Here is a 57127-nt window from a genome sequence, read left to right as displayed (position 1 = left end):
CCACATAGATCAGGAAATAGAGGCCCCACAAAAGCCCTGCATTTTGGTCGCGCCATGTTTGCGCGTCATCGACAAAGTCGCGCAGCCCCTCAAGCGATAAATCAAGCGTGGATAGAGCCCAAAACCCCAAGACAATCAGCGCCACCAAAAATGCGGCTATTGCGCGTTTTTTCATCTTGGTCCCCTTAGCCTCATGCGACAGCGTTTCACCGCTTTTGAAGAAGAATCCCGCGCGCGCCTAGTCTTATTTCTCTCCCTCACACCCATGTGAGGGGGGTGTTACCGCATGACCAAAACGGGGGCTTTGCAGGATTGGATCATCTGCGTGGTGGTTGAGCCGATCATCAATTGGCGCACACGGCTGTGGCCATAGGCCCCCATCACCAAGAGATCATGGGCGGCGCCAGTGCTGCTGTCACTGTCACAGAGCCGCGCAAGCAGGTGCTCGGGCTCGCCCGCCTCAATGAGGATGTCAGCGCCCATTCCTGCCGCGGTCAGACGGTTTTTTGCCGCCTCAAGCGCTGTGATTTGTTCGGCGCTTGGTGTTCCCGCAAAAACCAAAGTGACGGCGCGCTTTGAAAACGCGGGCAAAGTGGCGACATAATCGACTGCCTTTGTGGCAGAGGCCCCACCATCAAATGCGATCAAAAGTTTTGAAATAGCGGCAAAGCTGCGATTGGCGATAAAGACGGGGCGGTGCGCGCTGCGCAAAATCCGTTCAAGGTTTGACCCCAGATGCGCCATGGCGTGGCTTGCCGCTTCGCCACGTTTGCCGATCATGATCATTTCAGCCGCTTGTTCTTTGTCAGCCACTGTATCCACAAGATCCCCCTGCCGCAGGCGAGTTTCGACCTCGACCCCCTCGGCGCTGATAAGGGCGGCGGCATCCTCTAGTACAGCGCGGCCTTGCTCTTGGGCCAATTTTGCGCGGGCTTCGTCAATTTGTGACAGCTCGGCCAAAAGGCGGCTGCGCGCACCAAGGCGAATTGCGCCGCTATAATCCCCCCGATCATGCCCCGAACGGCGACCTAAGATATGATAAAGCTTGACCTTCCACGCGTTCTGCCGTGCGATCCATGCTGCGTAATGGCACAGGCTTTCGGAATAGGCCGAGGCATCCACAAGCGCCATCAGGTTTGGTTTATCGGTCATCACACAATCCCCTCAATGGCCCGTCAGCGCATCCAAAGCGCCAGGTTTGTCATGAATGGCAAGTTTATCAACGATGGTCTCTGAGGCCTCGTTTAGGCCGATGACCTCAACCTCAGCACCCTCGCGGCGGAATTTCAAAATCGCCATATCCAAGGCTGCCACGGATGAAATATCCCAGATATGGGCATGGGTCAGATCAATGGTGACACGATCCAAGGCTTCGCGGAAATCAAAGGCCTTCATAAAATCTTCGGAGGAGGCAAAGAAAAGCTGGCCTTCAATCCGATAGTTGCGATGGCGTCCATCGGCGGTGATACTCGATGTAACGCGAAAGAGCTGCGAGATTTTCCACGCAAAGAAAATGCCAGAGAGAAGCACCCCGACCAAAACGCCAATCGCAAGGTTGTGCGTGTAAATCACAAAGAACACGGTCGCCAACATCACAATAGAGGAGGATTTGGGATGCTCGCGCAAATTGGTGATGGATGACCATGAAAATGTGCCAATCGACACCATGATCATAATCGCGACCAAGGCAGGCATCGGGATAATCGCCACAACATCGCCAAGCGAGACGCAGAGGATCAATAAGAAAATTCCCGCCACAAAGGTCGAAAGCCGTCCGCGCCCGCCTGATTTTACATTGATAATCGACTGCCCAATCATGGCGCAGCCCGCCATCCCGCCGATAAATCCCGTGGCGGAATTGGCCAGACCTTGGCCGATGCATTCTTGATTGCGATCTGACGCTGTGTCGGTCAGATCATCCACAATCTGCTGTGTCATCAGGCTTTCCAACAGGCCAACAACCGCAACGGCGAGTGAATACGGGAAAATGATCTGCAATGTTTCGAATGTCAGCGGGATATCAGGGATCAAAAATACGGGCAGCGTGTCAGGCAATTGTCCCATATCGCCCACGGTGCGCACATCCCACCCCATGAACACACATAGGGCCGTCAACACGATGATCGTGACAAGGGGCGAGGGAACAGCCCGCGTCAGACGCGGGAAAAGGTAGATGATCGCAAGCCCCGCCGCGACCAAGGGATAGGTCAAAATCGGCACATTGCGCGGGTCAAGCTCGGGCAGTTGCGCCATGAAGATCAAGATGGCCAATGCATTCACAAATCCTGTCATGACGGATTTTGAAACAAAGCGCATCACATAGCCCAGCCGCAAAAGACCCGCCATGATTTGCAAAAAACCCGCCAAAACCGTGGCCGCCAAGAGATATTGCAGCCCGTGATCGCGCACCAATGTCACCATCAAAACGGCGGTGGCGGCGGTGGCAGCCGAAATCATGCCAGGCCGCCCGCCTGTGATTGCGCAAATCACAGCGATGGAGAAACTGGCGTAAAGGCCTACTTTGGGGTCAACACCCGCAATGATGGAAAAGGCGATTGCCTCAGGGATCAGGGCCAAGGCCACAACCAATCCTGACAAAAGATCGCCACGGATATTATGCGTCCATTCATGGCGGTAATGCGCGAGAGATATCATCAAATCTAGTCCCTTGCCGGCCTTGGGATACCAAGGCGGGGTCATGTCCGATCAGCGTGATCAAGCGTTGATTTTGGCCGCGAGGGGCCAGTGCGCCCCCTATGCTGTTCGGGCGGGTTTTAGGGGGAAAAGCCGAACTTGCCAAGCCCAGAGGGCAAAGTCGCATTTTGGCTTGAGTTCGTGATGCCCGATGCTAACGCTGCCAAAGATGCAGTATAGCCGTGCCATAAATCCTGATCCAGCCGCCTTTGCGGATGTGTTTTTGAAAAGCTTCACCGCCTCTGCAGGGGCGGAGGAGGGGGGATTTGTATCAGCACTCGCGGCTGACTTAATCAAAACTACCCCAGAAAATGACATCGCAGCCTTTATTGCCCATGGGGGCGACCTGTGCGTGGGCGCGGTCATTTTCACGCGGCTCTATTTTCCGCAGACAAGTAGAATTGTGTTCTTGCTCTCGCCAATGGCGGTATTGCCAAACCATCAGGGGCAGGGCGTGGGGCAGGGGTTGATTGCTTATGCCCTGTCACAGTTGGTGGGCGATATTGTGGTCACATATGGCGACCCTGCGTTTTACGGAAAAACGGGGTTTGCGACCATTGACCCTGCGGTTTTGCCCGCACCTTACCCGTTAAGCCAACCGCAATGGTGGATTGCACAATCCTTGACAAAGGCCCCGATTTTGCCGCTAGAAGGCCCCGCGACCTGTGCGCCTGCCTTGCAAAACCCCGCATATTGGTAGGCCCCACCACCAACGCGGTAATGATGTGACCCAGACCCTCACCCACAATGCCCGCCTCAGCGTGGCGCCCATGATGGATTGGACGGATCGGAATTGTCGTTATTTCCATCGTCTGATGTCGCGTCACGCTTTGCTTTATACCGAAATGGTGACCTCCGCTGCTTTGGTGAATGGGGAGGCTTCACGGCATTTGGCCTATGATGCGGCCGAGCATCCCGTTGCGCTGCAATTGGGAGGCTCTGATCCTGCCGAATTGGCGCAGGCGGTGAAAATTGCTGCGCCCTATGGGTATGATGAGATCAATCTCAACGTGGGGTGCCCGTCTGATCGGGTGCAATCGGGCTGTTTTGGGGCGGTTTTGATGAAAACCCCACAGCTTGTCGCAGATTGCGTGCGGGCCATGCAGGATGCTGCGACTGTCGAGGTGACGGTGAAATGCCGCATCGGGGTTGATGATCAAAACCCCGCCGAGATTTTGCCCGCATTTTTGGAACAGATGGCAGAGGCAGGGGTCAGGCGTCTGACAATTCACGCACGCAAAGCGTGGCTTGAGGGGCTAAGCCCCAAGGAAAACCGCACCATCCCGCCGCTTGATTACGCCTTGGTGCGGCGCATGAAGGAAGAATTTCCGAACCTGCTTCTATCGATCAATGGCGGTGTTGAGGATCTAGACGCGGTCGCATCCCACCTCAGGGATGGGCTTGATGGGGTGATGGTTGGGCGCGCGGCCTATCATAGCCCCTATTTGATCTTGGGCCACGCGGATGCAGTGATTTTTGATGACCCGCGCATAGCGCTGTCGGCGCATGAGGTGGCCGATGCGATGATCCCCTATGCCGAGCGCCATATCGCGCAAGGCGGGCGGTTGCATCATGTGACGCGTCATATATTGGGACTATTTTCGGGGCAGCCTGGCGCGCGCGCATGGCGGCGCATTTTATCGACCGAGGCACAAACAGCCGACGCAAGTCCCAAGGTGATTGCGCGCGCGATGCAAATGATGAGTGAGCCTGCCTAGTTTGGCCCCCGTGCCGCGCGCCCGCCACGGCGCTTGGTCAAAAGATTTGCACGGCTTGGCAGGGCCTTCATGATGTCAGCGCGTTCTTCGGGTGACTTGCGGCCCCATGTGCTGATTTCATCAATCGTGCGATAGCATCCTGTGCAAATCCGTTCGGTCGGATGAACAAGGCAGATTTTTATGCAAGGCGAAGCGATTTCTTCGCGCGACCAAACCTCATCCACCATTGCCTGCCCTGCCTCTATTCTGCGCTGCGGATGACCCGCATGCGATCTAGTGATCCTTGCAATATATAGCTTGCAGCGACCGCATCAATCACCTCGGCGCGACGTTTTCGGGACGTATCCGCCTCTAAAAGCGCCCTTTCGGCGGCCACAGTGGATAATCTTTCATCCCAAAACGCGGCAGGCAAATGCGACAGGCCCTCAAATCGGCCAATATTGCGCAAAAAAGCGCGGGTTGATTGGGCGCGCGGGCCTTCGCTGCCATCCATATTGCGGGGCAGGCCAAGGATCAGGCCGCGAATATCGCGTGCCACCACCAGTTTCGCCAATTCGGCGGCGTCTTGGGTGAATTTCTCGCGCCTGATTGTGACCAAAGGGGTTGCAACGCTTTGGAACAAATCACTGATGGCAATGCCAATGGTTTTGGTGCCAAAATCCAAACCCAAAATCGCGGCGGGCGGCGCTGTGGCCGCGGCAAAGTCGTGAAGGTCGACAAAACCCTCGGTCATTGGGACAGGCCTGCCTCGGCAGTGTCCAGCACTGTCGCAGCGCCGTCTTGGCCCGCAAAATTTGCGCGCGCCTCAGCCAGAATCGTGCGCGCTTCATCAAGGCGGCCCAAAACACCCAAGGCCGTAATCAGCTGTGCATATTCTTCAACAGTGCCACCCTCATTGGCCAAACGGGCCGATAAATTGCCAACCATGCCCTCAATCATTGCAGCGCGATCTTCGGCGCTCATTTGAGCAGCGGCTTCCATTTGCGCAGCATCGGGGCCGCGAAGACTGGCGTCTTCACGGCGGGGTTGAGGCAGGTCATCCACATTGATGGGATCACCCGCAAGGAAGGCCACTTCTTCAATCTGCAAACGGATGGGTTCAAGCCATGGTGCATCAGACGTGCTTTCGGCCAAAAGAGTGCGCCAGATTGTATAGGCCAGATCAGGGCGGCCCCCTTGGGCATACATGAGGCCCATGTAATAGCGCGCGGTTCCATTGCGTGGCTCTTGCGCGATGGTCTCGGTCAACACGGCTTCAGCCTCGGGCGAAACATACCCGCCCGCCGCCAAAATCATCATTTCCGAAAGATTGGCCCTTGCGGCCACGCCCTCGGGGCTTTCTGGGGCAAGCAGGCCGACAAGCTGTTCTTGCGCGGCCACGGCAGCTTCGAAATTGCCAAGGCGCAACTCGTTTTCCGCCAAGAGGCGCCACCCTGTTGGGTCATCGCGCCGCTCCGTCATAATCGCGCGCAGACGTTCAACCAAGGCCTCAAGTTCTGGGTTTTCGGGGATGGCAGGGCGGGCCGACACCGAAGCCTCGGCTACCGCCTCGGCCTGTGAGGGGCGGGTGGCGCGATTTTCTTCGATCCGTTCAATGCGGGTTGTAATCGGCATATCTGGATAATTGGGCACCCCCAATTGCACATAGACCAAAACCGCAAAAGCCAGCGTTGCGACCAAACCCACAGGGATCAGAACCTTGCCATTGGTTAGGCCCGTTCCCGCCTCTTGGGCCGCTTGCAGGGCGCGGTCTGCCTCAATCAGGCGGCGCGAAACTTCGGCGCGGGCGCGTTCTGCATCTTGCGGCGATAGCACGCCACGCGCTTCATCGCGCCCAAGTTCCTGCAATTGGTCGCGATAGACCTGCACATCATAGGCTTCGGTTGGGGTTGTCTCGGATACGCCGCGCAGAAAAGCACGCAGCAAAATCAAGATAGCTGCCACAGAAATTGCAGCAGTTGTGATCCAGAAAACCATCAAGCCTATTCTCCTGCGAAATGTCGTCTTGGCCCAGATGTAAGCCCTTGGCCCGCAGATCAAAAGGATAATCGTGACACAAAGCCGCGACCATCTTGCGCAGGCCCGCAAAGCACGGCAAGAAATGCAGGAATTGCGTTTTGCATCTGGTCGTTTTTGCGCGCAAATATGCCGCCCGCAGTATCCTTTTGCGTCCCGAACAGGGCCAAACAGAGACAAGTTTTCAGGAGTGTCTTTCGCCATGCGCCACTATTCTGTCTTTGCCATCGTCAAAGAGGCATTGGGATATCACCAAGGTTGGGAACGCGCGTGGCGCAACCCAACACCAAAGGCCCAGTATGACGCGATCATCATTGGCGCAGGCGGCCATGGTTTGGCTACGGCCTATTACTTGGGTAAGAATTTTGGCATCACCAATTTGGCCGTGATTGAAAAGGGCTGGCTTGGCGGCGGGAACACGGGGCGCAATACCACGATCATTCGCTCGAACTATCTCCAAGATCCGTCTGCCGCGATCTATGAGAAATCGCGCAGCCTTTATGAAACCCTGAGCCAAGATTTGAACTATAACATCATGTTCAGCCCGCGCGGCGTGATCATGTTGGCGCAGACCGAGCATGAAAAGCGCGGCTATTTGCGCACGGCACACGCAAATTCGCTGCAGGGTGTTGAGACACGCTTCATCACCCCGCGCGAGGTCAAAGAACTTTGCCCGATCATCCATCTTGAGGGGCCGCGTTATCCTGTCTTGGGCGGTCTGTGGCAGGCGCGCGGCGGCACGGCGCGCCACGATGCGGTGGCTTGGGGCTATGCGCGGGCCTGTTCGGCGATGGGGATGGACATCATCCAACAATGCGAGGTCACAGCCATCCACCGCGAAAATGGCGCAGTCAGCGCGATTGAAACCACCAAGGGCCGCATTGGCTGCAATAAATTGGGCATCGTGGTGGCGGGCCATTCCAGCCATGTGGCCGATATGGCAGGCTTCCGTCTGCCCATTGAATCGGTTGCGCTGCAGGCGCTTGTATCCGAACCTATTAAGCCCTGCATGGATGTGGTGGTCATGGCCAATACGGTGCATGGCTATATGAGCCAATCCGACAAAGGTGAAATGGTCATTGGCGGCGGCGCAGATGGCTATAACAACTATACACAGCGCGGCTCTTTCCAGCATATTGAGGAGACGGTGCGCGCCTTGGTCGAGACATTCCCGATGATTTCGCGCCTTAAGATGCTGCGCCAATGGGGGGGGATTGTCGATATGACGGGGGATCGTTCCCCGATTATCTCCAAAACCCCTGTTGAAAATTGCTTTATCAACTGCGGTTGGGGCACGGGCGGGTTCAAGGCTATCCCCGGATCAGGTTGGGCGATGGCGGAACTTATGGCCAAAGGGCATTCACCTTTGGCCGATGAGTTTGGCCTGAACCGCTTCCGCGAGGGTCGCTTCATTGATGAAAGCGTGGCCGCAGGGGTGGCGCATTGATGCCTGCCTTGATGTTTAAGATTTACCAAAGCGAGGTTCAGCTATGCTGCTTTTGACCTGCCCTTATTGCGGTGTCTCCGCCGATGAGACTGAACTTTCCCCTGGTGGTGAGGCGCATCTCAAACGCTTTGGCCCGGGATCTTCGGATGAGGATTTTGAAGGTTATTTGTTCATGCGGCACAATCAAAAAGGCGTGCATTTTGAACGCTGGCGGCACACATATGGCTGTGGCAAATGGTTCTTGGCGGCGCGCTGCACCGCGACCCTAGAGGTGTTTGGAACCTATAGCGCACAAACGCCCGAACCCCCCAAAGAGATTATTGCAAAGATACAGGCAAAACGCCTTGATTGGAGCCTGACATGAGCCATCGTTTGCCTCAAGGCGGCCGTCTGATCGACAAGGCCCGCACGGTTTCTTTTGAATTTAACGGCCAGAAAATGCGTGGGCTTGCGGGCGATACGCTGGCCTCTGCGCTTTTGGCGGAAGATCAGATGTTGGTGGGCCGCTCGTTCAAATATCACCGCCCGCGCGGTATTGTGGCCTCGGGCGCGGAAGAACCAAACGCGCTTGTCGGTTTGGGCCGTGATGCGCGGTTTGAGCCGAACCAACGCGTGACCACCACCGAATTGTTCGAAGGACTTCAGGCGCAAAGCCAAAACCACTGGCCGAGCCTTGAGAACGATATCGGCGTGGTGAACAATTACCTTGCGCGGTTCTTGCCTGCGGGCTTTTATTACAAGACATTCATTCACCCGCGCCCGTTTTGGAAGCATGTGTTTGAACCCATTATCCGTCAATCCGCGGGTTTGGGCAAAGCCCCCAAAGATCGCGATGCAGATCGTTACGAGCATTTCTACGCCCATGTTGATCTGCTGATTATCGGCGGCGGTATTGCAGGGCTTCAGGCTGCGTTGGACGCAGGCAAGCAAGGCAAGCGGGTGCTTTTGGTTGAGCAAACCGCTCATTGGGGTGGCCGCGCGCCTGTCGATGGAATCGAATTGGGCGGTAAATCTGCCGATGACTGGATCACCACGACACTGGCCGCCCTTGGCAAGATGAAGAATGTCACCTTGCGCACCCGCACAATGGGGGCAGGGGTCTATGATCACGGCTATGCCTTGGCCTATGAGCGCGTGACGGATCATGCGCCGAGCGTTGATGCCCCCCGTCATCGGTTGTGGCGTATTCGCGCCGCACGCATCATCACCGCGACAGGTGCGATTGAGCGCCCGCTGTCTTTTGCAGGCAATGATATTCCGGGCGTGATGTTGGCGAGCGCCTTGCGCGATTACATCGTCAATTATGGCGTGGCTGCGGGCAAGCGTATCGTGATCGCCACCAATAATGATGATGGCTATCGCAGTGCTTTGGTCGCCAAAGAGGCGGGTCTTGAGGTTGCAGCCATTATCGACCCACGCCCCTCTGCAACTGGAGATTTGATTGAAGCCGCCCGTTCTGCGGGGATTTCGATCAAGAAGGGGATGGCCATTGCGGAGGCGCAAGGGGGCAAGCGTGTCACTGGCGTAAAAATCTGCACGCAAGACAGTGATGGCAGCACGGGCGAGGTCATTGCCTGTGATGCAGTCGGCATGTCGGGCGGATGGTCGCCTGTGGTGCATTTGTGGTCACATTGCGGTGGCAAGCTGATTTGGGATGAGGCGCAGGCCTGCTTCCGCCCCGATCCCACACGCCCGCCGCTCAGCCATGATGGCGAAGGGTTTGTTTTTGTGGCAGGGGCGGCAGACGGGTATTCCACTGCAGCAGCCTCTTTGAAATCCGCGCAGGCGGCTGTTGCGGCCGCCACAGGTCAAGCGGTGAAATCGCGCCTGCCCAAAGTGGTGGAGCCTGAATTAGGGGCCTTGGCCCCGATTTGGATCATGCCCGCCCGCGCACCCATTCAGAAACGTGCAAAAATGTGGCTTGATTTCCAAAACGATGTGAAAGTGTCTGACGTTCAGTTGGCCGCGCGCGAGGGCTATGAAAGCGTTGAGCATACCAAACGCTATACCACATTGGGTATGGCGACTGATCAGGGAAAGCTTAGCAATATCAATGGCCTTGCGGTGCTTGCTGATGCGCTTCAGGCGCAAATCCCTGCTGTGGGAACCACCACATTCCGCCCACCCTATACGCCCATTTCCATGGGGGCCATCGCAGGCGAGGCGCGTGGCGCGGTTTTCCAACCGCTGCGCCGCACCCCGATCTTTGACTGGCACGCTGAACATGGCGCTGATTTTGAGCCAGTGGGTCAGTGGCGGCGCCCCTATTGCTATCCACGGGCGGGCGAAGATCGCCACGCAGCCGTGACCCGCGAGATCAATGCCACCCGCGGCTCGCTTGGTCTGCTTGATGCATCGACCTTGGGCAAGATCATCGTCAAAGGTCCTGATGCGGGGCGGTTCATGGATATGCTCTACACCAATATGATGAGCACCCTGAAACCGGGCCGCTGCCGTTATGGTCTTATGTGCAATGAGAACGGCTTTTTGATGGATGACGGCGTTGTGGCGCGTCTCGATGAAGAGACGTTCCTCGTGCATACCACCACCGGCGGGGCTGATCACATCCACGCGCACATGGAAGATTGGCTGCAATGCGAATGGTGGGACCTTAAAGTATACACGGCCAATGTGACCGAAAGATGGGCACAGGTGGCCGTGGTTGGCCCAAATGCGCGCAAGCTTTTGGAAAAGCTCGGCTCTGACACGGATTTGTCGGCAGAAGCCTTGCCCTTTATGGCGTGGACAGATGCGAAAATCGGCGGGTTTGAGGCGCGGGTGTTCCGCATTTCCTTCTCGGGTGAGCTGTCCTTTGAAATCGCTGTTCCTGCAAGTCAGGGATTGGATTTCTGGAAAAGCCTGATTGAGGCGGGCGCAGAATGGAACATTACCCCCTATGGCACCGAAGGGCTGCATGTCATGCGGGCTGAAAAGGGCTTTATCATGATCGGGGATGAAACCGATGGCACGGTAATCCCACAGGATTTGGGCCTTGATTGGGCGATTTCCAAAAAGAAAGAGGATTATTTGGGCAAACGCGCACAGGCGCGGAGTTTCATGGATAATCCCGATCGGTGGAAATTGGTCGGTCTTGAGACGCTGGATGGTGGGGTTCTGCCAGAAGGTGCCTATGTGATCCGCGCAGGCAAAAACGCCAATGGTCAGAACAATGTCCAAGGGCGGGTGACATCGACCTATTATTCACCAACCCTGAAACGCGGGATCGCGATGGCGCTGATCCATGATGGCCCTGATCGCATGGGCGAGGTGGTGAATCTCACCGATGGTAAGGGTGGTCAGATCAAGGCACGGATTTGTTCGACCATCTTCTTTGATCCCGAGGGGGAGAAGCAAAATGTCTGATCTCAGCACCCTAACACCTTATGTCAGCGTCAGCGAACTGCCACTGCAAGGGATGATCACCTTGCGCGCAGATCTGTCCCAGAAAACTGTGGCGACAGCGGTCAAGGCCATCACGGGCCTTGCCATGCCCGCCCCGCGCGCAATCCTTGAGAAGGGCGCCTATGGGGTCGCATGGATGTCACATGACGAGGTGATGATCCTCTGCCCCTATGCGGAATGCGCTGCCCATGTCGCCAGTTTGGACAAGAAATTGGCCAAGCTGCATCATTTGGCGCTCGATATGTCCGATGCGCGCGCGGTGTTTGAGATCACCGCACCCACAGCGGGCGCATTGCGCGATTGTTTGGCCAAACTGATGCCCGCGGATTTTCATCCCGACAGTTTTGGGGTTAATGAATTGCGCCGCAGTCGCGTGGCACAGGCGGCAGCCGCAGTTTGGTTGACCGATCCAAAGACAGCGCGGCTTTTTGCGTTTCGTTCGGTCAAACAATATGTCCATGACCTGCTCCGCGTCTCTGGCGCAAAAGGCGGCGAGTTGGGGTATTTCTGATCTGCCCCCCTTGACCTTTGGGGGCTATGCCCCCCATCTGTGGTCTAGAAATTGAAACCGCGAGACGAGGGGATAAACCCATGGCTTTTACACTTCCTGACCTGCCCTATGCCCATGATGCGCTTGCCGCAAAGGGGATGTCGGCCGAGACATTGGAATTTCACCACGACCTGCACCACAAGGCCTATGTCGATAATGGCAATAAGCTGATTGCAGGAACCGAATGGGAAGGCAAATCTGTTGAAGAAATCATCACAGGCACCTATCAGGCAGGCGCTGTGGCCCAAAACGGCATCTTCAACAATGCAAGCCAGCATTGGAACCATGTGCAGTTCTGGGAAATGATGGGACCAGGTTCGTCGGCCATGCCATCGGAATTGGAAAAGGCACTGGTTGATAGTTTTGGCTCGGTTGATCAGTTCAAGGCTGATTTCGCCGCCGCAGGCGCTGGTCAGTTTGGTGCGGGCTGGTGCTGGTTGGTGCAGGACAAAGATGGCGGCCTTAAGGTTACCAAGACCGAAAACGGCGTGAACCCGCTCTGCTTTGGTCAAACGGCCCTGTTGGGCTGCGATGTGTGGGAGCATTCCTATTACATCGACTACCGCAACAAGCGCCCTGCCTATTTGGACAATTTCCTGAACAACCTCGTGAATTGGGAAAACGTGGCCTCTCGGATGGGCTAAGCCCTTTGAGGGCAGCGTTCATTGAACCAATAACCCCTCGCGAAAGCGGGGGGTTTTTTCTTTTCCCGTCAGATTTAATGCAAAGCTGGGCATCGATCGCAAATGCCCCCCCTTGACCTCCCCCGTAATCCCCCCTCACATGTGATCATAATCACAGAACCGAAGGCGATGCTTCATGACAGAGGCCACCAAAGGCGTTTTGGCGATGGTGGGGGCCTGCGTGATTTGGGGCTTCTCCGCGCTTTATTATAAATTACTGTCGGACATTACTTCCTCAGAAGTCCTTGCGCACCGCACGATATGGTCAGCTGTTTGCTTTGTTATAGTTTTATCAATCCAGTCCCGTCTTGGCGAATTGCGCGTCGTGCTTTCTAACAAACGTTCGTTATCTCAAGTATTTGCTGCTGCAGTTTTGGTTTCAACAAATTGGTATTTTTTTATCGTTTCGGTAAATCTTGGCCATCTGATGCAAAGTTCGCTCGGTTTTTATATATTTCCGCTGGTGGCCGTAGCGCTTGGGGCATTCATTTTAAAAGAGCCGTTTACGAGATCAAAGAAGATCGCTGTATTGTTGGCGGGACTTGCGGTGGTACAACTAACCTTAGGCTTGGGTGTCGCGCCCTGGATTTCATTGATTTTGGCATTCAGCTTCGGTTTTTATGGCTTAATCAAACGTCACGTAATTGCTGGACCCGTAGTTTCGGTGACAGCAGAGGTATCACTACTGATGCCACTCGCTATGGCATACCTTGCATGGCTCTATTCTACCAAAAGTGGCTTTTCTCCCGACCTTACAGAATTGATTTTATTGATACTGTCAGGGCCGCTGACGGCTATACCGATGATACTTTTTTCTTATGCTTCGAAACGTACTGCATTATCGACAATCGGATTAGTGCAATATCTTAATCCCACAATACAATTCAGCGTGGCTGTTCTCATTTTTGGCGAAGCTATGACGCTTTGGCATACAATTACGTTTCTAATGATCTGGTCAGGACTCGCAATCTATTCGGTAGGGGCTATGCGCCCTCAGGCAGCGCGATAGGCAGAGAGCCGCGCCAAAGTGTCGGCAGGCGTATCTACCGTTTCAACAAAGCCCAACAGGCTGGCATCGGCAAAGCCGTCTGTGACGATATGGTGCAACAGATGGGTCAGCCTGTCCCAATAGCCTGCGGTGTTCATGAGGATAATGGGCTTATCATGGAGTCCCAATTGCCGCCATGTCAGCACTTCAAAAAACTCGTCCAAGCTACCAGCGCCGCCTGGCATCATCACGACCGCATCGCAATTCATGAACATCACCTTTTTGCGCTCATGCATTGTCTCGGTGATGACAAAACGCGTCAGGTCGCGTTTGCCGACCTCGCGGGCCATCAGATGGGTTGGGATGACCCCGAATGTGTCACCACCTGCTTCTTGCGCGGCGCGGGCGATATGCCCCATCAGCCCAACATCACCAGCCCCGTAAACAAGGCGCATTCCCGCCTTTGCAATCCCAAGGCCTAAGTCGCGCGCGGCCTTTGCATAAAGGGGATTTGCCCCGTCCCGCGCGCCACAAAAGACACAAACTGAAAAATCGCGCATCGGGCCTATCCTTTGGTTTTTGCATATTGGGTCGGTTCTGTGATAGCCGCGTTCGACAAAGGGCTCAACTGTTGCGGCGATGTTAGTGTGGCGCAGTTTTGTGACAGATAGGTTTCGCAACATCTTGCGGATGGTGCTAAGCGTGGTGCAATATGTGCGCAAGCCCTTCGGATTGGGGATAAATATTTACGCTCGCAATGCGGTGCGATCATGAAGGTAGAAAATATGGCAAACGGGTCAAAAGTTGCGGGTGGCTTGTCGGGGCTTGGGATGGGCATCATCGCCCTTGCCATCGCCGCTTTGGGTTATTTGGGCTGGCAAGTGGTGAACGAAGACCGCGCTGGTGAGGAGGCCGTAGCAGAGGCGCCTGCCGCGGCAGATGACGCCACAAACGGCACGGCAGCGCCAGAGCCCGCAGAAGAAGTGGCAGCGGAAGAAGTTAGTACAGAGGTTACAGAGGAAACCGCTGCTTCGGAAACCGCAGTAGAAGTGGCATCGGAAGAAATCAGTACAGAGGTCGTAGAGGAAACAGCTGCTTCTGAAACCGCAGTAGAAGCGGCTGCGGAAGAAGTCAGCTCTGAGGTCACAGAAGAAACCACTGCTGCTGAAACCGCGAGCGATGAAACCACTGCGCCCGAAACACCTTCTACGGCGCAGGAGGCGGCTGATGTGGCTGAGGCCGTGGTCACGACCGCGCCTGTTTTGGATGTTATCCGTGTCTCGCCCGATGGCATGACCGTGATCGCCGGCAGCGCGATGCCTAATGCCGAGATTTATCTTTTGCTGGATGGGGTAGATAGCGCGGATGCTACTGCGGATCGAGCCGGCAATTTCGTGCTTTTGTCCAAACTTTCCCCTTCGGACAGTCCGCGTCTTTTGTCGGTTGAAGCGACCGATGAGACAGGTGCGCGGGTGGCTGCAGCACAAACCTTGGTCGTGGCCCCAATTGCCGCGCCTGTGACTGTTGCAGAGGCTACAGACGAGGCGGAAACAGTGACCCAAAGCACCACAACGCCCATCGTTCTGCAATCAGACGGGCAGGAGGTTTCGCTAGTGCAAGGTGGCAGCACCGATGGCGCGGCCCTCAGCATTGACACGGTCAGCTATTCCAGTGCGGGGGATGTTCAAATTGCGGGGCGTGCCGATAGCGGCGCTGCTTTGCGGGTTTACCTCAACAACGCGCTTGTGGCTGAGGTGACAGGCGCCGAAGATGGCACATGGCGCGCCGATGTCGCCAATGTTGCCGCAGGTGCTTATGATCTGCGCATAGATCAACTGGCCGCGGATGGCACAGTGATCGCGCGGTCTGAAACCAGCTTTATCCGCGAGGCTGCGGCTGAGATTGCGGATGCCGCAGGTGGCGCGCAAAACGCCATTCGTGTGGTGACAGTTGAACGTGGCTTTACGCTATGGGGAATTGCCGAAAATATGCTAGGGTCTGGCTTTGACTATGTTCAGATTTTCAATGCCAACCGCGACCAAATTCGGGATCCCGATCTGATTTATCCGGGTCAGGTCTTCACCATCCCTGCGCAATAGGTCGCGGGGGTAGGGGCGGGATCGCTCAAGCGGGGCTCTGGTCATCAGCGCCCCGCTTCTTTACGTTTGGGTCACCCGACCAAATCCGAGTCTCCAAATAATGTCCGCACCACATACAAACGCGCCAGTGATTGATCCTGAAAGTCGCGCCTCTAGCATGATCACCTTGCGCAAGGTGGGTCCCTATCTTTGGCCCAAAGAGATGCCTTGGGTGAAATATCGAGTTGTCTTTGCCCTCACTGCGTTGGTGGTTGCCAAATTGGTGGCGGTTGCGGGGCCATTTGCCTATAAGGCCGCCGTGGACGCGCTTGGGGGGGACGCGCCAAGCCCCGCTTGGGCCCTTGGCCTTGGGGCGGTTGGCCTGACTGTGGCTTATGGGGTCGCGCGCGCGGGCAATGTCGGCTTTCAGCAATTGCGTGATGTGATTTTTGCCCGTGTTGGGCAACGCGCCCTGCGCATGATCGCGATTGAAACCTTCCGCCATATCCACGCCTTATCGATGCGGTTTCACATCACGCGGCGCACAGGCGGGCTAAGCCGCATTATCGAGCGCGGGGTCAAGGGCGTAGATTTTCTTTTGCGGTTTTTGCTGTTCTCAATAGGGCCGCTGATCCTTGAATTACTTCTGACGGGGATCATCCTCGCCACGGTGTTTGACATCAGCTATTTGGCGGTTCTGATTGTCACCATTGCCCTCTATGTTTGGTTTACCTTTAAGGTGACAGAATGGCGCGTCAAAATTCGCCGCCAAATGAATGATCAGGACACCGATGCCAATCAAAAGGCGGTCGATAGTCTTTTGAATTTTGAAACCGTGAAATATTTCAACGCTGAAGAGCGTGAGGCACAGCGTTATGACCGCGCGATGGCGGGCTATGAAGAGGCGGCGATCAAGACCAATTACTCGCTCGGGTTTCTAAACTTCGGCCAATCATTGATCATCACCACGGGTCTTGTGATTGTGATGATCATGGCGGCCCATGGGGTTGAGCGGGGCGATTTGACTGTGGGCGATTTCGTCATGGTCAACGCGTTTATGATCCAAATCACCATGCCATTGAATTTCTTGGGCACAGTCTATCGCGAAATTCGACAGGCTTTGGTTGATATGGGCGAATTATTCACGTTGCTTGAGCAGCCCGCCGATGTGCATGATGCCGCTGATGCGCAAGAGCTGAAGGTGAGCCGTGGCAAAGTGGAATTCCGCGCCATTGATTTTTCCTATGAAAGCACGCGCGCGATTTTGCACGGGGTGGATTTCACCCTAGAGGCGGGTCAAAGCGTGGCACTGGTTGGGCCGTCTGGGTCGGGAAAATCCACCATTGGGCGCTTATTGTTCCGCTTTTACGATCCCCAAAAAGGCCAGATTGTGATTGACGGGCAAGATGTCGCCAAGGTGACGCAAAGCTCGCTGCATGATGCCATTGGCGTGGTGCCGCAGGACACGGTTTTGTTCAATGATACGATTTTCTACAACATCGCCTATGGCCGTCCCAATGCCACCCGTGCCGAGGTTGAGGCCGCCGCAAAATCTGCGAAAATCCATGATTTCATCGAAAGCCTGCCCGAAGGCTATGAGACAATCGTGGGGGAGAGAGGCTTAAAGCTCTCTGGTGGTGAAAAGCAGCGGGTGGGGATTGCGCGCACCTTGTTGAAAGATCCCCCCATTCTTTTGCTCGACGAGGCGACATCGGCCCTTGATACGGAAACCGAGCGCGAGATTCAGGGCCAATTGCGCGCGCTTGGTCAAGGGCGCAGCGTGATCATGATTGCGCATCGCCTGTCGACTGTGGTGGATGCGGATTTGATCATGGTGCTTGAAAAAGGCGTTATTGTAGAACGGGGGCGTCACGATGGTTTGGTTGCCGCAGGTGGCCGTTATGCGGCCATGTGGGCGCGTCAGATGAGTGAGCAGGAACACGCGCCCCAATAAGGGGCGCGATTGTCTTTACTGTGCGGCGTGAACAGTCGGGCCTGCAGGTTTTGTCTTTTGATCTTCGGCTGTGTCATCCTCCCACAAGATGAGGGGGTTTGCCGTTTCCAATGCCGCGCGCGCCAAAGCGTAATCTTGGGTGCGCTGTGACAAGCGCGCCGCGCCAATGCGCGCCAAGGCCTGCGCAATCCAGCCTAAAATTTCATTCCACCAGACCCGCACCGCCAAAAGCGATGGCGTGAAGACCAGGGTCAGAACTGTGGCAATGCCCAATCCAAAGACCACTGCCGTGGCAAGGTTTTTCCACCACAGGGCAGTCGGGCTATCAATGGTGTAACCGCCATTTGCAAAATCAAGGCTGATGCCAAACATCATCGGCGCAAGCCCCGCCATCGTGGTGATAGTGGTCAAAAGAACAGGGCGAATGCGCGCCTCGACTGTGCGGATGATCGCCTCAATCGGGGCCAGATAGCGGCTATATTCTTGATAGGTGTCAATCAGAACAATGTTATTGTTCACCACAATCCCCGCCAAGGCGACAATGCCCGTTCCCGTCATGATGATCGAAAAGCTTTGCCCCATGGTCAAAAGCCCGATCAACACCCCTGCGGTCGACAAGACAACCGCCAGAAGCACCAGCACCGAATTGTAAAACGAATTGAACTGCGCCAGCAGGATGATGAACATCAAGCCCAATGAGGCCGCAAAGGCCTGAGATAAGAAGGCCTGACTTTCGGCTTGCTCGGCTTGGTCGCCGCCCCATTGCCAATTCACGCCATCGGGCAAAATCGTGCCTGTTTCTAATGCAGCGGTGATATGGGCAATCCGTTCATTGGCCGTGATAGCCGTCAGGGTAACATCGCCGCTTAATGCATCGTCAAACTCGGCGCGGCTCACGCCTTCGGCCAAGGAATGACGGACATAGTCGCGCCCATCTATGCTGAATTCAGCGGGCCTGTTGGCGTGTTCAGGCGCCGCATTGCGCAGCAAGCCCAAGTCACGATCCCCGACAGTCACCCGCATAAGGCCCGAGATAACATCGGCCTTCACTTGAAAGATGCGCGATTGATCAAGGCGTTTGATCTCTGCCAAACGGCGCACGGGTTCCCATGTGACGAAATTTGACAGCGGCACCAATCCATCTGCGGTGCGCACGCGCAAGGTGTCTAGGGTCGACAGGACGCGGGCATCTTCCGGAAAACGCACGCGAATTTCAATCTCATCATCCGATGTAGGCACGCGCATCCGATCAAGCAAAATCCCGCGCGTGACCAATTGTACCATAGCGCCCACTGTGGCCACATTCGCGCCATAGCGGCCGGCGGCCTCGACATCGACATTGATCTGCCAATCAATCCCCGGCAGGGGCAGGGTATCTTCGATGAGGGTCAGTCCCTCGAGGCTCTCGAAATAGGCGTGAACGTCTGCCGTAGCTTGCTGAAGCTGCACCCAGTCATCGCCTGTTAGTTCGAGATCAATCGGCTTACCATTGGCAGGGCCATTGGCCTGCTCGAATATCTCAGTATGAATGCCGGGAATGGTGTCCAACTCCGCTTGGATCGCATCAAGGATGATGTTGCCATCGGCCCGCGTGCCCCAGGGGGCGAGGTCGATTTGAACCTGACCGATTGTGTCCTCAGGGGCGCTTGCGCCGCCTGTGTTATTGTTCAATCCGCCATCACCCGAAAACGCAAAGACATCGCGCACGCCCTCGAACCCAAGCACCCGCGCCTCAACCTGTGCGACCAAAGCGTCTTTTTCTTCGACCGCCAGATTGCCGCGCGCGCGCACATAGACAATTGCGTTTTCAGGCTCGGTTTCCACGAAGAAATCCACGCCGTTATTGTTGGCCCCGTAATAGCTGAAGGTCACGACAACAAAGCCCAAAACCGCGGCAATGGTCAAAACGGGGGCAAACGGGTTGCCCACCAAACGCTCTATCAGCAGGCCCAATCTTGTGCGCTTATATCCGCCCTCAACCCGTTCCACCAAGCGCGGGCGGATCAATGTGCCCATGACAACCGACATGGCCAAACCTGTAACCGAAAAAGCCAAAACGCCCGGCAGGATCGCAAGAAGCGCAGGGGTGTCTGGCCCTGCGCCACCGCCACGCATAACCATCAAAGCGGATTGAAACAGGACAAAACCCACTACAACCGCAAGACCGATGCGGATGGCGCGACCTGGCACAAGGCGCATCAATAGAACACCAAAGCGATCCGCGCTGCGCGACAGACGGGCGGCCACGCCCCCCATCACAGGCAGATAGACCAACGCCACAATCAGAGAGGCGGATAGAACAAAGATCAACGTGACCGGGAGCATCCCCATAAATTCACCCGGAACCCCAGGCCAGAATAACATCGGCAGAAAGGCGCAAAGCGTGGTCGCGGTCGAAGATATAACGGGCCAGAACATCCGCTTTGCGGCATCTGTATAAGCCTGCATAGGGCGTGCGCCCTCAGCAAGGCGTTTGTCGGCATATTCGACCACAACAATCGCGCCATCAACGAGCATCCCAACGGCCAAGATCAGGCCGAACATCACGATATTTGAAACCGCGATGCCCATGATGCCCAAAAAGATAAAACACAATAAGAATGAGGTGGGGATGGCAAAGCCCACAAGAAGCGCCGATCTTGTGCCAAGCGTGGCCAGAACAACGATCATCACAAGCGCGATTGCAGTCAAAACCGATCCTTCAAGCTGTGCCACCATCGAGGCCACGGTCTTGGATTGATCCAAGGAGGTGGTGATATGAACAGCGGCGCGTAATTCCTCGGGCCATTCCGCCTCGAAGGCGGCCACTTCTTGGCGCACCAATTCGGCGGTATCGATAATGTTAAACCCTTGGCGCTTGACGACCTGAAGCGCAATCGTGGGGTTCCCGTTAAAGCGCGCAGCGCCCGTGCGATCCTCATAGGTGAGGCGAATTTGCGTCAAATCCCCTAAGGTCACAACGCGGTCACCATTTACCTTGACGGGCAAATCATAAACGTCCTGCGGGCTTTCAAACGAGGATGGAATGCGCACAGACAAGGCACCCGTTGGGGTGTCGACCACGCCTGCCGCGATCAATTGGTTGTTGTTTACAACCGCCGAAATCAATTCCTGCGCCGTGACATTATAAGCCTCAAGCGAGAGCGGGTCGATCAAGACCTCCAACATCTCATCGCGCGCGCCTGCAATCCCCGCCTCCAAAATAGGCGACAACCCCTCAAGCCGTGTTTGCAAATCCTGCGCAAGGCGGATCAATGTGCGCTCGGGCGCGTTGCCAGACAGCGCCACGATGATGATTGGAAACTCCGAAAAATTGATTTCATTGATGGAATAGTTCTCCGCCCCTTGCGGGAATTGCGTCTCGGCCCGGTTCATGGCATCGCGCACATCGGCAATGGTTGCGGATTTATCCCATCCAAATTCAAACTCGATAAAGATCCCTGCATAACCTTCGGCGGCGGTGGAGTTGATGGATTTCAATCCATCGAGATCTTGAAACTCGGCCTCAATCGGACGCACCAATTGGCGCTCGCTATCTTCGGCGGAAATGCCGGGGAAGGGGACAGAAACAAACAAACCCGGAATATCAATATCAGGTTCACCCTCTTTGGGCAGTCCGACATAGGCGGCCGCACCAACCGTCAGCGACAAAACGATAAAGGCCACGACCATCCGCGCACGGGCGGCGGCCCAATCGATGATCCCGGTCATTGTGCCCCTCCAAGCGCGGATTGCGCTGCATCAATCGTGGCGTTTTGGCCTGTGGGGATGTCATGGATCGAGACAGGCACGACCTGCCCCCCGTTTGAGACAAATTCCTGTCCCACGATGATAATGTCGACCTGCTCAGGCAGCCCTGTGAGTAAGGCCCCATCAGGCGTGTCGCGCAGGATGATGACGGGGTAAAAGGCAACAAGATTATCTTCGGCCACGACACGCAGCCCCAAATCACCCTGATCATCCAAAGTCAGCGCAGAACTTGGCACCAAATGGGCGGCTGTCCCTTCGGTGGCAATGGCGATATCGGCACTTTGGCCATCCCCAATGCTGAGATCGGGGTTTTCTGCCTCAATCTCAACGCGGAAGGTGCGGGTTTGCGGATCAGCGGAACGCGCAACAAATCGCACAATTCCGTCCACCTCACGCCCATCCACCAGCCGCGTGGTTGCCGTTTGGCCGATGCTGATGCGCGCCAATTCAGCCTCGGGCAGGAACCCAACGAATTTGATTGGATCAAGATCAATGACCGTGGCGCATAATGCGCCCGGCTGCATCAATGTGCCCAGTTCCGCAGTGTCGCTTTCCAACAGCCCGTTGAAGGGGGCGCGAATTTCTACGCGGGCCAATTCTTCGGCGGCGCGATCAATGGCCGCCTCAGCCGAGCGCAAGGCGGCCTCGGCGCTGCTGAGGCTGGCTGAGGCGCTGGCCGCGCGTGTCTCAGAGGCAAAACCGCTCTCATTCAGGCGGGTTGCGGCATTGGCGTCAAGTTGCGCGGCTGCAAGTTGCGCCTCAGCGGTGCTGCGCGCGGCCTCAGCCTCGGCTAGGGCTGCAGCGCGGGTGCCTTCATCGATTTGGCACAGAATATCACCTGCCGTCACGGATTGGCCCGCCTTGATCGGGTCTGAAATAATCCGACCCGAGGTTTCTGCGCGAATCTCAACAAAGCGCGCGGCCTCGGATCGTCCGCGCAGACGCACGGCATCGGAAATCACCTCAGCACGGCTTGGCAAAATCACCACGCGCATCGCATCCCCAAATGTGCCGCTGTCCGTTTGCGCGGCCTCAGCCGCCGCAGGGCTTTCACTGTCGCGCCCCATCAAGGCATCGCGCTGAAAAATCAGCACATAAAGCGCCGCGCAGACCAAAACGGCCGTGATGACTGGAAAAATGCGCATTAAATAACCTCTTTTCGGGGCGGATATATGATCTGATCACGCCCGCTGATCTTCTGTGTTCTGCGTTTGGTTGGGTAACGCTTTCTGTCTCATACGAGTGAACTGTTGCGTTTAGATTAGTCTTTTATACCTACGTCCGCAAGAATGAACGGAATGGTTTAGTTTTTATTTTGTGACAGAATTTGACCATCTGTTGCGAATACGCCGTTTGGGTGCGGTTGCACTTGGCAAAGCTCTGTGCTTCGCGTTAAGTGAGGCACGTGGGTTTTGATATCAAAGAAAGAACGGCACAGCATGAGCCAAAGCGACAGTTTCATTGATGAAGTCACCGAAGAATTGCGCCGCGATCAGCTGTTTCGCGCGCTCAAAAGGTGGGGCTGGATTGGCGTTTTGGCTGTTGTCGCATTGGTGGGGGCCGCGACCTATCGCGAGATCAGCACAAATCGCGATCTTGCGGCGGCGCGTGATTTTGGGGACGCGGTGATTGCTGCCCTAGACCTGCCCGATGCCGAGGCCCGTGCTGCGGCCCTCGCTGAGATCACCCCAAGCCGCAGCAATCAAGAGGTGCTATTGGCTTTCATTCGCGCCTCAGACCTTAGCGAAAGCGACCCGGTAGCCGCTGCAGCGGCGTTGCGCGCGATTGCAGATGCACCCGATCTCTTGCCGCGTTATCGCGATCTGGCCCTGTTGCGTGCCCATATCCTTGCCCCCTTGGAGGACCGGGGATTGGTCGATGCAACATTGGCGCGTTTGGTCGAGGATGGTGCGCCTTTCGCAGGCATCGCGCGTGAAATGCAGGCGCTAGAACTCTTAAAGGCGGGCGATAAAGAGGGGGCGATTGCAGCACTTGAGGCCTTGTCTGAGCAATCCGTTGTGACCCTGTCACAGCGTCAGCGGATCAGCGCCTTGATCTTCGCGCTGCAAAGTGGCGCTACGATCACGGGCCAAAGCGCGTCATCTGAATAAAGGGACAGGTTTCATGCACAATACCGTTTCTTACGCAAAACCTGTAGCGCGGCTCTGCGGTGTCAGCCTCATCGCTTTGGCCCTTTTGACGGGCTGTGAGCGCGAGCCGATCTTGCAAGGTGAACGGTTCGGAACACGCGTGCCTTTGGCGCAAACCCTGATAAGCGAGGAAGGGGTGGACGCCACCGCTGAGGCGGCGGATGCGGCCCTCGTGCCTTTCACGCAACCAACAGCGCAAAGTTTGACGGAGTGGCCGTTGCGCGGTGCGAATGCCGCGAATGCGATCCCTCCGCTTGGGTTTTCGCAATCAGCAAGCCTGCTGTGGTCAACGGATATTGGCCAAGGCAATGGCAGACGTACCCGACTGACCGCTGACCCGATTTTCACAAATGGCGCAATTGTTACGCTTGATAGTGATGCAGGGCTTCAGGCGACCTCGCCCGAGGGAGCCGTGATTTGGCGCACTGATTTGACCCCTGCAAGCGAACGCGATGGCGGTGTCTCTGGCGGCGGGGTTGGCGCCGCAAGTGATCAGATTTTTGCAACCACTGGATATGGTGAATTGCTGGCCATTGATGCCGCAAGCGGTGCTATTTCATGGCGTCAACGTCTTGGGGCAACGCTTGGCGCACCAACTGTGGCGGGCGGCGTTGTTTATGTGACGGGCCGTGATGATCAGGCCTATGCCGTGGATGCGGCCACGGGGCGTGTGCGGTGGGAAATCCCCGCAACTGGGGCCGCCGCGGTCTTGTCAGGAAGCCCATCCCCTGCGCTGACCTCGCGCTTGGTCGTGTTTCCCTTTGGCTCGGGCGAGTTGACAGGCGTGCTGCGCCAATCGGGCGTGCGGGTCTGGTCGGGTGCCATCGCGGGTGAGCGGATCGGTGTGGCTTATAATTATATCAACGATATCACCTCTGACCCCGTTCTGGTGGGGGGCAGGCTTTATGCGGGCAATCTGTCTGGCCGCGTTGTCGCGATCGATGCGGGATCGGGCGAGCGTCTTTGGACAGCGACAGAAGGGGCCTATTCTGGTCTGATCGTTGCAGGAAATTCCGTGTTTTTCGTATCTGACCGCAATGCGTTGATCCGTCTAGATCAAGCGACTGGTGAGGTGATTTGGGAAACCGAATTGCCCCTGTACGAGGCCCGCCGCGAGCGCCGCCGCAAGGCCGTATTCACCTATTACGGGCCGATTTTGGCGGGTGGTCATTTGATCTTGGCCACGGGCGATGGGGAAATTCTGCGTTTTGACCCCGAAACAGGTGCGACGCTTAATGGCAACCTTACCCTGCGGGGCGGGGCGGCAAGCCAACCCATCGTTGTCAATGATACGCTTTATGTGGTCAGCGCAGATGGTCGCCTGCATGCCTATCGTTGAGCCGTTAAGCCTGTTTTAACCATAGGCTGATAGACCCTCCCCGTCATTAACCGCAGAGCAGGGAGGGCGGGCCCATGCTTTCGGTTCGGGCGATTTCACACCAGATCCTAAGCCATGAGGGCGGCTTTTCCGATGATCCCGATGATCCGGGCGACCCCACAAATCTTGGCATCACCTTGGCCGCCCTGCGAAATGCAGGGCGCGATTTGGATGGCGATGGTGACATCGACCGTGATGATATCCTGCGCCTCACGCGCGCTATTGCCATCGAAATCTTCGGAGAAGATTACTATCGCGCCCCGCGCATATATTTTCTGCCTGGGGCGTTGCAGTCTGTCGTTTACGATATGCAGGTGAATGCGGGGGCGCAGGCAATCATTTTGCTACAACGCCTGCTCCGCGATATGGGGTTTGACCGCGCGATTAATGGGCTAAACCGCCTGCCGCGTCCTTTGATGGCGCTGTCGGTCATTGGCCTATTCGCCTTTGCCATGATCGACCCTGTGGCTTTTTCCGCGCGCATGACGGGTTTGGCGGCCATCCCCGAGCCGCTTTGGTGGCTTTTGGGGGCGGTGGTGAGTTTCTATTTTGGCGCGCGCGAAATGTATTATGCCCGCATACCCGACACACCGCCGCAAAGATCAGCACGCCGATGGTGGCCTTTTGGCCAAAGGGGCAGTCACGAAAATCCCGCGCTTGAGGAATGGCGCGCCGATTAAGGCGCGCGCATCACCTTGGCCTCTGGGTCAAACAGGGGCTGGGGCAGGGGCGTGGCCTTGAGGGCATTGCCCAAAACCTCGATGGTGAAGCCATCCGCCTGATCAGCATATTCCTTCTCCACATATCCCATCGCAACCGATGTCGCGCTGGCATGGGCATAGCCGCCAGATGTAACCCAACCGATGGTTTTCCCCTGAAAATCAATTGGCTCATCCCCGATCACATCGGCATCATGTGCGTCAATCGCGAAACTCATTAGACGTAAAGCTCCGCCCGTCTCCCGCTCGGCCAAGGCTGCGGCTTTACCGATAAAATCAGCGGGTTTATTATAAGCCACAAACCGATCAAGACGGGCCTCAAGCGGGCCATAGACGGGGCGATATTCGCGCGCCCATCCGCCAAAGTTTTTTTCCAAACGCAAAGAATTGAGCGCCCGCAGACCGATAGGACGCAGCCCGTGATCCGCCCCAACGCGCAACAAGGCCTCAAAAATTTGGCGCTGGAATTCTGGGCGCATCCAAATCTCATAGCCCAAATCACCTGTAAAGCTGACCCGCCCAACATAGGCGGGGGCCATGGCCACATCCATTTTCGCAAAATCCATGAAGCGCATCTTCGCCATATCAGGGGCAATTTGCGCAAGGATGTCGCGCGCCTTTGGCCCTGCAATATGCAGCCCGCAAAGGCCCAAACCGATCACCTCAATGGTGACGTCTTCGGTGCTCAATTTTTGGGCCTCGAACCAACGGGCATAGAAATTTTCAGCCATGCCAGAGCCAAACAGCATATAAGTCTCAGGATCTAAGCAGGCGCAGGTGAGATCACCTTGCAGCTTGCCATTTTCCTTTAACATCGGTGCCAACGTCATCCGACCGGGTTTGGGCAGGGCACAGGCCAAAACCCGGTCAAGAAACGCGCCTGCATCCGCGCCCGCGATCCGAAATTTCGAATAGCCCGATATTTCCAACAGGCCCGCAGCCTCGCGCAGGTTGCGCGCCTCGGCCCCAACATGGTCAAAATCACTTGAGCGCCGCCATGAAAATTGATCTCGCACACCTTCCGGCGCGAACCAAAGCGGCACTTCAAGCCCCCAAGATTCACCCATCTGCGCCCCAAGCCCAACCATGCGATCATAAATTGGCGTTGTCTTATGCGGGCGAGCGGCCTGCAATTCCTCATTCGGGAATTTGATGGAGAACCGCCGCGAATAGTTTTCTTGCACTTTCGGGTTGGTGTAGCTGAGGGTCGTCCAATCGCCATAGCGCGCGACATCCATCGCCCACACGTCAAACCCAGGATCCCCTTGGGTGATCCAATTGGCCAGCGCCAGACCAACACCCCCGCCTTGGCTGAAGCCCGCCATAACCCCGCAGGCTGACCACATCCCCTCAAGCCCGCGAATAGGCCCGATCAACGGGTTTCCATCGGGGGCAAAGGTGAAGGGGCCATTGATGATCTGTTTGATGCCCGCATTCGCAAAGGCGGGGAAATGTTCAAACCCCACTTCAAGGCTTGGCGCGATGCGGTCAATATCGGGTTGCAGTAACTCATGCCCGAATTCCCAGGGCGTGTTGCGGGTCGACCATGGAACACAGGCCTTCTCATAGGTGCCCATAAGCATCCCGCCACGTTCTTGGCGCAAATACAGCTCGCCATCGAAATCGACCGCATGGATCACTTCGCGGCCTGTTTTTGCGTTGATCTCGGCCACTTCGGGCATGTCTTCGGTGATGAGATACATATGCTCCATCGCCAAGATGGGCAGTTCAAGGCCCACCATGCGCCCCACTTCGCGCGCCCAAAGTCCGCCTGCATTCACCACATGCTCGCAGGCAACGTCGCCTTTGTCGGTTTGCACGATCCAACCACCATCGCGCGCGCGCAGGATGCCCGTCACCATACGGTGGGTCTGATAGCTGGCCCCAAGAATTTTGGCGGATTTGGCATAGGCATAGGTCACACCAGAAGGGTCAAGATGGCCATCGACAACGGTGCGCAAAGCACCCGTAAACTGCCGCGGATCAAGAAGCGGCATCAGCTCATGCGCCTCTTCGGGGGTGATTACTTCGGTTTCAATACCCTGATAGCGCCCTTTGGCAGAGATGGATTTCAACCAATCAAACCGCTCAGGCGTGGAGGCCAACATCACCCCACCTGTCATGTGAAAGCCTGTGGCCTGACCTGACAGCTCTTCAATTTCTTTATAAAGATCAATCGTGTATTTCTGAAGCTTGGCAACATTTGGATCACCGTTGATGGTGTGGCACCCGCCCGCTGCGTGCCATGTGCTGCCCGAGGTCAGTTCAGACCGTTCGATCAAAAGGCTATCTGTCCAACCCGCTTTGGCGAGGTGGTAGAGAACAGATGCCCCCACAACACCACCCCCGATAATCACGACCCGCGCTGTTTCAGACATCCATACCTCCCGTTGAGATGATCCTTACCTTGCACAAAAACTAGACTGCCAAGTGGCGGCTTAGGTGCTTAAATTCGACCAAATTGGGGGGGCAAATGCCGCGAATAGGCTAAAACGCGGGGCGCTGGAAATCAGGCGGCCAGTTCGACCCACACCGGCACGTGATCTGATGGTTTTTCACGCGCGCGGATTTCACGATCTATTCCAACATCTTGCAAAAGATCAGCCGCGTAGGGGCACAGCAAAATGTGATCAATGCGGATCCCATCATTGCGGTTCCACGCCCCCGCTTGGTAATCCCAGAACGAATAATTGTCGCCACCTTGCACCCGTACGCGAAATGCATCTGTCAGGCCAAGGTTCACGATTTTGCGAAACGCCTCGCGGCTGGTTTGACGCGCCAATGCATCCTCGCGCCATGCATCGGGGCGGGCGGCATCTTCGTCTTGGGGGATGATATTGTAATCCCCTGCAAACAAAACGGGGGTTTCTTCCGCCAAAAGTTCGGCAACACGCGCCTGCATCCGCGCCATCCACGCCAATTTATACTCATATTTCGGGCCAGGGCAGGGATTGCCATTGGGCAGATAAAGCCCGCAAATCCGCAGCGCCCTTTGACCGACCACTGTGGCCTCAATCCAACGTGCCTGCTCATCCTCCGCGTCACCGGCCAGGCCGCGGATCACATCTTCGAGCGGATATTTTGATAAAATCGCCACGCCGTTGAAACTTTTTTGACCATGGGTTTCCACGTTATAGCCCTGGTCCTCGAAAATCTCGCGGGGGAAGGCCTCGTCAACCGATTTGATCTCTTGCAATAGCGCCACGTCAGGGGCCGCCTCATCCAACCATTGCGGCAGGGCATCTGTGCGCGCTTTGATCCCATTGATGTTGAATGTGGCTATTTTCATAAGCGCAGGCCTTTTTAATCAATGGGTTAAAGAGAAAAGCTAATCCCGCAGCCGCAGGATGACGCGGCATTTGGATTATCGATCACAAAGCGCGCGCCAATTAATTCCTCGGAAAAATCAATCACGGCATTGGCCAAAAACGGCAGCGAGGTTTCATCAACCACAACCTTTTGGCCTGCATCCTCCAAGATCAGATCACCATCGGCGGGATCATCAAGCCGAATATCATATTGAAAGCCAGAACACCCGCCCCCCTCAACGGCCACGCGCAGCGCCTTCGGGGCAGGTGTATCTGCGTTAATCTCAGCCAGACGCGCAAAGGCGCGAGGGGTTACTTTGGGAGGTAGGTTCAAATCCATCGCCATCTCGTTTGGGCAAAAATTGCTGTGATTGCGGGCTGTTAGAATAGAGTGTTTTTCAATATAAGACCGCCAAATTGAAACGGCAAGGATAGGGATCATGCACGCAAACTATGCCTGCACTCCGAGCGATAGTCGCGGCAGGCTTTACCCCGAGGCGGAAAGTGGTCACAGGTCTTGCTTTCAGCGCGACCGCGACCGCATCATCCATGCCTCTAGTTTTCGCCGCCTCAAGCACAAGACTCAAGTTTTTGTCGAGCATGAGGGCGATTATTTTCGCACCCGTCTGACCCATTCGATCGAGGTCGCGCAGGTGGCCCGCACGATTGCCCGCGCCCTTGGGGCGAACGAGGATTTGACCGAGGCGATTGCGCTGGCCCATGATCTGGGCCACACGCCCTTTGGCCATACGGGCGAGGATGCGCTTTGCGATTTGATGGCGCCCTATGGCGGGTTCGATCATAATGCGCAGGCCATTCGCATCGTCACCAATCTCGAACGCCATTATGCGGATTTTGACGGGCTAAACCTGACATGGGAAAGCCTTGAGGGGATCGCTAAACATAACGGGCCTGTAGCCGCCCCATATCCTTGGGCCTTGGCCGAATATAATGCGCGCCATGATCTAGAATTGACCACCTATGCCAGCCTTGAGGCGCAGATTGCTGCAATTGCGGATGATATCGCCTATAATCACCATGATCTGCATGACGGGCTAAGGGCAGGGCTATTTGAGGTGGCCGATATTATGGCGCTGCCCCTTGTGGCGCCGTGTTTTGGCGAGGTGGATACGGCCTATCCCAATCTTGACCCAACCCGCCGCAGGCACGAGGCGTTGCGCCGCTTTTTCGGTGTATTGGTTGAGGATGTGATTGCCTATGCCACCACAGCCCTTGGCGCGCTTGACCCTGCGTCGCCGCAAGATATCCGCCACGCGGGGCGCGCAATGGTGCGGTTTTCGGATCAGGTTTTTGCTGATCTCAAAGAGGTGCGCGCGTTTTTGTTCACCCGCATGTATCGTGCCCCGCGCGTGGCCGAGACACGCGCAATCGTCACGGATGTCGTGAATGATTTATTCCCGCATATGATGGCCCACCCTGACCAACTGCCCCGCCAATGGCAGGCCGAAGTGCGCGCAGCGCAAGATGACACCACGCTTGCGCGGTTGGTTTGTGATTATATCGCGGGCATGACGGATCGGTTCGCACTGCAAACCCATCGGCGGATCTTCAACCGTGACTTGGGTCTTGGGGGCGTCTTCTAAGGGGCCTTGTGGCATTGACCTTGCTCTGCAACCTGATAGAGCAGGGCGCAAGACAATCAGGATGATAAAACATGATGCTTTTTGCCGATATTCGCGCCTTGGTGATTGACGCTTTGGGTCAGATGGAGGCCGCAGGCACGTTGCCCGCAGGGCTTGATTTCGCCAATGTCGCGGTTGAACCCCCGCGCGATGCGGCCCATGGCGATATGGCAACGAATGCGGCCATGGTTCTGGCAAAACCTGCAGGGCTAAAGCCACGTGATATCGCCGATGCATTGACCCCGATCCTGATGGCCGACCCGCGGATTGAGACCGCCGATGTGGCGGGGCCAGGCTTTCTGAATCTTCGCCTTTCCGCGCAGACATGGCGCGAGATGCTGCGCGGCATTGCGCAGGCGCGCGGTGCCTATGGTCGCGTCAATATCGGGCAGGGGCGCAAGGTGAATATCGAATATGTGTCGGCCAACCCGACAGGGCCCTTGCATGTGGGGCATACGCGCGGCGCGGTTTTTGGCGATGCTTTGGCCAGCCTTTTGGATTACGCAGGATATGACGTTACGCGCGAATATTACATCAATGATGGCGGGGCGCAGGTCGATGTTTTGGCGCGTTCGGTGTATTTGCGCTATCTCGAGGCGCATGGTCAGGCTGTGTCCTTTGAGGATGGCACCTATCCAGGCGATTACCTGATCGAGGTGGGTCAGGGCCTGAAATCCGAGGTTGGGGATGCGTATCTTGGTCGCCCCGAGGGGGAATGGCTTGCCCCCGTGCGTGATTTCGCCATCGCGGCCATGATGCGTCTGATCGAGGCTGATCTCGACAGTCTTGGCGTGAAAATGGATCACTTCTTTAGTGAAAAATCCCTCTACGGCACGGGGCGGATTGAAGCCGCGATTGAAGACCTCAAGGGTAAGGGCCTGATTTATCGCGGTGTGTTAGAGCCACCAAAGGGCAAAACCCCAGAGGATTGGGAGCCGCGCGAACAAACCTTGTTCAAATCGACCGAGCATGGCGATGATCTGGATCGCCCGATTATGAAATCGGATGGCGCATGGACATATTTTGCCCCTGACATCGCCTATCATTATGACAAGGTCACCCGTGGCTATGATGAATTGATTGATGTCTTTGGCGCCGATCATGGCGGCTATGTCAAACGGATGAAGGCCGCCGTGGCGGCGCTTTCCGGAAACAAGGTGCCGCTTGATATTAAGCTGACGCAATTGGTGCGCCTCTTCAAAGGCGGCGAGCCGTTTAAGATGTCAAAACGCGCAGGCACGTTCGTCATGCTGTCAGATGTGATCGAGGCGGTTGGGCGCGATGTCACGCGCTTTATCATGCTGACCCGCAAGAACGATGCGCCTTTGGATTTTGATATCGACAAGGTTTTAGAGCAATCCAAAGATAACCCCGTGTTCTATGTCCAATACGCCCATGCCCGCATTCAATCGGTGCTGCGCAAGGCGGGTGAATTGGGTATCGCGATAGATCACAAAAATCTGGACGCGATCAACGATCCTGCTGAATTCGCGCTTGTGGCGAAACTCGCGGAATGGCCGCGTGTGGTCGAGATTGCGGCACAATCGCACGAGCCGCATCGCATTGCGTTTTTCCTCTATGATCTGGCCGCTGAATTCCACGCTCTGTGGAATAAGGGCAATGCCGCACCCCATCTGCGCTTTTTGCAAGAAGATGATTTGGCAACGACTTCGGCAAAATTGGCCCTTATTGATGCAGTAGCCGTTGTTATTTCCAACGGTCTTGGTATCTTAGGGGTAACACCTGGGGATAAAATGTAAGGCGAGAAACGTCTTCACCCTCCGCAGGCCAGAGGCAGAGCAGGATAGTGCCGTGACATAAGCCCATAAAACAAAGGGCATCACGGCGGAAAAGGGCAGGCATGGCGGCTTATGAAAAAGAACCTCCCGCGCAAAGACCGTTTCAGCGCATAGCGAACTCTGCGCAGGCCAGACGCCCTGTCGGGGGGATGGCGGTTGATCCGGCGCGTCTTTTTGCCAACCCGCCGCAAAGATTTGATCCCCCATCCGCGCGCGCGCCACAGATGCCGCAAGCGGGGTGGGATCCTCTCAGCGCCACAGCCGAGCCTGAACTTCAGGCCTTCGCCGATCAGACCACCGCGAGCCTTGCCGAGGTCGAACGCACGCAGTCTGTGCGCAAGCTGGGTCTTGGGGTCATGGGGCTGATGTCGGTCGCCATGGTGGCGCTTGGGGCGTATTGGGGATACGAGGCGCTGAAACGGCAAACCCTCGGTGTGCCCATGATTGCCGCACCATCCGAGCCGTTTCGCGTGCCGCCGGATGATCCGGGCGGGGTTGAGGCAGATCACATGGGCCTTGCCGTGAATGAGATCGCCGCAGGGCGTGAGGCGGGGCCTGCAGCCGCGCAAATTATCCTCGCGCCGCCGCCTGTTGATTTGATTGAGGATGTGACCCTTTTGGTGACGCCTGAGGCTGAAATGCCCCAAGCCGCGCCTGAATTGGACATTATCGCGCCTGACAGTTTTGAATTGATCGGGCCGCCTGCGCCGCCTGTCGCGGATGTGCCGCAGGCGACCGAAGATTTAATCACCGCGCTTTTGGCAGAGGCTTTGGGGGAAAGCCCGAATGCGCCTCAGCCTGATCTTGCGCCTGAGGTCGACAGAATTCCTGCCTCTGTCGCGGGCGTGGCTGTATCACTTATTCCAACGCCGCGACCCTTTACGATGGATCTGAGCCTTGCGCAGGTGCCCAGTGATGCTAGCCGTGATGACGCCATTGAAATTGATCCTTCAACCCTTGCCGCGGGGGACATGGTTGTGCAGCTTGGCGCCTTTGACAGCCCCGATGCGGCGCGGCGTGAATGGGATCGGCTCGCGGCGCAATATGATGGCTTTTTCGAAGGGCGTGGTCGCGTGATTATGGCGGCCAGTTCGGGCGGTCAGGAATTCTTCCGTCTGCGCGTAGCTGGGTTTGACGGGGTGGATGATGCACGCCGTTTTTGCACGGCGCTCTTGGCATTGGGTCAGGCCTGTATCCCTGCGACCATTCGGTGAGGGAGCAGGGCTATGTCTATCCCTTATTCTGCCACAATCCTTGGCCTGCAGGGCCTAAGTTTGTCGGCGGATGAGGCGCAGTTTTTTCGCGGGGCCAACCCTTGGGGATTTATTCTTTTTGCGCGCAACATCGATACCCCCGACCAACTGCGGGCCTTAACCGGTAGCTTGCGCGATTGTGTTGGGTGGGATGCGCCCATTTTGATTGACCAAGAGGGCGGGCGTGTGCAGCGCATGGGGCCACCGCATTGGCGGCACTGGACGCCGTCCCTTGATATGATCGCAGGCCGTGACCCGCACTCGGCTGCGCGCGCCTTATATTTGCGCGCGGCCTATATCGGGCTTGAGATGCGTGCCTTGGGGCTTGACGTTAATTGCGCGCCTTTGGCGGATGTCGCGCGTCCTGAAACTCATGCGGTGTTAAAAAATCGCCTTTACGGGTTTGAGCCTGACACAGTTGCAACCTTTGCCCGTGCCTATGCCCAAGGGTTGATGGATGCGGGCGTTGCCCCGATTTTGAAACATCTGCCCGGATATGGGCTTGGTCAGGTGGATAGCCATCTAAGCTGCCCCCGTGTCAGTGCCCCGCGCAGTGAATTGGAGGCGGTTGATTTCGCGGCCTTTCGGCCCCTGATTGATCTGCCAATGGGGATGAGCGCGCATATCATATATGAGGCACTTGACCCCGACCTGCCTGCAACCCTGTCCCCTGTTCTGATGCGGATGATCCGCGAGGATATTGGGTATCAAGGGTTGATGATGACCGATGATATCTCGATGGGGGCGCTTGGCGGCAGTTTGGCAGAACGCAGCACACAGGCCCGCGCGGCGGGCTGTGATGTGATTTTGCATTGCAATGGCAAGCTTCCTGAAATGGAGGAGGTCGTTGCCCATTCTGGTCAGTTGGATGGGATCGCGGCAAAACGCGCGCAGGCGGCACTTTTGGCCCGCAAATCCGCGACATCGCTTGACTTATATGCGATAGATGCCGAACTTCGCAGCCTAAGCGAAAAAGGCCCAATATGAGCGATACACCTGCGCTGCCCCCTGAGGCGGCAAATGACAATCTTCTCGCCGATCCTGGTGAATGGGATAGCGTGGCCGAACGCCGCGCGGCAGAGGCGTTGATTGTCGATGTCGATGGGTTTGAAGGGCCGCTTGACCTATTGCTGACATTGTCGCGCACGCAAAAGGTGGATTTGCGCAAAATATCGGTTTTGCGATTGGCCGAACAATATTTGGCCTTCGTGGAAGAAGCGCGCAAATTACGGATTGAATTGGCAGCGGATTACTTGGTTATGGCCGCGTGGTTGGCCTATCTCAAATCGCGGCTCTTATTGCCGCCTGATCCCGAAGAAGAGGGCCCATCAGGCGAAGAATTGGCGGCGCATTTGGCCTTCCAATTGGAGCGTTTGAGCGCCATGCGCGAATGCGCGGCCAGGTTGATGGCGCGGGATCGTTTGGGACGGGATCGTTTCGTGCGTGGCATTCCCGAGGCCGTTACCCATGCACGCAAGGTCAAATATACCGCAAACCTTCTTGATTTGATGCAAGGTTATGCGCGGATAAGAACCCGTGATGATTTTCGCCCCTTTGTCATGGATCGCGATAGCGTCTTTACAATGGAGCAAGCCCTAGAGCGGATGCGCGGCCTGATCGGATATGCGGGCGAGTGGACGGATATCTTGACCTATCTGCCCGATGGGTGGGGCATGGATCCAAAAAAACGCCGCTCTGCCACCGCGGCCACATTTGCGGCGAGTTTGGAATTGGTAAAGGCGGGAAAATTGGTCATTCGCCAAGCGGAAACATTCGCGCCAATTGAACTGAAACGAAGGGATGATGAAAGATGAGCGGCGTGGCGGATACACCTGAAACTTCCCCCGAAACACCTGCTGAAGCACACTCAAGCACGCCTGAGAAGAGCCTGTTTCAAGCGCCCCCTTTGGCAGAACAGGAACGCATGATTGAGGCATTGCTTTTTGCTAGTGCCGAGCCTGTCTCAATCCGCGAGATGGAAGCACGTCTCCCGCATGGTTGTGATCCTGCTGAAGCCTTGCAACTGCTGCGCCGTCGCTATGAGGGGCGCGGTGTGAATGTGGTAAAAGTGGGGGATGCATGGGCGATGCGCACCAGTGCTGATCTGGGCTTTCTGATGAGCCGCGAAACGGTCGAGACACGGAAACTGTCGCGCGCGGCAATCGAAACCTTGGCAATCGTGGCCTATCATCAACCTGTGACACGCGCCGAGATTGAAGAAATCCGCGGCGTGTCCGTCAATCGGGGCACGATTGATCAATTGATTGAAATGGAATGGATCAAATTTGGCCGCCGCAAGATGACGCCGGGGCGGCCCGTCACATTCGTGGTAACGCCTGCGTTTTTGGATCATTTCGGTTTGGAATCTGCCCGCGATTTGCCGGGCGTGAAGGAATTGCGCGATGCAGGGCTGCTCGACAATCGCCCGCGCGGCTTGAACCTGTCCGAGGAGGGCGCAGAAGCCCCAGAGGAGGAGGAGGGCGGTCTTCCCTTCGATATGGATGACACAGATGAGGATGGCGCCTTGTTCGAGGATGACGCGCCCTGATTTTGCCCCAATATCCTGGTATCATCTCACATGGCCCGCGTTCTACGGGTCTTGTTTTATGGGCTGCAATTGAGGGTGAGATGAGCAACCTTATTTCGGCACTGATCCGCATGGTGATGAGGCGGATAATTTGGCGTGGGGTGAATAAAGCAACCGACCCTGTCGCGCGGCGAGGTGCAGGGGGTGATCCTGCACAGGCCCGTGCGACTGAGCGCCGTCTGCGCCAGACTACAGGTCTTATGCGGCGGTTCATGCGGTTCTGAATAAAAAAGGCGCAACCAATGCTTGCGCCTTTCTTGTTCGATTTCTGCTGCTTAGCAGGAGAAATACATCTTGTATTCCACAGGGTGTGGGGTGTGTTCGAAGGCATAGACCTCCTGCCACTTAAGCGCGGCATAGGCATCGATTTGATCCTTCGTGAACACATCGCCTTTGAGCAGGAAGTCGTGATCTTTTTCCAGCTCTTCCAATGCCTCGCGCAAGGATGCGCAAACAGTTGGGATTTCGGCCAATTCTTCTGGGGGCAGATCATACAGATCTTTGTCAGAAGGCTCACCTGGGTGGATTTTGTTCTGAATGCCGTCCAGACCCGCCATCAACAAGGCCGCGAAGGCCAAGTAGGGGTTTGCAGATGGATCAGGGAAGCGGGCTTCAACGCGCTTGGCTTTGGGGCTTTCTGTCCATGGAATACGCACGCAGCCCGAACGGTTCCGTGCAGAATAAGCGCGTAGAACGGGGGCTTCGAAGCCGGGGATCAGACGCTTATAGCTGTTGGTCGATGGGTTGGTGAACGCGTTCAACGCTTTGGCGTGCTTCAGGATGCCACCGATGAAGTAAAGCGCCTCATCTGACAGATCCGCGTATTTGTCGCCTGCAAACAAGGGCTTGCCATCTTTCCAGATCGACATGTTCACGTGCATCCCCGTGCCGTTATCGCCTGCCATAGGCTTGGGCATGAAGGTGGCTGTTTTGCCATAGGCATGGGCCACGTTCTGGATGATGTATTTATATTTCAGGATGTTGTCGCCCTGTTCGGTCAATGTCCCGAAAATCAGGCCCAATTCATGCTGACAGGTCGCCACTTCGTGGTGATGCTTGTCCACTTTCATCCCGATGGATTTCATGGTCGACAGCATTTCAGACCGCAGGTCTTGGGCTTCATCAATTGGGTTCACAGGGAAGTAGCCGCCCTTGTGGCCCGCGCGATGGCCCATATTGCCCATCTCGAACTCAGCATCGGTGTTCCATGCAGCTGCGACCGCGTCAATTTCGTAGCCCACTTTGTTTGGGGCGACCGAGTAACGCACATCATCGAAGATGAAGAATTCGGCCTCTGGGCCGAAATAGGCCACATCGCCAATACCTGTGGATTTCAGATAAGCCTCTGCCTTAACGGCGGTGCCGCGTGGGTCACGCTCGTAAGGCTCGCCCGTGTCAGGCTCAACCACGTTACAATGCACGCACAGGGTTTTCTCTGCGTAGAACGGATCAATATAAGCGCTGTCTGTGTCTACCATCAATTTCATGTCGGAGGCTTCGATGCCTTTCCAACCAGAAATCGAGGAGCCGTCAAACATGAAGCCCTCATCAAGGAAATCTTCATCAACCAGATCAGACATCACGGTAACGTGCTGGATCTTGCCGCGCGGGTCTGTGAAACGAATATCGACATATGCGATGTCTTCGTCTTTGATCAGTTTAAGAACCTTGTCTTTGCTCATCGTGACCTTCCCTTACATTTTGGTCTTTGGGGAGTGAGATAGGGCCAAAGCGACCCTGGCTATTTTGGCCTCATGCCTTAGAGCGCGTCTTCACCAGACTCGCCTGTGCGGATGCGGATCGCTTGCTCGATGGTGGAGACGAAAATCTTACCGTCCCCAATCTTATCGGTCTTCGCCGCGTCAATGATCGCCTCAATCGCGCCATCGACCATATCATCGGAAAGAACAACTTCGATTTTCACCTTAGGCAAGAAATCAACCACATATTCCGCGCCGCGATAAAGCTCTGTATGACCTTTTTGACGGCCAAACCCTTTGACTTCGGTCACCGACAAACCTTGAATGCCGATTTCCTGAAGCGCTTCTTTCACTTCATCAAGCTTGAATGGTTTGATGATCGCTTCGATTTTTTTCATGTGGCCCTCGCCTTCCTGCGTGCATTGCGCCCTTCTGACACCATGTTGTGCGGGGCGGGGCAATCTGATTGCCCGCTCGCGCTGCTCTCTCTCAAGGGAAATTTGAGGACTTGCAACATATTTGTGCGCTGCGCACAAAATTTAATCAGTTTGAAAACTGTGGCTTTAGGCTGCGGCCTGATCGACCGAACGGGCCGCCTGTAGGATCAGCCCGTTGGCAAAAATCTGGACATCGCGCGTAAATTGCAAGGCCAACAAGCGCGCCTGTGGCAGATCGCGGTATTTGACGCCCCGCTGCCCGATGAAATCCCGCGCAAAGGCCATGTCACCTAGGCGCGTTTTCAACAATTGACTGGGAAAGAGATCACAAGGCTGCGTCTGGTCAGAGCCAAGCGCATAGGCCTCAAGATGCACCACGCGCAGGGGTTGGGCGATATGCACAGGCATCAGTGCCTGAAGGGGCAGGGCGCCAATACTGGTGATGACACGATCCCCCACATAGAGATGTTCTGCAGGCAAGGCCCCCTCAAGGGTAAGAATGGGCAAATCTGCCATGATGAGCTGCGTCTCAAGCGCGGGCTTTGCGTCATTTGGGCTTTGCACCAAATCGCGCAACCCCATAAGCAGCGCAGGGCTGACGGGAATTGTCATGTGTTTTGCTCGCATTTTACGCGGGTCTTTGCCCGCTTTTGCCTCTGTGGTGAGGTAACATCAGAAATAAGGCGAAATTGTGGCGCAGCCTTTGGTGCGGGGCGATGCGGCCTCTGAGAAATTGCAAAAAGGGTAATTTTCCCCCTCGCACTCCGCAAAAGCCTCTGCTAAGGACAGCGCCGTTGCGGGTGTGGCGAAATTGGTAGACGCACCAGATTTAGGTTCTGGCGCCGCAAGGCGTGGGGGTTCAAGTCCCTCCACCCGCACCAAATCATAAAAATATGATTATACGTATCATGGCCTTAGTGATTTATTTACGCAGGCCGTCCACCTTATTATCCACCTTTTTTGTTGCGCGTCCCACGCGCGCGCATGACTGTGTATTTGCTCCCGCCCGCGCGTGCATCGCTCCCGCTGGTCTGAATAGCTTAGACCTGCAACATGCATATTTAGACCGAATTTATCTGAGGGTATGAAGGTAGAAATTGGCCCCCCATGTTTGATGCGGTTGCTGATCGTATCTGCCATGAAGATCGTGGCTGACTACCGCTGGCTCACCTGACGGCCCAAAATTCCCTGCTATTGGTCCGCGGAAGTTGTAATCTCTACCGCCAGAAACCCATCGAGGGTTGAGTGGACGAAAAACCCCATTTCCTATGTTGATAGCTATTTGGGCTATCGCATCATCAAGATTGGAAGACATCATAGCTGGATTGAGCGAGCGAGTTACTAAATCCAAATCTCCATCGCCATCTAAGTCGATAACCTCCGTTTCATCAGCGAATGCAATGTTGTTCTGAGGCGTTCTGTATCCTTGGTTCCACATGCGTGATGCAGTTTGATCGACAAACACACCGGGGTCTGTTTGCATTAAGATTTGCAAGAAATGGCCTTGCCACATTCCATCGCGAGTGGATTGGGTGAGTATAAGGTCTACAAGGCCGTTGCCATCTAAATCAATGCCGTCAGCATCGTTCGTGAAGGTGTAGTAATCCCACCTATTGGTGGGCAAATCGGTTTGAGTGCTGCCATTGAAAGTTCCGTTGCCTTCATTCCATAGGATGTGACTAACTACGTTATCATCATCCTGTTGTTGGTCACAGCGAAGCAAAAGTAACTCAGGGGCATCGTCATTGTTTAGATCAATCAACCGTAAGCTTGAGTATTGGTTATATGCTCTGTTTCGGTAGAGATGTATAAGGTTCGGGTTAGTGATGTAATCGGCGAGTTCGCGTTTTTCAAAAACGCCCTGCCCATTATTCAGAAGCACATAGGGTTCGTACTGATTAGAAGACCTATGCGTGGAGACGACGATATCTATGTCTCCGTCATTATCAATATCGCCCCCATCAGCCCCGTGAGACATGTCATCTATTTGAGGGATATTCGTCGCGGTGACATCGATTGGGCCGACAGGGCTGGATAGTACGAGCATGTTTTGCGCGCCAGGAAACGGATTTCGATCCAAACCATGATCGGCGATAAAAAAGTCGTCTATTCCGTCACCGTTGAAGTCTGCTATCACGGCTTCCCTTTCGTGTACCCCGGCCAGGTTATGGGGGCCATTTGCGAACTCAAGCTCGGTAACTACGCCCGGCTGATCAGACAGGTCCAAAATCAAGAGCCGAGAGTTCTGCTCGACGGCTAAACCGTTGTTCGCAAGGTCAATAATATGTTGACCCACTATCACTTCATCGATGTTGTCATTATCAAAATCGCCTGCCCCCAGTACCATTGACACGACGCCTGTGCATTCAGGGCAATCGTAATTGGAGCCACGTATATCGCTCGTAAATATTTTGCGCGTGTTTAAGGTATTGGGTGGAGTGATAAGCTGAGTTTGATCATAGAATGGGTCACCAAACCAACTTTCCTCAACCTCCTGCATTAGGGCAAGCAATGTTTGGACAGAGTTTTGTTCGCCAGGATTTGCATACTGATTGAAAAAAGCGTCAATAGCGCCTTCAGTTCGGCGACCCCATAATCCATCAGCTACACCCGCGTTGAAACCGAGGTTGTTTAATTGCGATTGCACATTCTGTGTAAGTCCTCGGTCGGCTCTGAAGTCTGCGGACAAATCTTGTGTATGCGATGCAGACGCCATTGAACAAAAAAAGGCGGCTAAAGTAAGCCTATGGAGCGTGTAGATAGGCATCGCGTTTCTCTCGCCCAATGTTGGAATAATTTTTGGATTAAAGCATCACAGTTTAGCCTGTGTCAAATTATGGTGGCCCAACGTTTTGCGCGTGTGGCTGCGTGTTTGCTCCCGCGCGCGCATTGCTATCGTGCTTCTGCTAGGCTGACTTGATAACGCCTGGAACCTGACGTCACTCCATCAAACAGCTCACCTTCAGAAATATTTCCAATTATCTGAACGTATTCCTCGGGACTGTCACAACACCAATAATCGAGGAAGCCTTCCAGGCTGAGGTTGCCCTCTAAATCATAACTCACCGCCATATTGGCTCGAAATGCTTCTGACGGCCCCATGGACGCGTCTACTAGCCATCCTGCTTGAATTTCACCGCGCCCATTTTCCAACTCGAGTATATCCCTTGCGGTTGTCTCATAATCATTCAAAAATTCATTGAATAACGACCATGTGATGACGTAGCGCCCGTTCCATTCATCATTTTGATCAATTGGGTGAGCGGTTTGGTTTTCTCGCAAAATTGTTGCACCTGAATTCTGTAAGACATTGTCATACAAAGGCCCCCCGGAGCGTGTGAGTTGGTTTCGGCTTAGCCATTGACCATGCAGCGCCGCAAATTGCTGTGGTTCGTTGTAAAACAAATATGTTGCGAAGGAATTTTGTGGATTTGGCGATCTTACTTGTTGCAAGTTTCCACTTGCGTCATAGCACTCATCAAATCTTTTGGTTCCCGCATAATTGTTAACTAAGTTGGGGTTTTGAACCACCGACAGCGCGTAGCTGAACATATCTTCAACCGTGCCGCCATTGTTAACCGACAGGCTCCAATCGATTTCGCTTATTCTTGACCATTGAAATAAAAATCCATCCGAAAACATGGCTGCCCAGGCGACATAGTCCGCAGCATAACAGCCCCTCATGCTATCGAACGCCGGGCTGCCATCAGGCCTGATTGCAGACATATATCGGTGAAATATCAAATAAGCATTCTCGACTAGCTCGGCAGATTGAGTGAGTATTCCTACCCTTAGCATTGCCTGTGCAGCTAGCGCAGCAGCGTTTTGACATTCATCAGAAAACATGTCTCCGCTAGTTGGCCGAGAACAAAATCGCTCCGCTGTGGGATTGTGCAATTCGAATGGAAAAATCTGCAAAACGCGCTTTATCGCCCAATTTTTGTAGCTTTCATATTGTTCTGGTTCCCAGTTAAATCCAGAGTGCAATAATTCTACGCCAGCTGTTACTTGGTTTATAATTAAAATATACATAAAATTAGTATTTGCACCTCTAGTGTCAAAATAGAGATTTTGTGGCGCGTCAGTTTCAACCCATGTTTCTACTAGGCGCTTGGAATACAACAAGGACTGCTCGGCTTGTGATGAATTGGACAGTGCAGAAAGGTAAAGCAAAGGCAGGGCATCAGCGCATATTACTTGTGCATCAACTAAGCTTCCCTCTAGCCAGGAGCCACTTCCATCTAGATTTTTTGACGGATCGGGCATGATCGCCTGCAGCTCGGGAAGCCAGTGACGGCAAAAGTTCACGTCTGCGGCATTTGTGGCACTTTCAACAGTCTGAGAAAAATTGCGGTATTGCTCGTTAAAGTATTGTCTGGGGGCCGCTATATTTGAATATATTGGCTCAATAGTATCTAAATTTATGGAAGGTATAACTACACTGTTTGCTCGTGAATATTCACGTAGCTCGAGTATTCCATCATATGCTTTAGGTAAGTCTAAATTCAACTTTATGCGCAGGTCACAGTTTAATCCCCGCGATTGAGCGACCTCAAATGTTTCCCGCAATGGTAAAACTCTCAGCGTTTCGCAAACTTGATCGTCGGACAGAGAAAATGGATGGACGCTTTGGGTCACCAGTGAGGCAAGAAGCTCAGTTGGTCTTACACTGTAGTTCCGAAAATCAATGGTGAACTCAATTAAATCAGACGTTGGGTTGCCATCGAATTGAAGATTTGCGCGCTGCAGAAACTGCTCTAGTGCATCAGCTGTTTGACGGCCATATTGTCCGTCAACCGGCCCGGGGCGATATCCAAGATCTGCCAAAGCCTGTTGGAGTTGTGCTACCCCATCTGCTTTCGACTGAAGGGGATAAAGTAACGCCAGCAACGTGAACAAGTTGATTAATAAATTTTTCATTGAAATGCTTCAGCAACGAGACACGGTTGGGTCTAGCTAATTGACGAAGTCTCATAGGTGTCAACAAATTTAATTTGTACTAGCTTAGCTAATAATTTTGCCATCTTGTGGCAGACGCCAGTTTAAGATCGTCAATTAGCCAAACTCTGTTCGTGTTGAGCGTCCTACACGCGCGTGGCTGTGCTAGTTTCAGTGCGGAACTTGACACAGATTTGTATGTGGTTAACGCTCATGACAAGCAGTGTGAAATTTTACGAAGGACCGGTTTTTTTGATTAGATGTTTGAAATTATACTGCGCGGTCGCTTTATTGCTCCCATCGGTTGCCTTGGCTAACGATACAGCCCGCATTGCCCAGTCTTTACTGAACGAGTTGGGTTACTCTATTGCTGTTGATGGTGCTTGGGGGCCGAACAGCCAGAGGGCCTTGGAGTCATTTTACACTCAAAATAACCAAGTTTTTGACGGCACTTTTGATGAAACAGAATTGGCTGATTTAACGGCAGCAAATAACCCGATTGCAGCAATTATGGATGCGGAAACTGCTGCATTATTTGGCACTCACGAACAAAATATTGCTTCTGAAGATGGGCTTGAAGTTGTTGAGTTTGAGGGACGTACCGCCGCTCGTTTTACTTTGAGATATGCCGATGGTGGTGGAACGGAGGACTGGAACCCAAATGATATTAACGGAAGAGCGCAGCGCATTCAGGTCAGAGAAATACCTGAGTATGGCGAAATGCGGGATGGGTTTGAATATTGGTACAAGTTTTCAATGTATATCCCCACTCCGTTCGGTGCGCGCGGTCATTCAAACTCTCCGTGGGATATCAAGTTCCGAGAGGGCGGTGTCCAAATGTATCCAACCTTCTCGTTTGTTAATCACTGGGGAAATCTTACATACCAGGCTCCTGAAGAAGAGGTTTTCTGCTGGGAAGCCGAAGATCAAAATGGCAACACAACAGAGATGTGTGGCAATGTGGGTTTAACCGCTGTGATGACCTACCCGCCACTCTATTATGACCGTTGGGACGATTACGTTTTACAGGTAAATATGCGCGAGGGTCAGGAGATAACTCGCATTTTCCGCAATCAGGAACTTTTGGGCGTTCTGCCCGGTGATGTGAGCCGCGACGGAGATTATGCTGGCTTTAAGTTTGGCCTTTACCGTTTCCGAATATCGGGTGAGCCATTAGACGAAACGATTTACTTTGCAGACGTCATGCGCCGGTCAAGCTGCGAGGAGTTGGGTATTGGAAACTGCGGGGCCATGACATCAGCTCAGTCGGTACCAGGCATATATGGCGCAATGGAAATAACGCGCTGCGGTATTGAGCCATATGAAAATCGTCCATGTCCTACGCTGTGCCGAGGCAACCAGTGTAACAGGCTGCAATAACATTACATCAGTATGTTATTATCAGCCGTTGCGTGTTTGCTCCCGTGCGCTCACCCGCAGCGGCATCACCGCTTGCCCATGCTGCCCCGCCCGAAACTGCAAAGGCCAAGGCTGCGGCCAGTCCGATTTTTTGCGTCAGATCACTTACTCCCTTGTCAGTCATTATTCGCACGAATGACTGAAATTGACGCCGTCACAAGGCTCGTTTGGGCGTTGATTGATCTGATTTCAAGTCAGGCTTGCGCGACAAATTCCCGCAAACCCTGACGCCCCTCCCTTGCAGCATTGCGTGCAGGTCTTTAACGATAGCGCCAAACGCCAGTGATAAGGGAGCGCGTTATGGGATCTGAGCCAAAATTTCACCCGCATGGACAGCATTTGATTGCAGGCCACTGGCGTGCAGGGGAGGGGCAGTTTACATCGGCCCCTGTGGATGGTCAGGGTCACGCGGTTTCAAAGGGCAGCACGGCTTTGGTGGATCAGGCTGTTCAGGCCGCTGAAACTTCATTTTGGAATTATAGCGCCACATCCCGCGCAGCGCGCGCTGCATTTCTCAACAAAATCGCGGATAAGATTGAATCGCGCGGCGAGATGATCACCGATATTGGGACCCGCGAAACGGGCCTGCCTGCCGCGCGCCTTGAGGGGGAGCGCGGTCGCACCACGGGCCAGTTGCGGATGTTTGCGGCGCATATCCTAAAAGAGGACTATCTTGATTTGCGCCATGATGCAGCCCTGCCTGATCGCGCGCCCTTGCCGCGCCCTGATTTGCGCATGATGCAGCGGCCTGTTGGCCCTGTGGCCGTGTTTGGCGCTTCGAATTTCCCGCTCGCCTTTTCAACGGCGGGGGGCGATACGGCCAGCGCCTTGGCGGCAGGCTGCCCCGTGGTGGTCAAGGCGCATGAGGCGCACCCGGGAACGGCTGAAATCATCGCTGAGGCTATCTTGGCCGCGATCCGCGTCTGCGAAATGCCTGAGGGCGTGTTCAGCATGATTCATGGCGGGGCCTATGAGGTGGGCGGCGCGCTTGTGCAACATCCATTGATCAGCGCGGTTGGCTTTACGGGATCGCTCAAAGGCGGGCGCGCCTTGTTTGATCTTTGCGCAGCGCGCCCAACCCCAATTCCATTTTTTGGCGAATTGGGCAGCGTGAACCCGATGTTCTTGATGCCTGCCGCGATGGCCGCGCGTGGCGCGGCGATTGGCACGGCGTGGGCGGGATCGCTGACCATGGGCGTGGGGCAGTTTTGCACCAATCCAGGGATCGCCGTGGTGATTGATGGGGCTGAGGCCGATGCATTCGTGGCCGCCGCAAGCGATGCGCTTTCTGCAACCGCGCCGCAAGTGATGCTAACCACAGGCATTGCCGAGGCCTATCGCAATGGGGTCAAAACCATCGGCGCCCAAAACGCGGTGCGTGAGGTTTTGGGAACCATGTGCGACAACCGCGATGCAGCCCCCTATCTCTACGAGGTGAGCGGTGCAGATTGGTTGGCCAATGACGCGCTTGGTCACGAGGTGTTTGGCCCAATGGGGATGGTTGTGCGCGCCCGTGATCTTGAACAGATGCGCGAAATTGCCCTCAGCCTTGAGGGGCAGTTGACCTGCACGTTGCATATGGATGACGGCGATCTGGCAGAGGCCCGCGCGTTCTTGCCGATCCTTGAGCGCAAAGCAGGCCGCGTTTTGGCCAATGGTTTCCCCACTGGGGTCGAAGTCTGCGATGCAATGGTGCATGGCGGGCCGTATCCAGCGTCTACAAATTTTGGGGCGACATCCGTGGGTTCTTTGGCGATCCGCCGCTTTTTGCGGCCTGTTTGCTATCAAAACATGCCTGAAGGTCTGTTGCCCAGTGAATTGGCAAAGTGAGGTTGGATCATGGGTGTGCATGCAAGCGCGATAACGACACAGCCAAATTTCCTAGGTGAGGGGCCTTTGTGGCATCCGTTGCGTGGCGAATTGCTGTGGTTCGATATCATGAACAAAACCCTGTTTGCGCTGAAAGATGGCGCTCAGCGCGAATATGGGTTTCCAGATTTGGTTTCGGCGGCGGGATGGGTCGATGAGACCCGTATCGTCATCGCCTCTGAACGCGCGCTGTTTGTGTTTGATTTGGACACAGGCACCGCCACGCCATTGTGTGATCTTGAGGCAGATAACCCCGTGACACGCTCAAATGATGGCCGCGCGGATCATCAGGGCGGGTTCTGGATCGGGACGATGGGCAGGAAGTTCGAAGAGGGGGCAGGAGCGATTTATCGCTACTATAAGGGCGAGTTGCGTAAATTATTCGCCGCCGTGACCATACCTAATTCGATTTGCTTTTCGCCTGATGGCAAGATCGCTTATTTCTGCTCGACCCCAGATCAGCAGATTATGCAAGTCGGCCTTAATTCCGATGGATGGCCCGATGGGCCAATTTCGGTCTTTCTTGATCTGCGACGGGAGGATTTGAACCCTGACGGGTCTGTGGTGGATGCCGAAGGCTATGTTTGGAATGCGCAATGGGGCAGGGGCCGTGTTGCGCGATATGCCCCGGATGGCAGGCTTGAGCGCGTGGTCACGCTTGACGGGCGGCATTCCAGTTGCCCCGCCTTTGGTGGGCCTGATCTTCAAGACCTCTACATCACCTCCGCACAGGAGGGGATGGAAGCGCCTGATGCGCCGCAAGGATTGCTTTATCATGCACGGCTTGAGGTCAAAGGAGTGGCTGAACCACGGGTTATTTTGCCCTAATTTATGTGAATGCAGAGGCCAAGCGCCGCTTAGCCCGCATTTCGGGGTTGAACGCCCCCCTGCCTGTCAATAGTAAGGCGCAAATTCCCTTTTTGCGGGTCGCCTTTGGGTGACCACCGTTTTCGATTGCGAGGAAAGCAGATGAACGTCACGGAAACCCTAAACGAAGGCCTAAAGCGCGCCTATGAAATCACCATCACGGGTGCGGAGCTCGAAGCCAAGGTCAATGAGAAACTGGCCGAAGCGCAGCCTGAGATTGAGATGAAAGGCTTTCGCAAGGGAAAAGTGCCGATGGCGCTTTTGAAAAAGCAGTTCGGCCCCCGTGTCATGGGCGAAGCGATGCAAGACGCTGTTGATAGCGCAATGCAAAACCACCTTGAAACATCTGGCGACCGCCCTGCGATGCAGCCTGAGGTCAAGATAGTGAACGAGGATTGGAAAGAAGGCGATGATGTCATCGTCTCGATGTCCTATGAGCGTCTGCCAGAAATCCCTGATGTGGATTACAAGAAGCTGAAGCTTGAGCGCATGGTTGTTCCTGCATCAGACAAAGAGATTGACGAGACACTGGCGAAACTGGCTGAGACAGCCCAAAATTTCGAAACCAAAAAGGGTAAAGCCGCCAAAGATGATCAGGTCGTCTTTGACTTCGTAGGCAAGGTCGATGGCGAGGCCTTTGAAGGCGGCAGCGCCGAAGATTACCCACTTGTTTTGGGCTCGAATAGCTTCATCCCAGGGTTCGAAGATCAGTTGATCGGCGTAAAAGCGGGCGAAGAAAAGCAGGTTTCTGTAACCTTCCCTGAGGAATACGGCGCTGAGCATCTGGCAGGGAAAGCAGCGACCTTTGATTGCACGATCAAAGAGGTCAAAAAGCCCGTTCCTGCGGCGTTTGATGATGAGCTTGCCAAGAAATATGGCGCAGAAAGCCTTGAAGCCCTGAAGGGTCAGGTGTCGGAGCGTTTGCAGGCTGAATATGCAGGGGCCGCGCGCCAGATCACCAAGCGCGCTTTACTCGATCAGTTGGACAAGCAAGTTAAGTTTGCTCTGCCCCCAAGCCTTGTCGAGGCAGAAGCCGCGCAGATCGCGCATCAGCTTTGGCACGAAGAAAACCCTGAGCATCAGGGCCATGATCATGGTGAGATCAAACCAACCAAAGAGCACACAAAACTGGCCGAGCGCCGTGTGAAGTTGGGCTTGCTCTTGGCGGAATTGGGTCAGAAGAACGAGGTTCAAGTGACCGATGCGGAGTTTACCCAAGCGGTCATGAACCAAGCGCGTCAATACCCTGGTCAAGAGCGCGCCTTCTTTGAATTCATTCAGAAAAATCAGCAAGCGCAGCAGCAGCTTCGCGCACCATTGTTCGAGGATAAGGTCGTTGACTATGTCTTTGAGCAGGCTGAAGTGAAGGATATTGAAACCACCAAAGCCAAGCTTGAAAAAGCTGTTGAGGCCTTGGACGAAGAGTAATCTTCGGAAGACTTATTACAGCGTTACGAAAGGCCCCCAATGAAGATTGGGGGCTTTTTTTGTGGTGTTTTGGGGATTTCGACGTAAGCTAAAGACGGGTGAAATGCACATGTGGGTCGCGCCTGCCATTCGCGACTTGGGGATAAACCAAAAAAAATGAGGGACGAAGTCATGCTACGCGTTTTACTATCAGCCTGTGCCGTGATGTTTGCATCTGTGGTCACGGCAGCCGCCTGTCCAACCTTTGCCAAAAGCGGCACTTATCTGAGCTTTACCGGGGATCAGCTCTATTCACCGCAAAGCTATTCGACCATGGCAACGGGCGGGGCGATGCTCAGCAGTTGCGGCATATCTGGTGCAGGATCAGTCTCGGCAAGCCCGCAATATACGCTAAACCTGTCAGGAATGCAGGGGTATGATTTTGAGATCCAAGTGAACAGCAGTTGCGATGCTACGCTACTTGTGAATTCAGCGAATGGCATTTGGTATTTTGACGATGACAGCAACGGCAATCTTGATCCGATGCTGCGTATTTCGGGCAGCGATGCGCTGAATGGGCAGGTCGATGTCTGGGTTGGTACCTTAGGGTCAAATTGTTCGGCTACGATTGAATTTGAAACATGGACGGCGAGCACCGCCGCGCCAAGCAATTCGGGCAATTGTCCGACCATCGGCCTGACGGGGCCAAGCTATGATTTGAACGGGCCGCAGCTATACTCACCCACCAATTTCTCTGCATCGGCCTATGGCAGCGGCGAGATTTCTGGGTGTGGTTTGCCTGGTCATGGCTGGTTCACGCCTGCACCGCAATTTTCCTTCAACCTCAGCCAGATGCAGGGGTATCGGTTGGAATTGCAGGTCAATGCGAGCTGCGACACCGTGATGTTGGTCAATACCGCAGATGGTACATGGCTGTTTGATGATGACAGCAATGGCAACCTTGATCCTTTGATCAATGTTTATGGGCCATCGGCGCTAAATGGGCGTGTTGATGTTTGGCTTGGCACATATAATGGTCAAAGCTGCCCCGCTAATTTGGAATTGGAGACTTGGACGAACTGATCCAAGCCAAGGTGGTAAACAGAAAAAACCGCGCCCTGTTTGGGGCGCGGTTTTCTTTTGGTTTGCAGTCTGAGAAACGCCTATGCGTTTTCTTCACCTTCGTCTGCTGCCTCTGCCGCAGGTGCAGGGGCGTCTTCGTCATCGTCCATCTGAGCTGCGCCGATATCGTCAAAGAGTTCTGCAATTTCGAATTCTGCTGCAGCTTCTTCTTCGGCGGCCAGTTCTTGGATTGACTTACCAGAGGCTTGCAATTCTGCCTCTTCGGTTGAACGTGCCACGTTGAGGGTGATGGTCACATCTACCTCAGGGTGCAGAACGACAGACACAACGTGAAGGCCAAGCTCTTTGATCGGCGCGGTCAGGGCAACCTGCTTGCGATCAATGCTGAACCCTGCATCGGTGGCCGCATCAGCCGCGTCACGGGTGGTGACAGAGCCGTAAAGCGCACCAGAATCAGAGGCCGAGCGGATCACAACGAATTGCTGACCACCCAAGCGGGCTGCCAAATCCTCGGCTTCTTTCTTTGTCTCAAGGTTGCGCGCTTCAAGCTGGGCTTTTTGCGCTTCGAAGGCCTTGAGGTTGTTGTCATTTGCACGCATCGCCTTGCGCTGTGGCAAGAGATAGTTGCGCGCATAGCCGTCTTTTACCGAAACGACATCGCCCATCTGGCCAAGTTTGGCCACGCGTTCAAGAAGGATCACATCCATATCGGTTTCTCCTTACTTCACTGCATAGGGCAACAGCGCGAGGAAACGAGCGCGCTTGATGGCCTGTGCCAGCTTGCGCTGGTTTTTTGCGGATACGGCAGTGATACGTGCAGGCACGATCTTGCCACGCTCAGAGATGTAACGCTGAAGCAAGCGCACATCTTTGTAATCGATTTTTGGCGCGTCTTCCCCGTCAAACGGGTCGGACTTGCGGCGGCGGAAAAACGGTTTTGCTGCCATGATTCTATCCTTCCCTTAAATTAACGGCGCTCGCGGCGTTCGCCGCGTTCTTCGCGTTTTTGCATTTGAACCGAAGGGCCTTCTTCGTGGGCGTCAACCTTGATGGTCAAGACGCGCATCACGTCATCATGCAAGCGCATCAAACGCTCCATTTCATGCACGGCGGCCGATGGGGCGTCGCTGCGCAAGAAGGCATAATGGCCTTTGCGGTTCTTATTGATTTTGTAGGCCATGGTCTTGATACCCCAATACTCGGCATCAACCACGGAACCACCATTGTCCTTGAGGACGGTGCTGAAATGCTCGATCAAGCTTTCAGCTTGCGCGTTGGACAAGTCCTGACGCGAGATCATAACATGCTCGTAAAGGGGCATGTGAACTCCGATACTGTTCGGGCGCGTTTCAAAGACCGATGCGTTCCACTTTCGCCCCATCAGTCACGAGGGATCACGCCGTTGCATTTATATTAGGCGAAAGTTGCCTGCCTTATACACAGATCACGGCAGGGTGCAAGCTGTAGCGGGCTTGCCGTAAAATCAGGGCAAAATTGCGGTTATGAATTGCCCTTGCCCCCTATATCTTGTAGCCATAGCCCCAAGACAAACAAGTGGGAGAGGCAATATGAGCCGTGCTTTTATCTTTCCGGGCCAAGGGGCGCAGACCATTGGAATGGGCCGTGATTTGGCTGAAACCTATGCCGCGGCGCGCGCGGTCTTTGAAGAGGTGGATGAAGCACTGGGTCAAAACCTGTCGCATTTGATTTGGGAGGGGGATCAGGACGAATTGACCCTGACCGCCAATGCGCAACCTGCATTGATGGCAACGTCCATGGCCGCCGTGCGCGCGCTTGAGGCCGAAGGGTTTGCCCTTAAAGATCACGCAAGTTCTGTGGCGGGGCATTCTTTGGGCGAATATTCCGCGCTTTGTGCGGCAGGTAGCCTGTCGGTGGCGGATACGGCCAAGTTGTTGCGCATTCGTGGCGATGCAATGCAAAAAGCTACGCCAACAGGGCAGGGCGCGATGGCCGCAATCTTGGGCCTAGATTTTGATACGGTGGCGGATTTGGCCTCTGACGCGGCTGAAGGGGATGTTTGCCAAGCGGCCAATGACAATGACCCCGCGCAAGTTGTGATTTCGGGTCATGCGGCGGCGGTAGAGCGCGCCGTTGAGCTTGCCAAAGCACGCGGGGCCAAGCGCGCTGTGATGCTGCCTGTCTCTGCCCCCTTTCATTGCGCGCTGATGCAACCTGCGGCCGATGTAATGGCGGAGGCGTTGGCAAGTGTCACGTTAAACGCGCCTGTTGTGCCATTGGTCGGCAACGTGATGGCGGGGCCAAGCAATGACCCCGCACTGATCCGCGACAATCTGATCACGCAGGTCACAGGCCGCGTGCGGTGGCGCGAATCCGTGATGTGGATGGCGCAAAATGATGTGACCGAGGCGTGGGAGATTGGCGCGGGCAAAGCGCTGTCTGGGATGGTCAAGCGCATTGCGAGCGAGATGGAGACAAAAGCAATCGGAACGGCCGCGGATATTGCCGCGCTTAAGGGATAAGGACGGGCTTTATGTTTGATTTGACAGGAAAATCTGCGCTTGTAACGGGCGCATCTGGGGGGATTGGTGCGGATATTGCGCGCGCGTTGCACAGCGCGGGGGCAGTGGTTGCCCTATCTGGAACGCGGGTTGAGCCGCTTGAGGCCCTCGCCGCTGAACTGGGTGAGCGCAGCCATGTTCTGCCGTGCAATTTGTCCGATGCTGAGGCGGTTGAAGCCCTGCCAAAACAAGCCATCGAGGCCATGGGTGCGATGGATATTTTGGTCAATAATGCTGGCATCACACGCGATAACCTGTTCATGCGGATGTCAGACGAGGAATGGGCGCAGGTGTTGGAGGTTAATCTGACCTCAACCATGCGGCTGTGCCGCGGCGCGTTGCGCGGTATGATGAAATCGCGCTGGGGTCGGATCATAAATATCAGCTCTATCGTGGGGGCAACGGGCAATCCAGGGCAGGGGAATTATGCAGCCGCGAAAGCGGGCATGGTGGGTATGTCAAAAAGCCTTGCCTATGAGGTGGCGAGCCGTGGCGTGACTGTGAACTGTGTCGCGCCAGGTTTCATTGCAACACCGATGACAGATAAGCTGAATGATGATCAAAAAGCGGCCATCAATGTCAAAATCCCTGCAGGGCGGATGGGAACACCCGAGGAGATCGCGGCAACCGTGCTGTATCTGGCATCAAATGAAGCGGGATATGTTACAGGGGCCACGTTGCATGTGAATGGCGGCATGGCGATGCTGTAACAGTTGTGCCGTTATGGTGGGATTGAGGCATTGCCTTATTTCGCAAACATGCTATAGCGGCGCTGATTTTTACCGAAAGGCTTTGCTTTTCGGCGGCTTTGGTTCTGACATTTCTCTGTGTGAGTCGGTTAGGATCGGGATTGAGCGGCCAAAATTGGCCCAGTGAAACAGTGCAGGGGATAAACCCACGCACGAAAAGGATGAGGAAAGAACATGAGCGATATCGCAGGTCGCGTGAAGAAAATTGTTGTCGAGCATCTGAGCGTAGATGAAGACAAAGTGACTGAGAACGCGTCTTTCATTGACGATCTGGGAGCGGATTCGCTCGATACAGTCGAGTTGGTAATGGCGTTCGAGGAAGAATTTGGCATCGAGATCCCCGATGATGCGGCGGAAACGATCCAGACTTTCGGCGATGCGGTCAAGTTCATCACCGACGCGCAATAAGTCATTCCCCCACAGTCCGCCTAGTGGCTGAGGGAAAGGTTTTGAAAACGGCATCGTTGCGGCGGTGCCGTTTTTTTGTGCCAAAATGGCAAGGGAATCTGCCTGATTTCTGCGAGAGGGATTGCCCATCTTGGCACCCCTAGGCTATCAACGTGCATGCTTTCGCGAAACGAGAGAAGGGCAGTGAAGATGCGGCGCGTTGTTGTGACAGGATTGGGACTGGTGACACCTCTGGCCACAGGGGTGGAGGAGACATGGTCGCGGCTTTTGGCGGGCCAATCAGGGGCGGGAACCATCACCCGCTTTGACGCAAGCCATCTGGCAACGACCTATGCCTGCGAAGTGAAGCGCGGCGATGGGTCGGATGGAACCTTTAACCCTGATCTTTACATGGAGCCGAAAGAACAGCGCAAAGTGGATGAATTCATCCTCTATGGCGTTGCGGCGGCAGAGCAGGCCATCAAAGACGCGGCATGGGAACCCGAAGATCGCGATGCGCTTGAGCGCACAGGTGTTTTGATTGGGTCTGGCATTGGTGGCTTGGCCTCGATTGCGGAAACATCCATCACGCTGAAGGAAAAAGGGCCGCGCCGCGTATCGCCTTTCTTTGTGCCAGGTGCGCTTATCAACCTGATCTCTGGGCAAGTGTCGATCAAATATGGCTTCCGTGGGCCAAACCATGCGGTTGTAACGGCCTGTTCCACAGGCGCACATGCCATTGGGGACGCGGCGCGTCTGATCCAATGGGGCGATGCGGATGTGATGATTGCAGGCGGTGCAGAAAGCCCGATTTGTGAAATTGGTATTGCGGGCTTTAACGCGTGCAAGGCGCTGTCGACCAAGCGGGGCGATGAGCCGCAAAAAGCCAGCCGTCCATGGGATAGCGACAGTGACGGGTTCGTCATGGGCGAAGGCGCTGGCGTGGTTGTGTTGGAGGAATATGAACACGCCAAAGCGCGCGGCGCAAAAATCTATGCGGAGATTTTAGGCTATGGCCTGTCGGGCGATGCGCATCACATCACCGCCCCACCGCCTGATCATGAAGGGGCCGAGCGCGCGATGCGTGCCGCGCTAAAGCGTGCAGGGCTAGCGCCGTCAGATGTGGATTACGTCAATGCGCATGGCACCTCGACTATGGCCGATACCATTGAATTGGGCGCGGTTGAGCGGTTGATGGGGGATCATGCGAAAAATCTGCTGATGTCCTCAACAAAATCCGCAACAGGGCATTTGTTGGGTGCAGCGGGCGCGATTGAGGCGATCTTCTCTATCTTGGCCATTCGTGACCAAATCGTCCCCCCAACAATTAACCTTGATACGCCTGCGGCAGAAACGGCCATCAATCTTTGCGCCAATCAGGCTGTGAAGGGCGAGATCAATGTGGTGCAGAGCAATTCCTTTGGCTTTGGTGGGACAAATGCCTGTCTGATTATGGGGAAAGTCTGACATATGTGGAAAAGCGTGGCTGCGAATGCGTTCAGCCTGCTGATTGTGCTATGTATCGCCGTGGCTGGCGCGATCGGGTGGGGTCAGCGGGAATTTACCAAGGAAGGGCCGCTTGAGGGGCCGATCTTTTTCGAGGTGCCGCGCGGTGCGGGCCTGTCGCAAGTGGCCGCGCGTTTGGCCGAAGCGGGGGCTGTGACGCATCCTGCAATTTTTCGTTTGGGCGCAGAATATAGTGACATGGCAGGCGCTATTCGTGCAGGGTCTTTTGAAATCCCTGCGCGCGCCTCTATGGAGGAGATTTTGGGGGTCATCACCCAAAATGCCGCCCCCGTTTATCGTTATGTTGCAACCTATGTTCTGCGCATTGATGGCACGGGCGAGCAGCGTCTGGTCGAGCGGGTGCCTGGCACGGGCGAAGTTATTGAATTGGCTGAATTTGCCTATGATGCTGAAATCCCAACAATTTACAGCGAAATCACCGAAAGCGGCGCAAGCATTGCCTATCGCGTGTCGATCCCAGAAGGTTTGACATCGTGGCAGATTGTTGAAGGGTTGAAATCAGCAGAATTTCTAACCGGTGAGGTAGCGGAGATCCCTGCCGAAGGGTTGTTGGCCCCAGACACCTACGAGGCCACGCGCGGCATGACGCGGGCGGAGCTGTTGGTTCAGATGCAAGCCCGCCAAGAGGCCATTTTGATGGAGGCGTGGGCCAATCGTGCAGAGAACCTGCCAATCAGCACTCCGCAAGAGGCGTTGATCTTGGCCTCAATCATCGAAAAAGAAACGGGGCAGGCTGAAGAGCGCGGGGTTGTTGCCAGTGTCTTTACCAATCGTCTGCGGCAGGGAATGCGTTTGCAGACTGACCCGACTGTGATCTACGGCGTCACGGAGGGGCAAGGCGTGTTGGGGCGCGGCTTGCGGCGCAGTGAACTTGACCGCGTAACCCCGTGGAACACGTATCAAATTGACGGCCTGCCACCAACGCCGATTGCAAATCCAGGGCGCGCTTCTATTGAAGCGGCGTTGAATCCTGACGACACGAATTACATCTTTTTCGTGGCGGATGGCACAGGCGGTCACGCCTTTGCTGAAACATTGGCCGAGCATAACGGAAATGTCGCGCGCTGGCGCGAGATTGAGGCGGATGCACGAGCCAATTCTGGAAATTAACCGCGGCGCAGGACGAAACGGCAGGCGTCAGCGCCTGCAGCAGCGCAAGCTGTTTCACGGCAGATGACATCAGGACTGACGAGGCGGCGATAGTGCCGTTCAAAAACCGCGCACTGCCATTAGCACAACAGACCCTATTTTCCCAGAACGCAGCATCGGGTTGGGGGTCACGGGATTGGTCGCATCCACGCTCACGGGCACGCTGAGCACATGGGCGATTGGGGTCGCAGACGACCCCTTGCGATTTGGATCAGGCATATCTTTGGGTGTCAATTCATGGGGAAACGGGCCGCAAGCGCCGCTTGTTTATTGGTCACCAGCTGCCCTTAGCCTGACTGCAGAAGGCGTGTGTTTTCAGGTGGAACGGTGCGATTGGTGGCGCATTATATTCAATTAAGCCTGCCCGATTGGGTCTAACCCGCCCCAAACTTTGAAAGCGCATTGGGTTTTCAAATATGCTATACCTGCTATATCGGTCGTCTGAATTGACGTGATGGAGGCAGAATATGGCCCAAACACACCCAAAACCATCTAAGCTGGATCCTGTATGGGATCGTATTTTGCGCGAGGCGGAGGAGGCTATTGTGGCCGAGCCTCTGCTAGGTGGTGTGATCCATGGCTGCGTGCTGCATCATAAATCGCTAGAGGCCGCATTGGCCTATCGGATGTCGCATAAGCTAGCTTCAAGCGAGATGAGTGAACAAATCCTGCGTGAGATTGCAGACCAGGCCTATCGCAGCGACCCATCTCTTGGGGCAGCGGCCCGTGCGGATATTGTTGCCGTGACAGATCGCGACCCTGCTTGCCATCGTTTCATCCAACCGCTTCTCTATTTCAAAGGGTTTCAAGCGGTGCAGGCCTATCGTTTGGGTCATTGGCTGTGGCAGCAGGGACGGCGCGATTTTGCATATTTCATACAAATGCGCACCTCTGAGCTATTCGGCGTGGATATCCACCCCAATGCGCGGATCGGGCAG

51 protein-coding genes, 1 tRNA gene and 1 pseudogene (2 of these 53 cut by a window edge) are annotated in these 57127 nt (G+C 55.1%); 32 read left to right on the top strand and 21 right to left on the bottom strand.

The features are described from left to right. The 3 genes from AAC636_RS07550 to AAC636_RS07540 all read right to left on the bottom strand — a co-directional run. Window positions 1-175, bottom strand: partial view of an FAD-dependent oxidoreductase gene (locus AAC636_RS07550; RefSeq protein WP_340300976.1) — the beginning only. Its footprint begins 1979 nt before the window's first position; the window shows 175 of its 2154 coding nt (coding positions 1-175); the start codon lies at window positions 173-175; its stop codon lies off the left edge, out of view. Window positions 176-279: 104 nt separating this feature from the next. Further along, window positions 280-1152 (bottom strand): universal stress protein, encoded by an 873-nt coding sequence (locus tag AAC636_RS07545; protein ID WP_340300975.1) that lies wholly within the window; start codon window positions 1150-1152, stop codon window positions 280-282. Window positions 1153-1164: 12 nt separating this feature from the next. After that, a complete protein-coding gene (locus AAC636_RS07540) occupies window positions 1165-2655 on the bottom strand; it encodes a SulP family inorganic anion transporter (protein ID WP_340300974.1) in 1491 nt (496 codons plus the stop codon). Window positions 2656-2863: 208 nt separating this feature from the next. On the opposite strand from AAC636_RS07540, the gene AAC636_RS07535 reads away from it, so the two are divergent. Continuing rightward, window positions 2864-3394, top strand: a complete 531-nt coding sequence (locus tag AAC636_RS07535) for a GNAT family N-acetyltransferase (RefSeq protein WP_340300973.1) — start codon at window positions 2864-2866, stop codon at window positions 3392-3394. Between the two features lie 25 nt (window positions 3395-3419). Beyond that, window positions 3420-4412, top strand: coding sequence for a tRNA dihydrouridine(20/20a) synthase DusA (gene dusA, locus AAC636_RS07530; RefSeq protein WP_340300972.1), 993 nt, complete (start codon window positions 3420-3422; stop codon window positions 4410-4412). Here the strand turns inward: dusA and AAC636_RS07525 are convergent. Genes AAC636_RS07525 through ccmI form a run of 3 tightly spaced genes read right to left on the bottom strand, consistent with a single transcriptional unit; the run spans window position 4409 to window position 6389 of the window. Beyond that, on the bottom strand, window positions 4409-4639 hold the full coding sequence (locus AAC636_RS07525; RefSeq protein ID WP_340300971.1) for a DUF1289 domain-containing protein: 231 nt from the start codon (window positions 4637-4639) through the stop codon (window positions 4409-4411). The two genes, dusA and AAC636_RS07525, sit on opposite strands and share 4 nt — an antisense overlap. Before the next feature lie 14 nt (window positions 4640-4653). Further along, window positions 4654-5145, bottom strand: a complete 492-nt coding sequence (gene ruvX, locus AAC636_RS07520) for a Holliday junction resolvase RuvX (protein ID WP_340300970.1) — start codon at window positions 5143-5145, stop codon at window positions 4654-4656. Further along, window positions 5142-6389 (bottom strand): c-type cytochrome biogenesis protein CcmI, encoded by a 1248-nt coding sequence (gene ccmI, locus AAC636_RS07515; RefSeq protein WP_340300969.1) that lies wholly within the window; start codon window positions 6387-6389, stop codon window positions 5142-5144. Before ccmI ends, ruvX begins: the two co-directional genes overlap by 4 nt. Before the next feature lie 241 nt (window positions 6390-6630). Here ccmI and AAC636_RS07510 point away from each other — a divergent pair, with 241 nt between their 5' ends. The 6 genes from AAC636_RS07510 (at window position 6631) to rarD (ending at window position 13519) form a co-directional block, all read left to right on the top strand. Beyond that, window positions 6631-7875 (top strand): sarcosine oxidase subunit beta family protein, encoded by a 1245-nt coding sequence (locus AAC636_RS07510; RefSeq protein WP_340251119.1) that lies wholly within the window; start codon window positions 6631-6633, stop codon window positions 7873-7875. A gap of 43 nt (window positions 7876-7918) precedes the next feature. Continuing rightward, entirely contained in the window at window positions 7919-8239 is a 321-nt protein-coding gene (locus tag AAC636_RS07505; RefSeq protein WP_340300968.1) for a sarcosine oxidase subunit delta, read from the top strand. Then, complete coding sequence (locus AAC636_RS07500; RefSeq protein ID WP_340300967.1) at window positions 8236-11238, top strand: sarcosine oxidase subunit alpha family protein; 3003 nt, start codon at window positions 8236-8238, stop codon at window positions 11236-11238. The genes AAC636_RS07505 and AAC636_RS07500 overlap by 4 nt, the downstream gene beginning before the upstream one ends. Continuing rightward, entirely contained in the window at window positions 11231-11788 is a 558-nt protein-coding gene (locus AAC636_RS07495; RefSeq protein WP_340300966.1) for a sarcosine oxidase subunit gamma, read from the top strand. Before AAC636_RS07500 ends, AAC636_RS07495 begins: the two co-directional genes overlap by 8 nt. 80 nt (window positions 11789-11868) lie before the next feature. Continuing rightward, complete coding sequence (locus AAC636_RS07490) at window positions 11869-12471, top strand: superoxide dismutase (protein WP_340251125.1); 603 nt, start codon at window positions 11869-11871, stop codon at window positions 12469-12471. A gap of 175 nt (window positions 12472-12646) precedes the next feature. Continuing rightward, window positions 12647-13519, top strand: a complete 873-nt coding sequence (gene rarD, locus AAC636_RS07485) for an EamA family transporter RarD (RefSeq protein ID WP_340300965.1) — start codon at window positions 12647-12649, stop codon at window positions 13517-13519. On the opposite strand, the gene AAC636_RS07480 is transcribed toward rarD, so the two are convergent. Then, window positions 13504-14058 (bottom strand): LOG family protein, encoded by a 555-nt coding sequence (locus AAC636_RS07480; protein ID WP_340300964.1) that lies wholly within the window; start codon window positions 14056-14058, stop codon window positions 13504-13506. The two genes, rarD and AAC636_RS07480, sit on opposite strands and share 16 nt — an antisense overlap. A 210-nt stretch (window positions 14059-14268) precedes the next feature. On the opposite strand from AAC636_RS07480, the gene AAC636_RS07475 reads away from it, so the two are divergent. Then, a complete protein-coding gene (locus AAC636_RS07475; RefSeq protein ID WP_340300963.1) occupies window positions 14269-15597 on the top strand; it encodes a LysM peptidoglycan-binding domain-containing protein in 1329 nt (442 codons plus the stop codon). Window positions 15598-15754: 157 nt separating this feature from the next. Further along, window positions 15755-17530 carry an ABCB family ABC transporter ATP-binding protein/permease gene (locus AAC636_RS07470; protein ID WP_340301114.1) on the top strand — a complete coding sequence of 592 codons (1776 nt, stop codon included), beginning with the start codon at window positions 15755-15757 and terminating at the stop codon, window positions 17528-17530. Between the two features lie 15 nt (window positions 17531-17545). Here AAC636_RS07470 and AAC636_RS07465 read toward each other — a convergent pair whose 3' ends face one another. Beyond that, window positions 17546-21241 carry an efflux RND transporter permease subunit gene (locus tag AAC636_RS07465; protein ID WP_340300962.1) on the bottom strand — a complete coding sequence of 1232 codons (3696 nt, stop codon included), beginning with the start codon at window positions 21239-21241 and terminating at the stop codon, window positions 17546-17548. Beyond that, window positions 21238-22425, bottom strand: a complete 1188-nt coding sequence (locus tag AAC636_RS07460) for an efflux RND transporter periplasmic adaptor subunit (protein WP_340300961.1) — start codon at window positions 22423-22425, stop codon at window positions 21238-21240. Before AAC636_RS07460 ends, AAC636_RS07465 begins: the two co-directional genes overlap by 4 nt. A 294-nt stretch (window positions 22426-22719) precedes the next feature. Between AAC636_RS07460 and AAC636_RS07455 the strand changes: the two genes are divergently transcribed. The 3 genes from AAC636_RS07455 (at window position 22720) to AAC636_RS07445 (ending at window position 25488) form a co-directional block, all read left to right on the top strand. Then, complete coding sequence (locus AAC636_RS07455) at window positions 22720-23391, top strand: hypothetical protein (protein WP_340300960.1); 672 nt, start codon at window positions 22720-22722, stop codon at window positions 23389-23391. 13 nt (window positions 23392-23404) lie between these two features. Continuing rightward, window positions 23405-24769 (top strand): PQQ-binding-like beta-propeller repeat protein, encoded by a 1365-nt coding sequence (locus AAC636_RS07450; RefSeq protein ID WP_340300959.1) that lies wholly within the window; start codon window positions 23405-23407, stop codon window positions 24767-24769. A 74-nt stretch (window positions 24770-24843) separates the two neighbouring features. Next, window positions 24844-25488, top strand: a complete 645-nt coding sequence (locus tag AAC636_RS07445) for a 3TM-type holin (RefSeq protein WP_340300958.1) — start codon at window positions 24844-24846, stop codon at window positions 25486-25488. Here AAC636_RS07445 and AAC636_RS07440 read toward each other — a convergent pair. The 3 genes from AAC636_RS07440 to AAC636_RS07430 all read right to left on the bottom strand — a co-directional run bounded on the left by AAC636_RS07440 (window position 25485) and on the right by AAC636_RS07430 (window position 29181). Further along, the gene (locus AAC636_RS07440; RefSeq protein ID WP_340300957.1) at window positions 25485-27905 is read right to left on the bottom strand and encodes a GcvT family protein; all 2421 of its coding nucleotides are present in this window, start codon (window positions 27903-27905) and stop codon (window positions 25485-25487) included. The genes AAC636_RS07445 and AAC636_RS07440 overlap by 4 nt on opposite strands. 131 nt (window positions 27906-28036) lie before the next feature. Next, window positions 28037-28816, bottom strand: coding sequence for an exodeoxyribonuclease III (gene xth / locus AAC636_RS07435; protein ID WP_340300956.1), 780 nt, complete (start codon window positions 28814-28816; stop codon window positions 28037-28039). A 26-nt stretch (window positions 28817-28842) separates the two neighbouring features. After that, on the bottom strand, window positions 28843-29181 hold the full coding sequence (locus AAC636_RS07430) for a HesB/IscA family protein (RefSeq protein ID WP_340243585.1): 339 nt from the start codon (window positions 29179-29181) through the stop codon (window positions 28843-28845). A gap of 94 nt (window positions 29182-29275) precedes the next feature. Between AAC636_RS07430 and AAC636_RS07425 the strand changes: the two genes are divergently transcribed. The 7 genes from AAC636_RS07425 (at window position 29276) to AAC636_RS07395 (ending at window position 36341) form a co-directional block, all read left to right on the top strand. Further along, window positions 29276-30439, top strand: a complete 1164-nt coding sequence (locus tag AAC636_RS07425) for a deoxyguanosinetriphosphate triphosphohydrolase (RefSeq protein WP_340300955.1) — start codon at window positions 29276-29278, stop codon at window positions 30437-30439. 71 nt (window positions 30440-30510) lie between these two features. After that, window positions 30511-32238 carry an arginine--tRNA ligase gene (gene argS / locus AAC636_RS07420; protein ID WP_340300954.1) on the top strand — a complete coding sequence of 576 codons (1728 nt, stop codon included), beginning with the start codon at window positions 30511-30513 and terminating at the stop codon, window positions 32236-32238. A gap of 188 nt (window positions 32239-32426) precedes the next feature. Beyond that, the gene (locus tag AAC636_RS07415) at window positions 32427-33491 is read left to right on the top strand and encodes an SPOR domain-containing protein (RefSeq protein WP_340300953.1); all 1065 of its coding nucleotides are present in this window, start codon (window positions 32427-32429) and stop codon (window positions 33489-33491) included. A 12-nt stretch (window positions 33492-33503) separates the two neighbouring features. Continuing rightward, entirely contained in the window at window positions 33504-34517 is a 1014-nt protein-coding gene (locus tag AAC636_RS07410; RefSeq protein WP_340300952.1) for a glycoside hydrolase family 3 N-terminal domain-containing protein, read from the top strand. After that, window positions 34514-35344: a segregation and condensation protein A gene (locus AAC636_RS07405; RefSeq protein ID WP_340300951.1), complete on the top strand. Its 831-nt coding sequence runs from the start codon at window positions 34514-34516 to the stop codon at window positions 35342-35344. The genes AAC636_RS07410 and AAC636_RS07405 overlap by 4 nt, the downstream gene beginning before the upstream one ends. Then, a complete protein-coding gene (scpB, locus tag AAC636_RS07400) occupies window positions 35341-36078 on the top strand; it encodes an SMC-Scp complex subunit ScpB (RefSeq protein ID WP_340300950.1) in 738 nt (245 codons plus the stop codon). The genes AAC636_RS07405 and scpB overlap by 4 nt, the downstream gene beginning before the upstream one ends. Window positions 36079-36158: 80 nt before the next feature. Next, a complete protein-coding gene (locus AAC636_RS07395; protein ID WP_340300949.1) occupies window positions 36159-36341 on the top strand; it encodes a hypothetical protein in 183 nt (60 codons plus the stop codon). A 51-nt stretch (window positions 36342-36392) separates the two neighbouring features. Here the strand turns inward: AAC636_RS07395 and glnA are convergent, their stop codons facing one another. From glnA to AAC636_RS07380, 3 genes are all read right to left on the bottom strand, one after another. Beyond that, window positions 36393-37799, bottom strand: coding sequence for a type I glutamate--ammonia ligase (gene glnA, locus AAC636_RS07390; protein WP_340260642.1), 1407 nt, complete (start codon window positions 37797-37799; stop codon window positions 36393-36395). 77 nt (window positions 37800-37876) lie between these two features. Further along, window positions 37877-38215 (bottom strand): P-II family nitrogen regulator, encoded by a 339-nt coding sequence (locus AAC636_RS07385; RefSeq protein ID WP_317654668.1) that lies wholly within the window; start codon window positions 38213-38215, stop codon window positions 37877-37879. Between the two features lie 165 nt (window positions 38216-38380). Beyond that, window positions 38381-38866 carry a hypothetical protein gene (locus AAC636_RS07380; protein ID WP_340300948.1) on the bottom strand — a complete coding sequence of 162 codons (486 nt, stop codon included), beginning with the start codon at window positions 38864-38866 and terminating at the stop codon, window positions 38381-38383. A 184-nt stretch (window positions 38867-39050) separates the two neighbouring features. Here AAC636_RS07380 and AAC636_RS07375 point away from each other — a divergent pair. Continuing rightward, window positions 39051-39135 (top strand) — tRNA-Leu (locus tag AAC636_RS07375). A gap of 191 nt (window positions 39136-39326) precedes the next feature. Here the strand turns inward: AAC636_RS07375 and AAC636_RS07370 are convergent. Together AAC636_RS07370 and AAC636_RS07365 are read right to left on the bottom strand one after the other, a co-directional pair. Beyond that, window positions 39327-41021 carry an FG-GAP-like repeat-containing protein gene (locus AAC636_RS07370; RefSeq protein ID WP_340300947.1) on the bottom strand — a complete coding sequence of 565 codons (1695 nt, stop codon included), beginning with the start codon at window positions 41019-41021 and terminating at the stop codon, window positions 39327-39329. Between the two features lie 125 nt (window positions 41022-41146). Then, complete coding sequence (locus tag AAC636_RS07365; protein ID WP_340300946.1) at window positions 41147-43174, bottom strand: peptidoglycan-binding domain-containing protein; 2028 nt, start codon at window positions 43172-43174, stop codon at window positions 41147-41149. Window positions 43175-43405: 231 nt separating this feature from the next. Here AAC636_RS07365 and AAC636_RS07360 point away from each other — a divergent pair, with 231 nt between their 5' ends. From AAC636_RS07360 to AAC636_RS07340, 5 genes are all read left to right on the top strand, one after another. Continuing rightward, complete coding sequence (locus AAC636_RS07360) at window positions 43406-44572, top strand: heparin lyase I family protein (RefSeq protein WP_340300945.1); 1167 nt, start codon at window positions 43406-43408, stop codon at window positions 44570-44572. Between the two features lie 339 nt (window positions 44573-44911). Then, a complete protein-coding gene (locus AAC636_RS07355; RefSeq protein WP_340300944.1) occupies window positions 44912-46441 on the top strand; it encodes an aldehyde dehydrogenase (NADP(+)) in 1530 nt (509 codons plus the stop codon). 9 nt (window positions 46442-46450) lie between these two features. Further along, window positions 46451-47308, top strand: a complete 858-nt coding sequence (locus AAC636_RS07350) for an SMP-30/gluconolactonase/LRE family protein (protein ID WP_340300943.1) — start codon at window positions 46451-46453, stop codon at window positions 47306-47308. 141 nt (window positions 47309-47449) lie between these two features. Beyond that, the gene (gene tig / locus AAC636_RS07345; protein WP_340300942.1) at window positions 47450-48775 is read left to right on the top strand and encodes a trigger factor; all 1326 of its coding nucleotides are present in this window, start codon (window positions 47450-47452) and stop codon (window positions 48773-48775) included. A gap of 171 nt (window positions 48776-48946) precedes the next feature. Beyond that, window positions 48947-49837, top strand: coding sequence for a hypothetical protein (locus AAC636_RS07340; RefSeq protein WP_340300941.1), 891 nt, complete (start codon window positions 48947-48949; stop codon window positions 49835-49837). 80 nt (window positions 49838-49917) lie between these two features. On the opposite strand, the gene rplI is transcribed toward AAC636_RS07340, so the two are convergent. From rplI to rpsF, 3 genes are read right to left on the bottom strand one after another with little or no spacing between them, the layout of a single operon-like run. After that, a complete protein-coding gene (gene rplI / locus AAC636_RS07335) occupies window positions 49918-50544 on the bottom strand; it encodes a 50S ribosomal protein L9 (RefSeq protein ID WP_340300940.1) in 627 nt (208 codons plus the stop codon). Between the two features lie 12 nt (window positions 50545-50556). Then, window positions 50557-50784, bottom strand: a complete 228-nt coding sequence (gene rpsR / locus AAC636_RS07330; RefSeq protein ID WP_213675305.1) for a 30S ribosomal protein S18 — start codon at window positions 50782-50784, stop codon at window positions 50557-50559. Window positions 50785-50804: 20 nt separating this feature from the next. After that, window positions 50805-51158, bottom strand: coding sequence for a 30S ribosomal protein S6 (gene rpsF, locus AAC636_RS07325; RefSeq protein WP_340242711.1), 354 nt, complete (start codon window positions 51156-51158; stop codon window positions 50805-50807). A gap of 247 nt (window positions 51159-51405) precedes the next feature. Between rpsF and fabD the strand changes: the two genes are divergently transcribed. From fabD to mltG, 5 genes are all read left to right on the top strand, one after another. Then, window positions 51406-52338 (top strand): ACP S-malonyltransferase, encoded by a 933-nt coding sequence (gene fabD, locus AAC636_RS07320; protein ID WP_340300939.1) that lies wholly within the window; start codon window positions 51406-51408, stop codon window positions 52336-52338. Window positions 52339-52349: 11 nt separating this feature from the next. Beyond that, window positions 52350-53087, top strand: a complete 738-nt coding sequence (gene fabG, locus AAC636_RS07315) for a 3-oxoacyl-[acyl-carrier-protein] reductase (RefSeq protein WP_340300938.1) — start codon at window positions 52350-52352, stop codon at window positions 53085-53087. Between the two features lie 213 nt (window positions 53088-53300). Continuing rightward, window positions 53301-53534, top strand: coding sequence for an acyl carrier protein (locus tag AAC636_RS07310; RefSeq protein ID WP_317654652.1), 234 nt, complete (start codon window positions 53301-53303; stop codon window positions 53532-53534). Window positions 53535-53723: 189 nt separating this feature from the next. Further along, entirely contained in the window at window positions 53724-54980 is a 1257-nt protein-coding gene (fabF, locus tag AAC636_RS07305; RefSeq protein WP_340300937.1) for a beta-ketoacyl-ACP synthase II, read from the top strand. 3 nt (window positions 54981-54983) lie between these two features. Beyond that, complete coding sequence (gene mltG, locus AAC636_RS07300; RefSeq protein ID WP_340300936.1) at window positions 54984-56150, top strand: endolytic transglycosylase MltG; 1167 nt, start codon at window positions 54984-54986, stop codon at window positions 56148-56150. Here mltG and AAC636_RS07295 read toward each other — a convergent pair. Next, a pseudogene (locus tag AAC636_RS07295) lies at window positions 56147-56254 on the bottom strand (V4R domain-containing protein); the annotation flags it as partial. The gene mltG and the pseudogene AAC636_RS07295 sit on opposite strands and share 4 nt — an antisense overlap. Before the next feature lie 402 nt (window positions 56255-56656). On the opposite strand from AAC636_RS07295, the gene cysE reads away from it, so the two are divergent. After that, a protein-coding gene (cysE, locus tag AAC636_RS07290) for a serine O-acetyltransferase (RefSeq protein WP_340300935.1) crosses the window boundary here: on the top strand, window positions 56657-57127 show its 5' portion. The gene runs 345 nt beyond the window's last position; only the first 471 of its 816 coding nucleotides appear in the window; the start codon lies at window positions 56657-56659; the stop codon falls past the right edge of the window.

It is taken from the genome of Roseobacter sp. HKCCD5988 (assembly GCF_037830355.1).
Taxonomy (GTDB): Bacteria; Pseudomonadota; Alphaproteobacteria; order Rhodobacterales; family Rhodobacteraceae; genus M30B80.
This window is presented reverse-complemented; position numbering and strand designations above follow the sequence as displayed.

What these genes read in the sequence shown, in the direction of transcription:
- AAC636_RS07310 (WP_317654652.1), top strand. Translation starts at nt 53,301, where the DNA reads ATGAGCGATATCGCAGGTCGCGTGAAGAAAATTGTTGTCGAGCATCTG.
- AAC636_RS07495 (WP_340300966.1), top strand. Translation starts at nt 11,231, where the DNA reads ATGTCTGATCTCAGCACCCTAACACCTTATGTCAGCGTCAGCGAACTG.
- AAC636_RS07540 (WP_340300974.1), bottom strand. Translation starts at nt 2,655, where the DNA reads ATGATATCTCTCGCGCATTACCGCCATGAATGGACGCATAATATCCGT.
- ccmI (WP_340300969.1), bottom strand. Translation starts at nt 6,389, where the DNA reads ATGGTTTTCTGGATCACAACTGCTGCAATTTCTGTGGCAGCTATCTTG.
- scpB (WP_340300950.1), top strand. Translation starts at nt 35,341, where the DNA reads ATGAGCGGCGTGGCGGATACACCTGAAACTTCCCCCGAAACACCTGCT.
- AAC636_RS07395 (WP_340300949.1), top strand. Translation starts at nt 36,159, where the DNA reads ATGAGCAACCTTATTTCGGCACTGATCCGCATGGTGATGAGGCGGATA.
- fabD (WP_340300939.1), top strand. Translation starts at nt 51,406, where the DNA reads ATGAGCCGTGCTTTTATCTTTCCGGGCCAAGGGGCGCAGACCATTGGA.
- AAC636_RS07470 (WP_340301114.1), top strand. Translation starts at nt 15,755, where the DNA reads ATGATCACCTTGCGCAAGGTGGGTCCCTATCTTTGGCCCAAAGAGATG.
- rarD (WP_340300965.1), top strand. Translation starts at nt 12,647, where the DNA reads ATGACAGAGGCCACCAAAGGCGTTTTGGCGATGGTGGGGGCCTGCGTG.
- AAC636_RS07445 (WP_340300958.1), top strand. Translation starts at nt 24,844, where the DNA reads ATGCTTTCGGTTCGGGCGATTTCACACCAGATCCTAAGCCATGAGGGC.
- AAC636_RS07410 (WP_340300952.1), top strand. Translation starts at nt 33,504, where the DNA reads ATGTCTATCCCTTATTCTGCCACAATCCTTGGCCTGCAGGGCCTAAGT.
- AAC636_RS07475 (WP_340300963.1), top strand. Translation starts at nt 14,269, where the DNA reads ATGAAGGTAGAAAATATGGCAAACGGGTCAAAAGTTGCGGGTGGCTTG.
- tig (WP_340300942.1), top strand. Translation starts at nt 47,450, where the DNA reads ATGAACGTCACGGAAACCCTAAACGAAGGCCTAAAGCGCGCCTATGAA.
- fabF (WP_340300937.1), top strand. Translation starts at nt 53,724, where the DNA reads ATGCGGCGCGTTGTTGTGACAGGATTGGGACTGGTGACACCTCTGGCC.
- xth (WP_340300956.1), bottom strand. Translation starts at nt 28,816, where the DNA reads ATGAAAATAGCCACATTCAACATCAATGGGATCAAAGCGCGCACAGAT.
- rplI (WP_340300940.1), bottom strand. Translation starts at nt 50,544, where the DNA reads ATGGATGTGATCCTTCTTGAACGCGTGGCCAAACTTGGCCAGATGGGC.
- AAC636_RS07510 (WP_340251119.1), top strand. Translation starts at nt 6,631, where the DNA reads ATGCGCCACTATTCTGTCTTTGCCATCGTCAAAGAGGCATTGGGATAT.
- AAC636_RS07430 (WP_340243585.1), bottom strand. Translation starts at nt 29,181, where the DNA reads ATGGCGATGGATTTGAACCTACCTCCCAAAGTAACCCCTCGCGCCTTT.
- fabG (WP_340300938.1), top strand. Translation starts at nt 52,350, where the DNA reads ATGTTTGATTTGACAGGAAAATCTGCGCTTGTAACGGGCGCATCTGGG.
- AAC636_RS07440 (WP_340300957.1), bottom strand. Translation starts at nt 27,905, where the DNA reads ATGTCTGAAACAGCGCGGGTCGTGATTATCGGGGGTGGTGTTGTGGGG.
- AAC636_RS07535 (WP_340300973.1), top strand. Translation starts at nt 2,864, where the DNA reads ATGCAGTATAGCCGTGCCATAAATCCTGATCCAGCCGCCTTTGCGGAT.
- mltG (WP_340300936.1), top strand. Translation starts at nt 54,984, where the DNA reads ATGTGGAAAAGCGTGGCTGCGAATGCGTTCAGCCTGCTGATTGTGCTA.
- AAC636_RS07405 (WP_340300951.1), top strand. Translation starts at nt 34,514, where the DNA reads ATGAGCGATACACCTGCGCTGCCCCCTGAGGCGGCAAATGACAATCTT.
- AAC636_RS07380 (WP_340300948.1), bottom strand. Translation starts at nt 38,866, where the DNA reads ATGACAATTCCCGTCAGCCCTGCGCTGCTTATGGGGTTGCGCGATTTG.
- AAC636_RS07340 (WP_340300941.1), top strand. Translation starts at nt 48,947, where the DNA reads ATGCTACGCGTTTTACTATCAGCCTGTGCCGTGATGTTTGCATCTGTG.
- AAC636_RS07455 (WP_340300960.1), top strand. Translation starts at nt 22,720, where the DNA reads ATGAGCCAAAGCGACAGTTTCATTGATGAAGTCACCGAAGAATTGCGC.
- AAC636_RS07425 (WP_340300955.1), top strand. Translation starts at nt 29,276, where the DNA reads ATGCACGCAAACTATGCCTGCACTCCGAGCGATAGTCGCGGCAGGCTT.
- AAC636_RS07490 (WP_340251125.1), top strand. Translation starts at nt 11,869, where the DNA reads ATGGCTTTTACACTTCCTGACCTGCCCTATGCCCATGATGCGCTTGCC.
- rpsF (WP_340242711.1), bottom strand. Translation starts at nt 51,158, where the DNA reads ATGCCCCTTTACGAGCATGTTATGATCTCGCGTCAGGACTTGTCCAAC.
- AAC636_RS07385 (WP_317654668.1), bottom strand. Translation starts at nt 38,215, where the DNA reads ATGAAAAAAATCGAAGCGATCATCAAACCATTCAAGCTTGATGAAGTG.
- ruvX (WP_340300970.1), bottom strand. Translation starts at nt 5,145, where the DNA reads ATGACCGAGGGTTTTGTCGACCTTCACGACTTTGCCGCGGCCACAGCG.
- AAC636_RS07355 (WP_340300944.1), top strand. Translation starts at nt 44,912, where the DNA reads ATGGGATCTGAGCCAAAATTTCACCCGCATGGACAGCATTTGATTGCA.
- AAC636_RS07505 (WP_340300968.1), top strand. Translation starts at nt 7,919, where the DNA reads ATGCTGCTTTTGACCTGCCCTTATTGCGGTGTCTCCGCCGATGAGACT.
- argS (WP_340300954.1), top strand. Translation starts at nt 30,511, where the DNA reads ATGATGCTTTTTGCCGATATTCGCGCCTTGGTGATTGACGCTTTGGGT.
- AAC636_RS07460 (WP_340300961.1), bottom strand. Translation starts at nt 22,425, where the DNA reads ATGCGCATTTTTCCAGTCATCACGGCCGTTTTGGTCTGCGCGGCGCTT.
- AAC636_RS07360 (WP_340300945.1), top strand. Translation starts at nt 43,406, where the DNA reads ATGACAAGCAGTGTGAAATTTTACGAAGGACCGGTTTTTTTGATTAGA.
- AAC636_RS07500 (WP_340300967.1), top strand. Translation starts at nt 8,236, where the DNA reads ATGAGCCATCGTTTGCCTCAAGGCGGCCGTCTGATCGACAAGGCCCGC.
- AAC636_RS07480 (WP_340300964.1), bottom strand. Translation starts at nt 14,058, where the DNA reads ATGCGCGATTTTTCAGTTTGTGTCTTTTGTGGCGCGCGGGACGGGGCA.
- AAC636_RS07350 (WP_340300943.1), top strand. Translation starts at nt 46,451, where the DNA reads ATGGGTGTGCATGCAAGCGCGATAACGACACAGCCAAATTTCCTAGGT.
- AAC636_RS07525 (WP_340300971.1), bottom strand. Translation starts at nt 4,639, where the DNA reads ATGGTGGATGAGGTTTGGTCGCGCGAAGAAATCGCTTCGCCTTGCATA.
- AAC636_RS07370 (WP_340300947.1), bottom strand. Translation starts at nt 41,021, where the DNA reads ATGCCTATCTACACGCTCCATAGGCTTACTTTAGCCGCCTTTTTTTGT.
- AAC636_RS07450 (WP_340300959.1), top strand. Translation starts at nt 23,405, where the DNA reads ATGCACAATACCGTTTCTTACGCAAAACCTGTAGCGCGGCTCTGCGGT.
- AAC636_RS07465 (WP_340300962.1), bottom strand. Translation starts at nt 21,241, where the DNA reads ATGACCGGGATCATCGATTGGGCCGCCGCCCGTGCGCGGATGGTCGTG.
- AAC636_RS07545 (WP_340300975.1), bottom strand. Translation starts at nt 1,152, where the DNA reads ATGACCGATAAACCAAACCTGATGGCGCTTGTGGATGCCTCGGCCTAT.
- AAC636_RS07365 (WP_340300946.1), bottom strand. Translation starts at nt 43,174, where the DNA reads ATGAAAAATTTATTAATCAACTTGTTCACGTTGCTGGCGTTACTTTAT.
- AAC636_RS07415 (WP_340300953.1), top strand. Translation starts at nt 32,427, where the DNA reads ATGGCGGTTGATCCGGCGCGTCTTTTTGCCAACCCGCCGCAAAGATTT.
- glnA (WP_340260642.1), bottom strand. Translation starts at nt 37,799, where the DNA reads ATGAGCAAAGACAAGGTTCTTAAACTGATCAAAGACGAAGACATCGCA.
- rpsR (WP_213675305.1), bottom strand. Translation starts at nt 50,784, where the DNA reads ATGGCAGCAAAACCGTTTTTCCGCCGCCGCAAGTCCGACCCGTTTGAC.